The organism is Leclercia adecarboxylata (genome assembly GCF_006171285.1).
In the GTDB taxonomy this organism is placed as follows: Bacteria; Pseudomonadota; Gammaproteobacteria; order Enterobacterales; family Enterobacteriaceae; genus Enterobacter; species Enterobacter barmai.
Window position 1 is genome coordinate 5,047,430 of the sequence record NZ_CP040889.1, and the last position, 56,988, is coordinate 5,104,417.

The following is a 56,988-nucleotide window of genomic DNA, read 5'->3' on the forward strand; positions in this document are numbered from 1 at the left end:
CGAAGGTCCACTCCTGCGGCACAAAGGCGTCGTTCACCACCAGATCGTGGCTCCCGGTCCCGGCCAGGCCGACGGTGTTCCACACCGGGTCGATCTGCACGCTGTCACGCGGTAGCACCGCCATGCGCGGCAGGGTTTCGCCACTCTCCGGCAGGATCCCGACGCCAAACACCGAGGCGCCCATGCTGCCGCTGGCAAAGCCCCAGCGTCCGGTGACGCGGTAGCCGCCATCCGCCAGCACCGCTTTCTGCGGCGGGAAGATGCCGCCGGCAAAGACCACGTCCGGGCCGTCGCGGTAGAGTTCTTTTAAGGTGTCCGGCGGCAATGCGCCGAGGTAGAACGGGCTCATGCCGAAGCTGGCGACCCAGCCTGCGGAGCCATCGGCGGTGGCGATCTGCTCGATCAGCTCACAGAACTGCGCCGGAGAGCACTCTTCGCCGCCGTAGATTTTTGGGACTAAGGCGCGATAGACGCCAATCTGCTTAAAGCGGGCGATGATGTCGTCAGAGATATGACGCTGTTGCTCAAAATCGGCGCTGCGGGTGGCGACTTCATTCAGCAGTGGAACGAGTTCCTCACGAACATGAACGGCAGACATAGCTTCCTCCCAAAAGAGTGTGCGGCCCGCAGAGAGACGAGTGCTGCCGCAATGAGTGGTACTCACTGAGTTATGGTTAAAACTGAACGGGAAAGCGGGATAGTTAGCGGCGTCGTCGCCCGGACAACCACTCAGCCGCCTGAACCAGCAGACCCTCCTGCCCTCTGGCGGCGACGAGCTGCAGCGCCACCGGGCGTCCGTTTAGCGTGCCCGCAGGCAGGGTCAGCGCCGGGTGGCCGCTGAGGTTAAACGGCCGCACCAGACGGGTGAGGTTCACCACGGTCAGCGGATCTTTCGCCTCTTCCAGGGTTGGCGGCAGTTCCGGCAGGGTCGCCAGCGCCAGCAGCGGGGTTTTCGCCAGCTGGGCATCCACCTGGGCGGTAAAGGACTGTCGGATTTCTTCAGCGGCATGCAGGGCACCGGCATCGATATCGGCCCCGGCGCGGATGCGGGTGGCGACATCGGCGGAGAGCCGCTCATCGCTCAGGAGCGGGTTAAACGCCTGCCAGTTTTCGTGGCTGATGATGGTCAGCCCGGCGCGATGGGCATCGCCCAGCAGCGGGAGCTCAACCTGATGGGGACGCAGGTCAGCCTGCGCCAGGAAATTCAGCAGCAGCGAGTCGATGTCGACGAGCGCCGCCGGGATAAAGCCGATGGCGGGCATCGTCTGTAATGGGGCGTCAACCGGCAGCCCCAGACGGGCCAGTACCTCGCGCAGCACCTCGGCGCGGCGGGCGAAGATCCCTACGCAGTCCAGCGAGCTTTGGGCGGGCATTACCCCTTCCCGGCTCAACGTGCCGTAGGTCGGTTTTAAGCCGAGGATCCCGCAGCAGGCGGCAGGCATGCGCACCGAGCCGCCGGTGTCGGTGCCGAGGGCAAAATCGACCTCGCCGGAGGCCACTACCGCGGCAGAGCCGCTGGAGGAGCCGCCGGGGATCAGGTCAGGAAACTGCGGGTTAACCGGCGTGCCGCCCCAGGAGTTGATCCCGGTGACGCCAAACGCCAGTTCATGCAGGGTGGTTTTTCCGGTCAGGACGCAGTTCTGCCCGAGCAGGGTCTCAACCACGTCGGCGTGCGTTGCTGCCACCGGGTTTGCCGCCAGCGCCGGGCAGCCTGCACGGGTCGGAAAGCCTGCGATGTCGAGGGTGTCTTTCACCGCGAAGCGCAGGTCGCCCTCACCAAGGGTAAACTGCGCGACATAACCATTGCTCTCAGTAACTGGCTGCATAATTCACACCTTAACCAGAAAAAACGAATCACATTCGGGCCGGGCAGTCTTCGCTGCGGTTCAACCCACGTTTGCTCAGGTCAATCATGGAATATTTAGATGAATATTCAAGTAATATTTCACGTTAATTTTACGAAAAAATAACACTGAAACATTTTGTTAACACGTGTGGATAAGTGGGTCAGGATGATGAAAAATAACAATAAAGCCTGCGCGGGAATCAAAAAAAAGCCGCCCTGACAATCAGGACGGCCTGTTTATAAAATCATTTATTTACAGTGGGTTATAACAAATATCTACGGCGGTCACAAAACCGCAATTCTCCCTGTGGCAGCTTCAAAGCTCGTTGAGGTTGTCGAGCACCTTCGACAGGGAGAGGTTCATTTTTTCCATCTGGGCGGCGGTCATGCCCTTAAAACCCTTCTCGAAAACCTTGCTGGCAAGACGGTGTGCCTCGGTCACTTTTTCGCGTCCGGCATCGGTGAGCATCACCTCGGTGACTCTGGCGTCCTGTACGCTGCTGGCGGTGGTGACCAGACCGTCATCGCGCAACCGACCGACGATTTTGGTGACGGTGGGCATTTTAGTCATCGCGTATTCGGAGATCTGCGAGATGCTGGCCTTACCGTACTGCTCGGTAATCATCAGCACCCGAAAGCGGGACACATCGAGCTGCACCTTTTTCAGTGTGATTTCCATAACTTGCGTATAGCGCGCGTAGACGTTGACGATCCAGTAGAAGGGGAACTCTTCGCGGTGAAAAGTGGGGCCGGTGTCTGACGATGTCTTCGTTTGACTCATGAAATGACGTTCCAGAAGTGATGCAATGGCCGCAATTATACCCGCTATTGACCGCCCGCTATAGCCCGATCGCACCCTGCCCCGGGCTGTTAACAAATCGCCGCGCCACAAAAGCCGATCGATATCGCATTATGATTCGAAAACGCTACGTGATTAACATTTGCGTATCATTTTTTAAACAGAACATTGACGTTCATATGTGCGGTTTCCTATACGTTAGCGCACGTGTTCAGCTTGCACGAAATAACAACAATACCTCTAACCGCTATGTGGAGCATTTCATGAACGACAGCCCATCGATGGAACAGACACGTGACAACGTGCTGGGTCCGCCTTCGTCTGCTGACGGCACGCTCGATCCGCGTCAACAGCGAGTGATCAAAAAGTTGTTCCGGAGATTGATCACTTTTTTGTTCATTCTTTTCGTCTTTTCGTATCTGGATCGCATCAATATCGGCTTTGCCGGTCTGACGATGGGCAAAGATCTGGGCCTTACCAGCACCATGTTTGGCCTGGCAACCACGCTGTTTTACGTGATGTATGTCATCTGCGGGATCCCCAGCAACGTGATGCTGAGCGTGGTGGGCGCACGCCGCTGGATCGCTATTCTGATGGTGGTGTGGGGGATTGCGTCCACGGCCACTATGTTCGCCACCGGCCCTAACAGCCTGTATGTGCTGCGTATGCTGGTGGGGATTGCCGAAGCGGGCTTCCTGCCGGGGCTGCTACTGTATTTAACGTTCTGGTTCCCGGCGCACTACCGCGCCCGCGCCAACGCCCTGTTTATGATTGCCATGCCGGTGACGATGGCGCTGGGGTCGCTGGCCTCCGGGTACATCCTGAACCTCGATGGGGTGATGAACCTGAAGGGCTGGCAGTGGCTGTTCCTGCTGGAAGGCTTCCCGTCGGTGATCCTGGGCTTCGTGGTCTGGTTCTGGCTGGACGACAGCCCGGATAAAGCGCGCTGGCTGACCCAGGATGACAAAGCCTGTCTGAAGGAGATGCTGGAGGCGGATCGCCTGAACGCCATCAGCACCCGGGAGCGGGAACAGGCCGCGACGCTGGTACCGCAGCAGCGCAGCGTGATGCGCGAGCTGTTCACGCCGACCATCATGCTCTACACCCTGGCCTACTTCTGCCTGACCAACACCCTCAGCGCCCTGAGCGTCTGGACGCCGCTGATCCTGCGCAGCATCAGCGAAGAGAGCAGCAACGTGACCATCGGGATCCTGAGCGGGCCTTGTTGATCAAATCCAAAGTCGGATACTCGCTCCCCAACCCGCCGGGCGGGCTTAGTTGACGGCCTGCCGAATGGGCATACCAAGCCCTATGACCTTGTTCATGACTTTTACCCCAGCCAGGATCTCACCCACCTGGGCGTTGTAGCTCCGCAGACTCAGTTTCGGACCGATGAGCTGCTTGAAGCGATACATGGCGGTCTCAGCTATCGAGCGCTGATGATAGCCAGAGTCCTTTTTCCATTGCTCCAGCTCTCCTGCCTTGAGCGCGGCAACCGCCTCGTTGCGTGGATGGCCTGTCTTCCAGAATGCCGCATTTTTTTCTCGGCGGTATGGTGGCCTTGGCGCCCTTCTTTTGTAGTAGGGCATAACAGGCTTTGGTGTCATAGGCACCATCGGCGCTGACTTGTTCTATCTTGCGGCGCAAGGGGTTGAGCAGCGTGGGCAGCACCTCGTTATCGCCCACCGTTTCGGGCTGACTTCGGCTGCGACGATGGCATGGGTCGCCGCATCTACGGCCAGGTGAAGCTTGCGCCAGACGCGGCGTTTCTCCTTGCCGTGCTTGCGAATTTTCCATTCGCCCTCGCCATAGACCTTGAGTCCGGTGGCATCGATGACCAGGTGAGCTACTGGGCCATGGCTCGGTAGGCGGTACTTGATTTCGACCGTCTTGGCGCGCTTGCTGATACAGCTGTAGTCCGGCGACTGTAAGGGCACATTCATCAGCTGGAACAGCGAGTTGATGAAGCCTTCCAAGGCACGCAGCGGTAGCTTGAATACCGCCTTGAGCATCAGCGCGGTTTCAATGGCGGAGTCGCTGTAATGGAAGCCTCGCCCTCGGCGGCCATGATGGGTCTGGCAATGCCACTGCTGGATGGCTTGCTCATCCATCCAGACGGTCAACGAACCACGTTGCACCAAGGCTTGGTTGTACTGTTTCCAGTTGCTGATCTTGTGCTTGGACTTGCCCATCTGGCGCTCCCGGTGGTGAACCTAAGAGATCAGATCACCAAACTGCGGGATAGTTCCCTGATTTGAGCAACAACGCCTCCTGAGCGCCATTCCGCAGGTGTGTACCATTGTGGCGATGGTCTGGTGGAGTAAACGTTCCGACAAGCGCAACGAGCGTAAGATCCACACCCTGCTGCCGTACCTGTTTGCCGCCGCAGGCTGGATCCTGACCGCCACCAGCACCAATCCGATGCTGCAGTTCACCGGGATCGTGATGGCCTCGTCGGGTGCCTTTGCCGCGATGGTGATCTTCTGGACCACCCCGGATCGTTCCATCTCCCTGCGTGCCCGCGCGTTGGGTATTGCGGTGATCAACGCCACCGGCATGACCGGTGCCGCGCTGGGGCCGCTGCTGATGGGGCTGATGAAAGATATCACCGGCAACTTCAACGCCGGGATCTTCATGGTGGCCGGTTTCCTCGTGCTGGGTGCGGCGGTGATTGCCTTGATCCCGATGAAACACGCAACGAAGCAGGCAGAGTCGTTGAAAGGGTTGCCGACGAACGGGTGATTTTTAGCACCTGTGCGGCATGTTCCCCCTCACCCTAACCCTCTCCCTCAAGGGAGAGGGGATCTATCGTGGACACATTTAGTCCGCTGCGACCGGTTTAACCCGCACCCCGGCGAACACCATCACCATCGCTGCTACCAGCAGCACACCGCTGGCGGTAAACACCCCGCTCGCCCCGTTGAGATCGAATACTGCTCCGCCCCCGGCGGCACCGGCGCTGATCGCCAGCTGGATCGAGGCCACCATCAACCCGCCTGCGCTCTCGGCTTCGTCGGTGACGGTGGTTGCAAGCCAGGTTGACCAGCCCACCGGCACCAGACCAAACGCAAAGCCCCACAGGCTCACCAGCAGGCCGTCCACCAGCGCCAGATGTCCGAACGCCACCATCAGCAACGCCAGCACGCCCATCGCCAACGGCACCAGCGCCAGAGTCAGGCGCAGGTTGCGGGCCAGCAGATGCCCGGCAATGGAGGTGCCGACAAAGTTCGCCACCCCAAAGCCCAGCAGGATCAGCGAGATGGTCTCCACGCTCACCTTCCCTACCGTCTCAAGGAACGGACGCAGGTAGGTAAAGAAGGCGAAATGGCCGCTGAAGATCAGGATGGTGGCCAGCAGGCCGCCCACCATTCCCGGACGGCGCAGCACCCGCACCAGAGTGCCGAGGCTGCCGCTGTTTTCCGGGCGCATCGACGGCAGCACCCAGAGCTGCCACAGCAGGGCCAGGACGCTGGGCACCACGCAGAGAATAAAGACGTTACGCCAGCCGATCAGGCTGCCGAGATAGCTCCCCAGCGGCGCGGCCACCACGGTGGCAATCGACACCCCGGAGAAGATAATTGCCAGCGCTTTAGGCACATCGCTGGCGGGCACCAACCGCATCGCGGTGGCGGTGGACATCGCCCAGAAGCCGCCTATCGCTACCCCCAGCAGCAGGCGTCCGCTCAGCAGCACCTCCAGCGACGGTGCAAAGGCCACCAGCAGGCTGGAGACGATCTGCAGCACGGAGAAGAACATCAGCACCCAGCGGCGGTCGATGCTTTTGGTCGCCGGGGTGATCAACAGGCCGGTGACCAGCGCCACCAGCGCGGTGGCGGTCACCGACTGCCCGGCGACCCCTTCGCTCACCCCCAGACTGGCGGCCATGGGCGTCAGCAGGCTGGCAGGCAGAAACTCGGCGATGATCAACCCGAACACCCCGAGCCCCAGGGACCAGACCGCGCGCCAGGCCGGTCTGGCCGGAGCGCTGGCCTCGTTTGCGACGATGGATGAATGCATTTGTAATACTCCCGTTATGAAAATGTGACGTATGTCGCAAAGCATAGGAAGTTCACCGCGGACGATCTATGACATATAATCTTCATTTATTGATTATTCGTCCGGGAATAGAGAAATGACCCTTCGCTCGCCAGATTTGATCAGTGAGTTACTGCGCGGTATGCGCCTGTCGGGGGTGAAATACCGCCGCATTGAGGCCAGCGCGCCCTTTGGCGTGGCCTTCGGCGCGGCCCCCGGCAAAGCGCAGTTCCACTTTATCAGCCGGGGTCCGGCGGTCCTGCGGATGCACAGCGGCGCGCGGTTCGAGCTTAACAGCGGTGACGCGGTCTTTCTGCCGAACGGGGATGCCCACGCCCTGCTCTCCGGGGATGACGCCACCATCACGCCGGTATCGGCCTTCCCCAGCGAGCCGATCTGCAACAGCGTGTGCGACATTCACTGCGAGCCGTGTCCGGACAGCGAGAACGTGGTGATATTCAGCGGGTGCATGGATTTCGATCTGGGCGGGATGCAGCCGCTGATCAAGGCGATGCCGGAAGTGATGATGGTCAGCCGTCTGATGACCACTTGGCCGGAGATCCATCCCCTGCTGGTGGCGATGGAGCGGGAGTCGATGGCGCGCCAGGTCGGCTTTGCCGGGATCCTCGCCCGGCTGGCGGACGTGGTGGCGGCGCTGATTGTCCGCGGCTGGGTTGAAGCCGGGTGCGGTAAGGCCACCGGCTGGATCCAGGTTCTGCGCGATCCGCGCCTCAGCCGGGCGATCTACGCCATGCACCAGCAGCCGGGCATTAACTGGAGCGTGGCGGAGCTGGCAAAAGAGGCGGGAACGTCGCGGTCGGTGTTTGCCGAGCGTTTTCTCTCCGCCACCGGCACCACGCCGGCGAAGTACCTGAGCGAGCTGCGGATGCGGCTGGCGATCCAGTATATCGGTCAGGAGAATCAGGCCATTGAAACCGTGGCATTGCGCCTCGGCTACAGTTCGCTGGCGGCCTTCAGCCGGGCGTTTAAGCGGATTGTCGGCCAGTCGCCGGGAGCACTACGCGAAGCCAGTCAGACCCCACAGGAGATCTGACCGGCCCCGAGAGTTACAGCCAGCTCTGCTGGACAGGCGCGCCTTCGGTGCGCTCCGCCCGGGGCATCTCAATGGCCAGGGTTGACAGGTGTTTGGCCCACAGGTCAGCCACCCATTTTACGCCGCGCGCGGTAAAGCGTGCCTGAGACCAGGTGCGCTCGTTTTCACCCACGCCGCTGTGCAGGGTAAAGTAGCCCGCATCGATGTGGTGCTGCGGCGGAACCAGGTTGCCGCCGACGCGCTGCATGATGTTGCGCTCCAGCAGAAACTCCCGGAACTGGGGCTCTTTGGCCTTGAGGATCTTACAGAGCTGGCGGAAGCCCAGCGACTCCTTCACCTGCACGAACTGATCAAAGAACGCCGCCTTGGGGGCCCAGAGCGCAAGCTGCTCTTCGGCACGCTGGCGTTTTTCATACTGCTCGGCCCAGGCGCGCGCCGCCGCCGCCGGGTTAGTGAAGTCCGGGATATTGACGTTTCTCTCCTGCTCCTGCCAGCGATCGAGCATGGCGGCAGTGAAGCCCGGGGAGATACGTGAAACCGTCAGCAGGGAGTCCCGTTTGTTCAGCAAAAACTCCTGCCGCGTTTCACCTTCGCGCTCATACAGGCTGGTCGTGACCGGCTGCGAAAGACGCTGCGCCGTTTCCAGGCTTTGCACCATACGCTTGACCTCGGTATGGGCAATACCGGTCAGCTTCGCGATTTCGCGACTGCTGATGGTGGCAAGCTGGCCACTGGACTGGAAAGTTTCAACAGGAATTACCATAGGTTTCACCCCTCACTCATACATTACTCGGGTAATTTGCTCTAATAGTATACAAATACCTGTTCAAATATCCAGTATAATTTTTAAACGATCATCTTCAATGCCGCGCCACGCCTAAGTTGCGGTAACTAAGGCTGTTTCTGGTTTTCACTTTTTTCAGATGTACCAAAATGCGCGGTGTCGCCGTGGCCGTGTTCTCCGCTGCCCTGCACGCGCTTAAGCTGAATCACCTCGCCGCGCTGCCAGGCGTTGGCGCCTTCCGCTACCGGGTGGGCCAGGATATCGGCCCGCCGGGCTTTGATCTCCTGAGTATCGATCTTCAGGCGACGATCGCGATCGGCCAGCAGCGCCGGATCGAGCTGTCCCTCTCCGGTAAAGCCCATCATCAGCGCCGGGATGCCGAGCGGCAGGGTTTTGTCGCGATCCGTATGCCAGGTGTGCCAGGTTTTGCCGTAGGTGTTGACGATTTTATTCATCAGCGCCTTGTCGGCGACCGCAGGCAGGCCGGGTGCCACCAGGCTGCCCGATTTCACTTCGTACTGGTGGCTGTGCCAGAGCTTTTTCTCCTCCGGCGGCAGGGTGTTAAACAGGCGCTCGCTGATGATGTACTCCACCCCCATCAGGCGGGCATCTTTGGTATTGCCGTCATAGATGACCGCCTGCATCACCTCTTCATTGAGCACGGTCACGTAGTGATGGGCTTCCATCTGCCCGTTTTTATCCCCGCTGTAAAAATGAAAGCCGTCCAGATACGCGCTGATGGCCTCCACCGGCGGCCGCGACTGGATAACCTGAGCCCCCGTTTCCAGGGTACTCAGTGTGGCAGAGGTATCTTTACCGGGGAGAGGAGCCTGTGGCGGGGTGTTGTTCGCGCCGCAGCCGACAAGCAGCAGGACAGCAAGATTCAGAGGTAACGATTTCATTGGCACTCCCTTTCATAAAACCTGGTTATGAAGGTAGTGCAGATGAGGGAATTGATCCGGCATATCTGAGAAAAAACAGCGGCTTCGCTCGTTTTCATCCGCAACGGTAAATTGTCTGTATATGCGCAAAATGTGGTGTCGAACACACGAAGTCACTCAGTTTCGTCTAAGGTTTTCAGGTGATTAATGGCAGCGGCCGCGCTGCCCGGAGAACCCAGGAGAACAACCATGATGAGACCTCAGCAGCACGCAGCACTGCGGCTGGCGATTGGCGGCATCCTGCTTGGGATTACTGCCTTCAGCTATGCGGACGAACCGTCCGGCGCAATGAAACAAGCCCCTGATATTCTGTTTGGTCCACTGTTTAACGACGTGCAAAGCGCCAAACTTTTCCCCGATCAGAAAACCTTTGCCGATGCCGTACCGAAAAACGATCCCCAGACGATCCTCGCCGACTACCATATGCAGCGTAAACAGTCCGGGTTCGATCTGCGCCACTTCGTGGAGATGAACTTCACCCTGCCGACCGAAAAAGAGAAATATGTGCCGCCAGCGGGTCAGACCCTGCGGGCTCATATCGACGGGCTGTGGCCAGTGCTGACGCGCACCACCTCCAGCGCCGGGAAGTGGGATTCGCTGCTGCCGCTGCCGCAACCCTACGTGGTGCCGGGCGGGCGCTTCCGCGAGATTTACTACTGGGACAGCTACTTCACCATGCTCGGGCTCGCGGAGAGCGGCCACTGGGACAAAGTCGCCAGCATGGTGGACAACTTCGCCTATGAGCTCAACAGCTGGGGCCACATCCCTAACGGCAACCGCAGCTATTACCTGAGCCGCTCCCAGCCGCCGTTCTTTGCTCTGATGGTCGAACTACTGGCGACGCACGATAAAGACGCCCTGAAGAAGTACCGTCCGCAGATGGAAAAAGAGTATGCCTACTGGATGGAGGGGGTGGATGCCCTGCAGGCGGGCCAGGCCAGCCAGCGCGTAGTGAAGCTGGACGATGGCGCAGTGCTTAACCGCTACTGGGATAATCGCGATACGCCACGCCCGGAATCCTGGCTGGATGACATCAACACCGCGAAAAAATACCCCAGCCGCCCGGCGACCGAGATCTACCGGGATCTGCGTTCTGCAGCCGCTTCCGGCTGGGACTTTAGCTCGCGCTGGATGGACGATCCGCAGCAGCTTGGGACGATCCGCACCACCAGCATCGTGCCGGTGGATCTGAACGCCCTGATGTTCAAGATGGAGAAACTGCTGGCGAAGGCCAGCCAGGACGGGGGTGACAGCGAAGCCGCCAGCCGCTACGAGGGTCTGGCCGCCGATCGTCAGAAAGCGATGGAACGCTATCTGTGGAACGACAAACAGGGCTGGTACGCCGATTACGATCTGAAAAACAAACAGGTTCGCGATCAGCTGACCGCCGCGGCGCTGTTCCCGCTGTACGTTAATGCTGCCTCGCAGGAGCGCGCGGACAAAACGGCGAAGGCCGCTGAAGCCCAGCTGCTGAAAGCCGGGGGCATTTCGACCACCACCGTTAACAGCGGCCAGCAGTGGGATGCGCCTAACGGCTGGGCTCCGTTGCAGTGGGTGGCGACCGAAGGTTTGCAGAACTACGGCCATAAAAAAGTGGCGATGGACGTGACGTGGCGCTTCCTCACCAACGTGCAGCACACCTACGATCGCGAGCAGAAGCTGGTGGAGAAATATGATGTCTCGACGACCGGCACCGGCGGCGGCGGTGGCGAATATCCATTGCAGGACGGCTTTGGCTGGACCAACGGCGTGACGCTGAAGATGCTGGATCTGGTTTGTCCGCAGGCCAATCCTTGCGACAAAGTGCCCGCCACGCAGCCCGCGGCCAATGATGCGTCGGTAAGCACGACGCCATCGACCACCAGCGAGCAACCGGCAGCGAATAGTTCATCGACAACCAGTGACCAGCCAGCAGCAACAACCCCACCGGCCACAACCGATCGGCCAGCGGCCAATGATGAACCGGCAGACGCACAGAAAAGCGTCGGCCAGCAGTAACCTCCAGGCCGCCCGGCGGTGCTATGCTTGCCAGGCCTGGAAGGTCAAAGGCGACATATAGGCCGGGTAAGGCGTAGCCGCCACCCGGCATTTCGCACCGGTGCAGCCCACAAAAAAACGGCTCTAAACAAGAGCCGTTTTATACGTTTCAGGCGCGTCGCACCATTCTGTAAACAAGTAGCACGATAATGGCACCCACCACAGCCACCAGAAAACTTTGCAGGTTAAATCCGGATACACTGCCGCCGATGCCAAACATCGTTGCCAGCCAGCCGCCGACAACCGCACCTACGACCCCAAGGATACAGGTCACAATAAAGCCGCCGCCATCACGTCCCGGCATGATGAATTTCGCGATAACGCCAGCAATCAGACCAAATACAATCCAGGCGATGATACCCATAGCAATGCCCTCTTGCAGAGTTAAGCCCGTGCGGAACACCGGCCCGCGCAGGTAATACTAAGTATAGGCAATAGCGGGAAAACCAGTTTTACTACACCGACTTAATTGCGGCTGAGGCGAAAAAAATAATTACCGGTTTGTATTAAGTTCCGCGCCGGCGTGCCGATAACGCATCCACAGACTGTCATCAATGAAGGAGCCCTGGGGCGTGAGTAATTACAGTGAGCAGTTCCTGAAAACGAATCCGCTGGCGGTGCTAGGTGTAATACGCGATCTGCAAAAAAATGACGTACCTGTCCGCATCAGCTGGGGCAGCAACCAGTTCATCAGCAAAATTCTGGATGCGACCCCGGAGCGCCTGGTCATGGATTTGGGCAGTCAGGAGTATGAAAACCGCGCGGTGCTGCGCGCAGAAAACATCACCGTGGCCGCCGATACCCAGGGAGCGAAGGTCGAATTCGAACTGCCGCGCATTGAGCAGGGCAACTACCAGTCCCTGCCCGCCTTTATCACCCCCCTTCCGACATCGGTGTGGAGCATTCAGCGCCGGGAATATTTCCGTATCAGCGCCCCGCTGCATCCGGCTTACTTCTGCAAAGCCAAAATGCCGGACAAGAGCGTGATCCGTTTTCGTCTGCACGACCTGTCGCTCGGCGGCATGGGCGCGCTGATGGATACCGCCAAACCGGAAGGTCTGGTGGAAGGGATGCGTTTTTCGCAGATCGAACTGGATATGGGCGGCTGGGGTCGCTTCTTTTTCGATGCGCAGCTGATCACGGTGAGCGAGCGTAAAGTGGTGGACAGCAAAAACGAAACCATCACCACGCCGCGTCTGAGCTTCCGTTTTCTCAACGTCGGGCCAGGGCCGGAGCGCGAGCTGCAGCGGATCATCTACTCGCTGGAGCGCGAAGCGCGGGAACGTGCTAACAAGGTGCGTTGATCGCCACCGGGCAGCGCGACGCTGCCCGGCAGCCGATTACATGGCGTCCATCGCTTTCTGCACTTTCCAGATATAGCGCGGTGCCTGCGGTGCGGGGTGGTTATTGACGACATGCTCAAAGAACTCGTCTTTATCCATATCGTTGATTTCGGCTATCGCTTTTTTGCGATCCGACGAGAAGGTGCGCAGCAGCGCGCCCGCGCCGTTTACGTACGAGACCACCAGCGCATACTGCATCACTTCCGGATCGTCGATTCCGTTCAGGATCCCGTGCTCAAGAATGCTCAGATAGGCGGTACCCATGGAGATATTGCGCTCCGGGTTTTTCAGCTCGCTGGTGGAGGGTTGCCCGCTCCAGCCCATGTGCCGGTAAACCTCGCGCCCGGCGGTGGAGGCTTTAAGCTGCATCAGGCCCACCGCGTTCGATTTACTCACCAGATTCGGGTTACCGCCCGACTCCACCGCAATGATGGCCGTCACCAGACGCGGACTGACGCCCCAGGCCTCACCGGCTTTTTCACTGATCGGCATCCACTGCATCGCCCGTTTAACCGGAACTTCCGGGTTCCATTCCGGCTTCTGGTAATCCTGCTTTGAACTGCATCCTGCAAGCAACACAATCAAAAAAGCAAACCATCTTAATTTCACGTCATCTGTCCTTATGGTCATTCATCGCTGTTACCCTATCCTCCGCTTGATGAAGGACGCGCTCAGGCGGCATGATATATACATTCAGCTTTATAAGTCAGCAAGGAAATGCCATGTCTCAGTTTCATCTCATCGCACCATCAGGTTACTGCATTAATCAGGAAGCGGCGCAACGGGGCGTGGCGCGATTAATGGAAGAGGGCCATCAGGTACAAAATCAGACGATTATACCCCGCCGCCAGCAGCGATTTGCCGGTACCGAGGCTGCGCGCCTGAATGATATCAACGCCCTCACCCACCTGCCCGGGGCCAACCAGATTGTGCTGGCGGTACGCGGCGGCTACGGTGCCAGCCGCTTGCTGGGGCAGATCGACTGGCAGGGGCTGGCGAAACGTCAGCAGCAGGACCCTTTGCTTATCTGCGGTCACAGTGATTTTACCGTGATCCAGCTGGGCCTGCTGGCGCTGCACAACGTCATCACCTTCAGCGGCCCGATGCTGGCGGGCAATTTCGGTGCGCCAGAACTGAACGCCTTCACTGTAGACCATTTCTGGCGGGCGCTGCGTAATTCTACCTACTCCGTCGAGTGGCAGGGCGATGGCCCGCAGTGCGAATGCGAAGGCCAGCTATGGGGCGGCAATCTGGCGATGGTGGTGTCACTCATCGGCACCCCCTGGCTCCCCGCCATTGAGAACGGCATCCTGGTGCTGGAAGACATCAACGAACACCCGTTCCGCGTCGAACGTATGCTGCTCCAGCTGCTTCACGCGGGCATTCTCGACCGTCAGCGGGCGATTGTGCTGGGCAGCTTCAGCGGCGCAACTCCCAACGATTACGATGCCGGATACTCTCTTGCGACCATGATCGATTATCTGCGCGCCCGGGTGTCGGTGCCGATTATCAGCGGGCTCGATTTCGGCCATGAACAGCAAACCGTCACCCTGCCGATTGGCGCACAGGCGACGCTGGTTCATACATCAAGGGGAAGTTCTTTAACGTTGAGCGGTCATCCGGTGTTAAAGGCATAAAAAAAGCCCCTTAAACGCCCGATTTCCGCGCTGTGAGGGGCGTTAATATGTTAGGGTTTTAATAACAGTCACCACGTCGGGCAGGGAGTACGCAAACATTGGATGCCGCAGCAATAATCAGTCTTTTTATCCTGGGTTCAGTTCTTGTAACCTGCAGTATTTTATTGAGTTCATTTTCGTCACGTCTTGGCATCCCCATTCTGGTTATTTTCCTCGCCATCGGCATGCTGGCGGGGGTTGATGGCATCGGCGGTATTCCCTTCGATAATTACCCGTTTGCGTACATGATCAGTAACCTCGCCCTGGCGGTGATCCTGCTGGATGGCGGGATGCGCACCCAGGCCAGTTCGTTTCGCGTGGCGCTGGGACCGGCCCTGTCGCTGGCGACGGTCGGGGTGCTTATCACCTCCGGCCTGACCGGGATGATGGCGGCGTGGCTGTTTAAGCTGGACATTATGGAAGGGCTGCTGATTGGCGCGATTGTGGGCTCAACCGACGCCGCGGCGGTCTTCTCGCTGCTCGGCGGTAAAGGGCTGAACGAACGTGTCGGCTCGACGCTGGAGATTGAATCCGGCAGTAACGATCCGATGGCGGTGTTTCTGACCATCACCCTGATTGAGATGATCCAGCAGCATGAAACCGGCCTGAGCTGGATGTTCGCCTGGCACATCCTTCAGCAGTTTGGCCTTGGCATCATCATTGGCCTCGGCGGGGGCTATCTGCTGCAACAGATGATCAACCGTATTTCGCTCCCGGCGGGGCTCTATCCACTGCTGGCGCTGAGCGGCGGGATTTTGATTTTCGCCCTCACCACGGCGATGGACGGCAGCGGCATTCTGGCGGTCTATCTGTGCGGCTTCCTGCTCGGCAATCGCCCTATCCGCAACCGCTTTGGCATTCTGCAAAACTTCGACGGCCTGGCGTGGCTGGCGCAGATCGGCATGTTCCTGGTGCTGGGGCTGCTGGTGACGCCGTCGGATCTGCTGCCGATTGCCATTCCGGCGCTGCTGCTGTCGCTGTGGATGATCTTCTTTGCCCGTCCGCTTTCGGTGTTTGCCGGTCTGCTGCCGTTCAGGGGCTTTAACCTGCGCGAGCGGGTGTTTATCAGCTGGGTGGGACTGCGCGGCGCGGTGCCAATCATCCTCGCGGTATTCCCGATGATGGCCGGGCTGGATAATTCCCGTCTGTTCTTTAACGTGGCGTTCTTTGTGGTGCTGGTGTCGCTACTGTTCCAGGGCACGTCCCTGTCGTGGGCGGCGAAGAAGGCCCGCGTGGTGATCCCGCCGGTGGGCTGGCCGGTATCCCGCGTGGGGCTGGATATTCACCCCGAAAATCCGTGGGAGCAGTTTGTTTATCAGCTCAGCGCCGATAAGTGGTGCGTGGGCGCCTCGCTGCGCGATCTGCATATGCCGGAAGAGACGCGCATTGCCGCCCTGTTCCGCGATAACGCCCTGCTGCACCCGACCGGCAGTACCCGGCTGCGCGAGGGGGATATTCTCTGCGTGATTGGCCGGGAGCATGACCTCCCTGCCCTCGGCAAGCTGTTCAGCCAGTCACCGCCGGTGGCGCTGGATCAGCGCTTCTTCGGGGACTTTATTCTGGAAGCCAGCGCCAAATTCGCCGACGTGGCATTGATCTACGGCCTGGAAGAAGGGCTGGAGTATCGCGATAACCAGCAGACGCTGGGCGAGATTGTGCAGAAGCTGCTGGGTGCCGCACCGGTCGTGGGTGACCAGGTGGAGTTCGCCGGGATGATCTGGACGGTGGCGGAGAAAGAAGATAACGCGGTGCTGAAGGTGGGTGTCCGCGTGGCGGAGGATGCTGAAGAGTAGGCCGGGTAAGCGTAAGCGCCACCCGGCGTTTGACTCCGGTTCTGTGCGGCCTGATGCCCTCACCCCGGCCCTCTCCCACGGGGAGAGGGAGCAAACACTAAAAAGGGCAACTGACGTTGCCCTTTTGCTTTTATATGGTCACAACCGGCACCCGCGGTGCTAACGCGGTTAACAACTCATACCCGACGGTGCCCGCTGCGGCGGCAACGTCGTCCACTTTCACCTCGTTGCCCCACAGCTCAACCGGCGTACCTATCCCCGCCTGCGGGCACGGGGTCAGGTCAATCGCCAGCATATCCATCGACACAGTACCGACCGTGCCGGTACGCACGCCGTCCACCCATACCGGGGTACCGGAAGGGGCAATGCGCGGATAGCCGTCGGCGTAGCCACCGGCGACAATGCCGATCCGCTGCTCGCCCGGGGCGCGGTAGCGGCTGCCGTAGCCCACGGTATCCCCTGCTTTCAGGGTCTGAACGCCGATAATTTCGCTGCGCAGGGTCATCACCGGCTTCAGGCCGCTGTTGGCGATATCCTGCCACTGCCCGGACGGTGACGCGCCATACAGGACGATCCCCGGACGCACCCAGTCAAAATGCGCCTCCGGATGCCAGAGCGTCGCCGCCGAGTTAGAGAGCGAGCGCGGGCAATCCAGCCCCTCTGCCGCCTGCTCAATGCGCTTCATCGGTTCGGCAATGCCCTCCGGCTTTTCCGCATCGGCGAAATGGGCCATCAGGGTCATCTCCCCGACGTTCTTCAGCGCCCGCAGCTGTTGCCAGACGCTGTGAACCCGCTCCGGCTGAAAACCGAGACGGTTCATGCCGCTGTTCACTTTCAGATAAATATCGAGCGGGGCGTGGAGCCTGGCATTCTGGAGCGCCTTGACCTGCCAGTTGCTGTGCACGCTGGTGGTCAGGCGGTACTTATCAAACAGGGGCAGCTCATCTGCGTGGAAAAAGCCTTCGAGCATCAGGATCGGCCCTTTCCAGCCGCGCTCGCGCAGCAGGATCGCCTCTTCAAGATTGAGCAGCGCAAAACCATCAGTCGCGCTTAATGCACTCCAGACGCGATCCAGACCGTGGCCATAAGCGTTAGCTTTGACCACCGTCCAGACACGTGAAGCTGGCGCAGCGCGACGGACAATTTGCAGGTTATCCTTCAGGGCCTGCAGATCCAGCTGAGCCAGAACGGGACGGGACATGACGACTCCTTGTTAGTTATGCGCGCCGTGTAAATGCTGTGGACGTGACGGCGTGAACCCCGGACGGTAGCGCGCAACGCTTAGATCATCGAACGGAATAGCGGGTGTGCGCCCGGAGATCAAATCACTGAGTAACTGCCCTGAACCGCAGGCCATTGTCCAGCCCAGGGTACCGTGTCCGGTGTTCAGCCACAGGTTTTTAAACGGTGTCCGCCCGACTACCGGAGTGCCGTCCGGGGTCATTGGACGCAGCCCGGTCCAGAAGGTCGCCTGTTCAATAAAGCCGCCGCGCGGGAACAGGTCGCCAACGACCATCTCCAGCGTTTCCCGGCGCGGTTGCAGCAGCTCAGTGTTAAAGCCGACGATTTCCGCCATTCCTCCCACGCGGATCCGGTTGTCAAAACGGGTGATCGCGATTTTGTATGTTTCATCAAGGATAGTTGAAACCGGGGCGCCGCTGTCCTCTTTCACCTGGATGGTGAGCGAATATCCCTTCAGCGGGTAGACCGGAATATCCACGATGCCTTTCAGCATGGCGGTGGAGTATGAGCCGAAGGCCATGACGTAGGCGTCGGCCTTCACCACTTCATCGCCACAGAGCACGCCGTAGATGTTATCCCCTTCATACAGCAGCTTATCGACGGCGGTGTTGTAGCGGAATTTGACGCCCGCCTGCTCGGCCATCTGCGCCAGATTCTGGGTAAAGAGCTGGCAGTCGCCGGTTTCGTCATTGGGCAGACGCAGACCGCCGGTCAGCTTGTGCGCCACCTCGGCGAGGGCCGGTTCCACCTGCGCCAGCTGGCTGGCTTCCAGCAGTTGATACGGGACGCCCGCGTCCTCGAGGACGGCGATATCACGGGTGGCGTTTTCGTACTGCTGGGCGGTACGGAACAGCTGCAGGGTGCCCCCCTGACGGCCTTCATACTGGATGCCGGTGGAGGCGCGCAGCGCTTTCAGGCAGTCGCGGCTGTACTCCGCCAGACGCACCATCCGCCCTTTGTTTTCCATATAGTGCGAGGTGTCGCAGTTGCGCAGCATCTGCCACATCCACTTAAGCTGGAACTGCGTGCCGTCGAGGCTGATCGCCAGCGGCGCATGGCGCTGGAACATCCACTTAATCGCCTTCAGCGGAACGCCCGGTGCCGCCCAGGGCGCCGCGTAGCCCGGAGAGATTTGTCCGGCATTCGCAGCACTGGTCTCCAGTGCCGGACCCGGTTCCCGATCGATAACGGTCACATCATGCCCGGCCTGACTTAAGTACCAGGCGCTGGTTACGCCAACGACGCCACTTCCCAGTATGACAACACGCATAGCCACTCCATTTATAAGCAAAAGAACAATCTTCTGGTTACATATTGATAACCCAGCTGAAAATATTATTCAACATAGGCATTTTTTATGGTGACTTACCTCACACCTTCCCCATATGACGGGGCTGGCGGGTATTTGGCATCTCCTGCTGCGCGGCATTTTTAACCAGCAGATTATGCTGCCGACCACCCCGTTTTCGCCATCGCCGCGACGGGAAATCGCAAAGAAAAAAAATAGCCTGCCAGCACGCTTTTGAATGCTGTGTTCTATGCTTGAAAAGAGGTTCTCCAGACAGAGAGAGCTACCAACAACGAGGGCGCGCTAATGGCTACTATTGATTCCATGAATAAGGACACCACACGTCTGAGCGATGGACCCGACTGGACATTCGAGCTGCTGGACACCTATCTGGCGGAAATTGATCGGGTGGCGAAACTCTACCGTCTGGACGCCTACCCCCATCAAATCGAAGTCATTACTTCTGAACAGATGATGGACGCTTACTCGAGCGTTGGGATGCCCATCAACTATACCCACTGGTCGTTTGGTAAAAAATTCATTGAGACCGAACGCCTGTATAAACACGGCCAGCAGGGGCTGGCGTATGAGATCGTCATCAACTCCAATCCGTGTATAGCCTACCTGATGGAAGAGAACACCATCACCATGCAGGCGCTGGTGATGGCGCACGCCTGCTACGGGCATAACTCGTTTTTCAAAAATAACTACCTGTTCCGCAGCTGGACCGACGCCAGCTCGATTGTCGATTACCTGATCTTCGCCCGGAACTACATCACCGAGTGTGAAGAGCGCTACGGGGTGGAAGAGGTTGAGAAGCTGCTGGACTCGTGCCATGCGCTGATGAACTACGGCGTGGATCGCTATAAACGTCCGCAGAAGATCTCCCTGCAGGAGGAGAAAGCCCGGCAGAAAAGCCGCGAGGAGTATCTGCAAAGCCAGGTGAATACGCTGTGGCGTACCCTGCCGAAACGGGAAGAGGAGAAAGCGGTGCCTGAAGCGCGCCGTTATCCCTCCGAGCCGCAGGAGAATTTGCTCTACTTTATGGAGAAGAACGCCCCGCTGCTGGAGCCGTGGCAGCGTGAGATCCTGCGCATCGTGCGTAAGGTGAGCCAGTACTTCTATCCGCAAAAACAGACCCAGGTGATGAACGAAGGCTGGGCGACCTTCTGGCACTACACCATCCTGAATCATCTGTACGATGAAGGCAAAGTGACCGAGCGCTTTATGCTGGAGTTCCTGCACAGCCACACTAACGTGGTGTTCCAGCCGCCTTACAACAGCCCGTGGTACAGCGGCATCAACCCGTACGCGCTGGGCTTTGCGATGTTCCAGGACATCAAGCGTATCTGCCAGAACCCGACGGAAGAGGATAAATACTGGTTCCCGGATATCGCCGGTTCCGACTGGCTGGAGACGCTGCACTTTGCGATGCGCGACTTCAAGGACGAGAGCTTTATCAGCCAGTTCCTGTCGCCGAAAGTGATGCGTGATTTCCGCCTGTTTACGGTGCTGGATGACGATCACAACAACTATCTGGAGATTTCAGCTATCCACAACGAGGAGGGGTATCGCGAGATCCGCTCCCGCCTCTCGGCCCAGTACAACCTGAGCAATCTGGAACCGAATATTCAGGTCTGGAATGTGGATCTGCGCGGGGATCGCTCCCTGACGCTGCGCTATATCCCGCACAACCGCGCGCCGCTGGATAAGGGGCGCAAGGAAGTTCTGAAGCACGTGCACCGTCTGTGGGGCTTTGACATTATGCTGGAGCAGCAGAACGAGGATGGTAGCGTGGAGTTGCTGGAGCGCTGCCCGGCGAAGGGTAATATGTTGTAATTCGGTGCGGCCTGTTTGCCGGGTAAGCGAAGCGCCACCCGGCAAAAAAAACCTCTCAAGCGAGAGGTTTTTTATTTTAGCGTCCGTGAATTGCCAGATCGCCCGGGAGGGTTTTCTGCATCCGGTGCCAGATCTCGCCGCTTTCACGGCCGTAGCGACGTACGGTTTCATACACCTGGTCGTGCTGACCTTCAGAGCAGAGCTCGCTCAGCTTGTGGTAGAAACCCAGCGCCAGGCTGCGGGCTTCCGGGTTGGCGAAGTAGTGACGACCGATGCGGGTATAGAGCCCCTTCATGCCGTTGAGGATCAGGCCGTAAATCGGGTTACCGGAGGCAAACGCCAGCCCGCGGAAGACGTTGTAATCCAGCAGGGCAAAGGCGTCGGCGTGATCTTCTACCGCCGTGGCGCGGGCCAGGACCTCCAGCGCCTTATCAGGGTGCTGGCGGAACGCCGTACGAATAAAGATGGTGGCGATGTTAGTGCGCACGGAGAGCAGGTTGTCGATCAGCTGCGGCACGCTCTCGTGATCGAGGCGCGCCAGCGTCTCAAGAATATTCAGGCCCGACGTTTCCCAGAAGTTATTCACTTTGGTCGGTTTGCCGTGTTGGATCGTCAGCCAGCCGTCGCGGGCCAGTCTCTGCAACACTTCACGTAAGGTGGTACGTGTGACGCCAATCAGTTCAGAGAGTTCGCGTTCTGCGGGAAGGATCGAGCCTGGGGGAAAACGGTTATTCCAGATGCTCTCGATAATGTACTCTTCCGCGAAACCCGCCGGGCTTTGCGCCTTAATGACCATAGTGAGTTTTCCATTAACTGCTTTTTACAAAATTCACTCATCATACCAGAGGCTGGCAGAGGCAGATAGCGCAGCGAGGCGAGAAAAAAGGGATCGCCGTTTTATTTTTATCATTTAAAAAACATCCCCTGCGCTCCTCCACCGGCCTCATTTGCGTATACTTAGGACGTAATTATGTGACGGGCAAGGAAATCTGTTGTGGAAATGTCTTATCGTCGCGCCCTGTGGCGCAATTTTTTAGGCCAGTCTCCCGACTGGTACAAACTGACCCTGGTTGTCTTCCTGGTTCTTAACCCGCTTATCTTCATCATCAGCCCTTTCGCCGCAGGCTGGCTGCTGGTGGCGGAGTTTATCTTCACCCTAGCGATGGCGCTGAAGTGTTATCCCCTGCTGCCGGGCGGCCTGCTGGCCTTCGAGGCGGTGGTTATCGGCATGACCAGCGCAGAACACGTGAAAGAGGAGCTGGCGGCGAACCTCGAAGTGCTCCTGCTGCTGATGTTTATGGTGGCCGGGATCTACTTTATGAAGCAGTTGCTGCTGTTTATCTTTACCCGCCTGCTGCTGAGCATCCCCTCAAAAACTATGCTGTCGCTGGCCTTCTGCCTTGCAGCCGCGTTCCTGTCGGCCTTCCTCGATGCTCTGACCGTGGTCGCGGTGGTGATCAGCGTCGCCGTCGGTTTTTACGGGATTTATCACCGGGTGGCTTCGTCCCAGCCGGAAGCCGGCATGCAGGATGACAGTCACGTTGACGTCCATCAGCGCGACGTGCTGGAGCAGTTTCGCGCATTTCTGCGCAGCCTGATGATGCACGCGGGCGTGGGCACGGCCCTGGGCGGCGTGATGACCATGGTTGGCGAACCGCAGAACCTGATCATCGCCAAAGCCGCGGGCTGGAATTTTGTTGAATTTTTCCTGCGCGTGGCGCCGGTCAGCGTGCCGGTGCTGGTGTGTGGCCTGTTCACCTGCTGGCTGGTGGAGAAGTGTAAATGGTTTGGTTACGGCACCCTGCTGCCGACCCAGGTGCGCGACGTGCTGCGCCGCTTCGACGACGAGAGCCGCAGCCAGCGGACCCGTCAGCAGCGGCTGGCGCTGATTTTCCAGGGCATCATTGGCGTCTGGCTGATTATTGCCCTGGCGTTTCATCTGGCGGAAGTGGGGCTGATTGGTCTGTCGGTGATTATTCTGGCCACCACCTTTAGCGGCGTGACGGATGAACACGCCATCGGCAAAGCCTTTACCGAAGCGCTGCCTTTTACCGCGCTGCTGGCGGTCTTTTTCGCGGTGGTGGCGGTAATTGTCGATCAGCATCTGTTTGCGCCGATTATTCAATTCGTACTGCAGGCTGAACCCGACGCCCAGCTGTCGCTGTTCTATCTGTTTAACGGCCTGCTGTCGGCCATCTCCGATAACGTGTTTGTCGGCTCGGTCTATATCAACGAAGCGAAAGCGGCAATGGAGAGCGGCGTGATAAACCGCGAGCAGTTTGAGATGCTGGCGGTGGCGATCAACACCGGCACCAACCTGCCTTCGGTGGCCACGCCAAACGGTCAGGCGGCTTTCCTGTTCTTACTGACCTCCACCCTCGCCCCGCTTATCCGCCTCTCTTATGGCCGGATGGTATGGATGGCGCTGCCTTATACCCTGGTATTAACCGCGGTCGGTTTGTTATGCGTCAAAATTACCCTCATTCCTTTTACCCAATGGATGCTGCAGGCGGGTATACTGGCGACGCATTAAGTCAGTCAGCCGGGCGATAATTCGCCCGGTTGCGCTTGTGCATGATAAATATCCGATTACGTTATATTTTGCGCGCTGAGGCTGGCGCGCAAATTGTTTTCGTTTACACTGCGCTTTCTATACCTGTTCCAGGGAAATGATTATGTTGAAATTTTTGAACCAGTGCTCGCGCGGACGCGGGGCGTGGTTGCTGTTGGCCCTGACCGCCTTCGCGTTAGAAATGGTGGCATTGTGGTTCCAGCACGTGATGATGCTGAAGCCATGCGTGCTGTGTATCTACGAACGCTGCGCGCTGTTTGGCGTGATGGGCGCGGGTCTGGTGGGCGCTATCGCCCCGAAAAGCCCACTGCGCTATGGCGCCATCGCCCTCTGGCTCTACAGTGCCGGCAAAGGCCTGCAGCTCGCCTGGGAGCACACCATGATCCAGCTGCACCCCTCCCCGTTCCAGACCTGTGATTTTGCCGCCAGCTTCCCGAGCTGGCTGCCGCTGGACAAGTGGCTGCCGCAGGTGTTCGTGGCTACCGGTGACTGCGCCGTACGTCAGTGGGAATTCCTGACCCTCGAGATGCCGCAGTGGCTGGTGGGGATTTTTGCCGCCTACCTGGTCGTGGCGCTGCTGGTGCTGATTGCCCAGCCGTTTAAACCGAAAAAACGCGATTTGTTTGGTAGGTAAAAGCAAAACGGCAACCCTGGGGGTTGCCGTTTTTAATGTTTGCGCCCTCTCCCCGTGGGAGAGGGTTGGGGTGAGGGCATCAGGCCGCACTAATAAAAAACCCGCCGAGGCGGGTTTTTTATTATGCGCGGTTTGGGTGATTCAATATGTGGTCTTCCCAGTCGCGCACCTCTGACTCTTTCACCGCGATATGACGCACGGAGATCCGCTCGCCGTGCATCGCCGCTTTCGAGCCGGTCAGGAGGGGGTGCCACTTCGGCAAATCTTTACCCTCCGCCAGCAGACGGTAGGCGCAGGTCGGCGGCAGCCATTCAAAGGTCGGCAGGTTGTCGCGGGTCAGCTTGATGCAGTCCGGCTCCAGCTCGAAACGGCGCTCGTAGTTGCGGCACTGGCAGGTTTTGATGTTCAGCTGATTACAGGCGACGTTGGTGAAATAGATTTCGTCCGAGTCTTCATCCATCAGCTTGTGCAGGCAGCACTGCCCGCAACCGTCGCACAGCGATTCCCACTCGGCGTCGGTCATGTTGTCGAGAGTTTTGCTTTGCCAGAAAGGGATTTCGCTCATAAGGATGTCCACACGTCAAAAGAAAGCGCACCTTATAACCAGTCTGGCATCTCGATGCAAGTTTTGCCGCCCTTTTAAGGCGGCAAGCGGGGATTACAGCACGCGGGTTTTCAGTGACAGGCCGTTGACGGAGAGCTCCAGCTCATCGCCACCGTTCAGCGGGCCTACCCCTTCCGGGGTGCCGGTGAGGATCACATCGCCCGGTTTCAGGGTGAAGTAACGACTCATGTAGGCAATCAGCGGCACGATTTTGTGGATCATGTCGGACGTAGAACCCTGCTGACGCACTTCGCCGTTAATTTTCAGGCTCAGGGTGGTGTTCTGCGGATCGTCCTGGAATTCCGACACCGGTACGAAGCCGGAGATTGGACAGGAGTTATCAAAACCCTTGGCTTTCTCCCACGGCTGACCCGCTTTTTTCATTTTGCCCTGCACCTCGCGCAGGGTCAGGTCCAGCGCCACACCATAACCGGCAATCGCTTTCTGCACATGATCTTCAGAAGCCTGGCGCAGCGTAGCGCCAATCAGCACCGCCAGTTCCACTTCGTGGTGAACCGAACCCAGCCCCTGCGGGATCGCCAGCGGCTGGCGAATATCACAGAGGGCGGTTTCCGGTTTAATAAACAGCACCGGCTCGTTCGGAACCGCACTGCCCATTTCCTGAATATGCTTCGCGTAATTACTGCCGACGCAGACGACTTTGCTTACCGGATAATCCAGCAAGGCGCCTTGCCAGTTATGATGCTGATACATAATGAGCCCCTAAAAGGTTAATGTAACGCTGACAGATAATTCTTAAACTATTTTTTTCCCTGCGCCTCAAGATGCTGTTTAAGTAAATTCTCTTGCGGCGGAGGGAGTTGTAAATAATAGCCCTGTTCGGCTAACGCGCTTTTCACTTTTTCCAGATCGGCGTTCTTCAGCTGCTTGCGCCCGTCGAGCGGCATCAGCATCACCATTTGCGGCTTTCCGAAGGTCTTCATCAGTGCCTCAGGCACGCGGGAAAAATCGTCCTTTTTTTCGACATAGAGATAGGTCTGGTCGCGTTGGGTACTTCTGTAGATCACACAAAACATATATTTACTCAGAATTAACGGGGAGGGTGACTTGCCTCAATATAGTTGTGACTATAACATGCCTGATACTCTTCGGAATATCACGACGCACACGCCGTGGTAAAAAGCAAATTGAGTAAGGCCAGGATGTCAAACACGCCAATCGAGCTTAAAGGCAGTAGCTTCACCTTATCAGTGGTTCATTTGCATGAAGCAAAACCCGAGGTTATTCGTCAGGCGTTAGAAGACAAAATCGCCCAGGCGCCCGCATTTCTTAAACATGCGCCCGTCGTCATTAACGTAAGCGACCTTGAAGCGCCGATTAACTGGCAGCAGTTGCAGCAGGCAGTGTTAGCCACCGGCCTGCGGATTGTTGGCATCAGCGGCTGCAAAGATGCCGCACTGAAAGCCGAAATTGACGAGGCGGGTCTTCCGCTGCTCACCGAAGGCAAAGATAAAGCCCCACGCGCAGAGCCCCCTGCCCCGCCTGAACTCCCTGTTACACCCGTCACAAAAACGCGCTTGATCGATCTGCCGGTGCGTTCCGGTCAGCGTATTTATGCGCCAAACTGTGACCTTATTGTAACTAACCACGTCAGCGCTGGTGCAGAACTTATCGCCGATGGCAATATTCATATCTATGGCTCCATGCGGGGTCGCGCGCTGGCGGGTGCCAGCGGCGATCGCGATGCGCAAATTTTTTGTACCCATCTGGAGGCGGAGCTGGTCTCCATCGCAGGTGTTTACTGGCTGAGCGATAACATCCCGGCCGAATTTTCTGGTAAAGCCGCTCGTCTGCGTCTGGCAGACAACGCTTTGACCGTTCAACCGTTGAATTGATCCCTTTTTAACAAGGAATTTCTATGGCACGCATTATTGTTGTTACTTCGGGTAAAGGAGGCGTTGGCAAGACCACCTCCAGCGCGGCCATCGCTACTGGTTTGGCCCAGAAGGGAAAGAAAACTGTCGTTATCGACTTCGATATCGGCCTGCGTAACCTCGACCTGATTATGGGTTGCGAGCGCCGCGTGGTGTACGATTTCGTGAACGTGATTCAGGGTGATGCCACGCTGAATCAGGCAATGATCAAAGATAAGCGTACCGACAACCTCTATATTCTCCCCGCTTCCCAGACGCGCGACAAAGACGCGCTGACCCGCGAAGGCGTGGAAAAGGTGCTCGATGAGCTGAAAAAAATGGACTTCGATTTCGTGGTCTGTGATTCACCTGCGGGCATCGAAACCGGTGCGCTGATGGCGCTCTACTTCGCCGATGAAGCGATCATCACCACCAACCCGGAAGTCTCTTCCGTGCGCGACTCCGACCGTATTCTGGGGATCCTTGCTTCAAAATCCCGTCGCGCAGAGAATGGCGAAGAGCCGATTAAAGAGCACCTGCTGCTGACCCGTTATAATCCGGGTCGCGTCAATAAAGGTGATATGCTGAGTATGGAAGACGTGCTGGAGATCCTGCGCATCAAACTGGTTGGCGTTATCCCGGAAGATCAATCCGTGCTGCGCGCCTCTAACCAGGGTGAACCGGTTATCCTCGACGCTAACGCAGACGCCGGTAAAGCGTATGCGGACACGGTAGATCGTCTGCTCGGAGAAGAACGTCCTTTCCGCTTCATAGAAGAAGAGAAGAAAGGTTTCCTCAAACGCCTGTTCGGAGGATAAGTTATGGCATTACTGGACTTTTTTCTCTCGCGGAAAAAAAGCACCGCCAACATCGCAAAAGAACGACTGCAGATCATCGTCGCGGAACGCCGCCGCAGCGATGCAGAACCGCATTACCTGCCGCAGCTGCGCAAAGACATCCTGGAAGTGATTTGTAAGTATGTGCAGATCGACCCGGAGATGGTGACCGTACAGCTGGAGCAAAAGGACGGGGATATCTCGATTCTGGAGCTCAACGTGACCCTGCCGGAAGCGGAAGAGTCGCGTTCATAACGGCGTTGCCGGGCGGTGCGATGCTTGCCCGGCCTACATTTGTAGCCCCGGCAAGCGCAGCGCCGCCGGGGAATTCACCCTTTACTGCGGATACTCTTCCAGCAGCGCATTCAGGCGTTCTGCCATTAACTCCCCGCGCCATCCGGCAATCAGTTCCGGCGTGCCGTTTTGCGGTTTCAGCTTCCAGTGCGCGTTCAGCAGCTGGTTAATCTGACGGCGTGAAGCCAGCAGCTCGGCGCTGACTTTGCTCTCGGTTGCCACTTCCTGGACCAGAGCTTTAATTGCCTTAAAGGCTTTGCGATAGCCCGGCATATCCATCAGGTTCAACAGTGGCTCCGGCAGCGCCTCTTCCGGCAACTCCTGAGCTTTCGCCACCAGCGCCAGCAGGGTTTTACCGTGGAAACGGATCTCCGAACCCGAAAGTCCGATGCTGTCCAGTTCCCCCAGGCTGCCCGGCATGTAACGCGCCACGGCCCACAGATGTTCCTCGCGCACCACAAAGTTCACCGCCAGATCGCGCTCGCGGGCCTTACGCAGACGCCAGTCGGCCAGCAGCTGCAGGCAGGCCAGCTGGCGGGTACGCAGCTGCCAGGCGTTGCTGATATCGCGCCAGGCCTCTTTCGGATCGGTGACTTCCTTACGACGCAGCTGCGTCATCCGGCACTCGTTCAGGGCCGCAGGCAGCCAGCCGGAGGCTTCGGCCTCTTTCATCAGCTGACCGGCAATCGGTAGGAGATAGAACACATCCGCCGCCGCGTAGTCGAGCTGACGCTCGGTCAGCGGACGCGCCAGCCAGTCGGTGCGGGATTCGCTCTTGTCGATAGCAAGGCCGGTATACTCCTCCACCATGGCGGCAAAGCCCCACGACAGCGGACGCCCGGCAAAAGCGGCGAGGATCTGGGTATCGATCAGCGGCTCCGGCATGATGCCGAAGGTGTTGAGGAAAACTTCCAGATCTTCACTCCCGGCGTGCAGATATTTGGTGATGGCGGTATCCAGCAGCAGCTCGCGCATCGGCGTCCAGTCGGTGATCCCCAGCGGGTCGATAAGCGATACCTTTTTGCCGTCATACAGCTGGATCAGGCCCAGCTGAGGATAATAGGTGCGGGTACGAACAAACTCGGTATCCAGCGCAATGGCGTCTGCATCGCGGGTAATATCGCACAGCGAAGCCAGTTCGTCGTTGGTGGTGATCATCTGGTAGTTCAAATCATATTCTCTTTGGTTTGCGCCCATAAAAAAACGCTGGCCAGGCCAGCGTTTCTGGGTGACTAACACGAAGCTCAGCCTTTATTGTCCACTTTGGCGCGCGCTTCGTCACGTAATTCTCGTCGCAATATCTTCCCGACGTTCGATTTTGGCAGTTCGTCGCGAAACTCCACCAGCTTCGGCACTTTATACCCGGTGAGCTGGCGACGGCAGAAGGTGATCAGCGCGTCTTCGCTCAGGGCAGGATCTTTTTTCACCACAAAGATTTTAACCGTTTCGCCGCTGCTGCCTGCCGGAACCCCTACCGCGGCCACTTCCAGCACGCCGTTGTGCTGCATGACCACGTCTTCGATCTCGTTCGGATAGACGTTGAAACCGGAGACCAGGATCATGTCTTTCTTACGATCGACGATGCGCAGGAAACCTTCGTCATCCATCACCGCGATATCCCCGGTGTGCAGCCAGCCGTCCTTGATGATTTCATCAGTGGCTTCCGGACGCTGCCAGTAGCCCAGCATCACCTGCGGGCCTCGCACGCAGAGCTCGCCCGGCTCGCCATGCGGCACTTCGTTATCGTCGTCATCCACCAGTTTGGCTTCGGTGGAGGGCACCGGCAGGCCGATGCTGCCGCTGTGATAGTCGATATCGTGCGGGTTAACGCTCACCAGCGGGGCGCATTCGGTCAGGCCATAGCCCTCCAGCAGATACTGGCCGGTCAGTTTCACCCAGCGCTCGGCCACCGCCTGCTGTACCGGCATCCCGCCCCCCGCAGACAGATGCAGGGTGGAGAAATCGAGCTGCTGGAACTCTTTATTATTGAGAAGCGCGTTAAACAGGGTGTTTACCCCGGTCATGGCGGTGAACGGATATTTCGCCAGCTCTTTGACCAGGCCCGGAATATCGCGCGGGTTGGTGATCAGCACGTTCTGCCCGCCGAGCTCGATAAACAGCAGGCAGTTCATGGTCAACGCGAAGATGTGATAGAGCGGCAGCGCGGTGATCACCAGCTCTTTGCCGCGATGCAGCAGCGGCCCGTAGGTGGCATTCACCTGCTCGAGGTTCGCCAGCATGTTGCGGTGGGTGAGCATCGCCCCTTTCGCCACGCCGGTGGTGCCGCCCGTATACTGCAGGAACGCCAGATCCTGGGAGACGATTTCGGGCTTCACGTACTGCATCCGGTAGCCCTGGTGCAGCGCCCGGCGGAAGGAGATGGCATCCGGCAGATGGTATTTCGGCACCAGCCGTTTGACGTACTTGACGACGAAGTTAACCAGCGTCCCCTTGGCGGTGGAGAGCTGGTCGCCCATTCGCGTCAGAATGACGTGTTTGACCTGGGTTTTATCAACCACTTTTTCCAGCGTGTGGGCGAAGTTGGAGACAATCACAATCGCCGAGGCGCCGCTGTCGTTCAGCTGATGTTCCAGCTCGCGCGGAGTATAAAGCGGGTTGACGTTAACCACGATCATCCCGGCGCGCAGAATGCCGAACAGCGCCACCGGATACTGCAGCAGGTTCGGCATCATCAGCGCCACGCGATCGCCCTTCTGCAGGCCTAACCCCTCCTGCAGATAGGCCGCAAAGGCCCGGCTGCGCTCTTCCAGCTTACGGAAGGTCATCACTTCGCCCATGTTCACAAACGCAGGCTGATCGGCGTAACGTGTTACGGAGTTTTCAAACAGTTCAACCAGGGATTGATAACGGTCAGGGTTTATCTCTGCGGGAACATCCGCAGGATATCGGTTAAGCCAAACCTTCTTCACTACATCACCTCTGAAAAGCGTGTTCGTCGTCATCACAACCCCGGTTAATAAACAAGTCGTTAACATAATATTAACTCAGCGTACCAGTTTATTAATTGCCCGGATTTAAGGTTGCGAAGCGCGTCACTATTTATTTTTCTTATTACCGTGGAAAAAACGAAACAGCGGACGGGCCGCTGTTTCTTATTCAATAATAACAGTCACTTACTCTGTTACTATCGTCCGGACCTGTGCAGGGCCGGGGCCATAACCTGGCCAGCCGCCGTAGCCGTATCCATAGCCATAACGCCATGGATGGGGTCCCCAGTACCAGGGATCCGGTGGCGGCATCATCACCTGCTGCTGTACCCGCCAGCGTTTATAGCCGTTGACCTGCATGGTCATAAATTTATAGGGAGTGTTGCCGATTTTACCCTGCTCTGCGCCGGTGATCGGCCCCACCACGGTGATCAGTTGCCCACGGAAATCCACCGGATCGAGGAAGCCGTTAACATCGGCGTAGATCCGGCCCCGTGAGGCTTCACCCAGAACCGGACGCGCGCCGCTGTCCAGGGGCACGGTGGCAATCTCCAGACGGGTTTTGCCCTGCTGGTTGATGACCTCCACCACTTTGCCGCCGAAACGCGACTCCTGGCCCACGTAGAGTTCCGGGGCGTTCATCACCCGGACCAGATCCTGCTGCGGCGTCGGACTGCTGCCCTGGATCGCATCAGGCACTGAAACACATCCTGTTAATGCCAGGGCCAGCGCCCCGACGGTCAGCAGACGAACAACATATTTTTGAACCGCCATGATGCGACTCCTTTTTCTCAGGCTCTTATACTGAGATTCACTCCCGGCCCGGAAGTTTCTTCCACGCTACGGTGTTTCGTAAATAAACCGGCTCGGCTTTCTCCACCGCCACGGTTTTACCTGCCGCCAGCATCTGACAGGCAATAGGGAGCATATCTTCAGCCGCCGGCAGCAGCACGTTGCCGTCGACCAGGGCCAGACCGCTGTCGTTTGCCATATCCGGCCACGCCGGCCAGCCGGTGCCGACCGTCGCCCATTCACCGGAAAGCTGCTTCATGCGCTCGCCTGCCGCTTGCGGCGTAAGCACGGCTTCGCTCTCTTCACCGTGCCAGACGCCCTGCTCGTCGCGGGTATATTCCGCCCAGTAGACTTCGCCCATGCGGGCATCGATGGCCGCCAGCACGCGGGTCGCGCCGGTATTGCGCCATGCGCCCTGGGCCATGGTCGCCAGGGTCGAAACGCCGATCATCGGCAGTTCGGCACCCAGCGCCAGCCCCTGGGCAATGCCGATGCCAATGCGCACGCCGGTAAAGCTGCCCGGGCCGCGGCCATAGGCCAGCGCGTCGAGATCGGTAAGGGAGGTATTGCCCTCGGTGAGGATCATCTTCACCAGGGGCAGGATCCGTTGGGTGTGTTCCCGGGGGCACTCTTCGAAATGCGCACAGGTCGTGCCGTCATTCCACAGGGCAACAGAGCAGGCCTCTGTCGCGGTATCGATAGCCAGAATTCGCATGTGTTGTCGCGCTCTCGCAGTGGTCAGTCACAAAAAGGCGCGCATTTTAGCACACCCATCAATAAATTACTGCGCCTGCGGCGCGGCAAGGAAACGCACCGCGCGATCGATATCCCGGGTGCGCGGTGCCGGAGGCAGGCTGGCAATAAAGGTGGCGCCGTAAGGGCGCATCACCAGGCGGTTATCGCAGATCACCAGCACCCCACGATCGTCCACGTCGCGGATCAGACGCCCTACCCCCTGCTTGAGGGTAATCACCGCATCGGGAAGCTGTACCTCATCAAAGGGATCGCCCCCGCGCAGGCGGCAGTCTTCCATGCGCGCCTTCAGCAGCGGATCGTCCGGAGAGGTAAAGGGCAGTTTGTCGATGATCACCAGCGACAGCGCGTCGCCGCGCACGTCCACCCCTTCCCAGAAGCTGCTGGTCGCCACCAGCAGGGCATTGCCCGCCGTGACAAACTGCTGCAGCAGCTGGCCTTTACTGGTTTCACCCTGCAGCAGCACCGGCAGGGTCATGGTGGCGCGGAACTGCTCCGCCAGGTCACGCATCATCGCGTGGGAGGTGCAGAGCATAAAGCAGCGGCCGTTGTTGGCCTCAATCATCGGCTTGAGCATCGCCGCCAGATGACGGGCGGCGCCGGGCTGATTGGGCAGCGGCAGGTTGCGCGGCACGCAAAGCAGCGCCTGGGTAGCGTAATCAAACGGGCTCGGCAGCAGCAGGGATTTGGCCTGCTCAATCCCCAGGCGTTCGGTGAAGTGGTGCAGATCGTCATTTACCGACAGCGTGGCGGAGGTGAAGATCCAGCTGCCCGGTTTTTGCACCATCACCTCTTTAAACTTATCGGCCACGGTGAGCGGCGTCAGGGCGAGGGTGAAGTGGCGCGAGTTGCATTCGTACCAATAGCTGTAGCCCGGCTGGTTAAACTCTTTCAGCCGTTTCAGGCGCGCGCGGTAGAGCGTGGCGCGTTCAAAAGCGGCATCGAGCAGCGCAGAGCGGCCGAGGGACAGCTTCGCCACGTCGTAGCAGAGCTCCAGGGCGTCATCGAGCAGCAGCAGCGCCCGCTGAATATGCTGATCGGCCAGCAGTTCGCGCAGATTGCCACGAAAGCCCGGATCCCCCAGCTGCATGCGGAAATCCTGGGTGCTTTGCGCCAGGCGGTCGGCGCACTTCTGCAACTGCTGGGTATCTTTCAGTTCGGTGCGGTAGGCGATGGTGAAATCTTTCGCCAGATCCAGCAGCTGGCGGCTGGAGAGCGACTGGCCAAAATACTGGCTGGCAATATCGGGGAGCTGATGGGCTTCGTCGAAAATCAGCACTTCCGCTTCGGGGATCAGTTCGCCAAAACCGCTCTCTTTCACCACCATATCCGCCAGGAACAGGTGATGGTTGACCACCACCACGTCGGCATCCATCGCCGTTTTACGCGCTTTCACCACAAAGCAGTCTTTGTAGAGCGGGCAGTCGCTGCCCAGACAGTTGTCGTTGGTGCTGGTGACCAGCGGCCAGGCGGGCGAGTCTTCGGCCACGCTGGCGCAGGTGCTGATATCGCCATCCAGAGTTTGGTTGGCCCAGCTGCGCAGGATGATGACGTCGCTGAGGGTCTGCACCGGCAGATCGCCGCCCGCCAGCGCCTGCTGTTCGAGCCGCTCAAGGCAGAGATAGTTAGAGCGCCCTTTCAGCAGGGCCAGACGGCCTTTGTACTTGAGGGCTTTGGCGACGGTGGGCAGATCGCGGCTGTAAAGCTGATCCTGCAGCGCTTTCGAACCGGTGGAGATGATCACCTTCTTTTTAGCCCGCAGCGCCGGTGCGAGATAGGCGTAAGTTTTACCGGTGCCGGTACCCGCCTCGACCACCAGCGGCTTAGCGCTGTCGATGGCATCGGCGACCGCGTGCGCCATCTGGCGCTGCGGCTCGCGCGGCTTAAAGCCTGGAATTGCCTTTGCTAACTGTCCGTCTGCTGCGAAATCGTCTGCCACTCTGCCCCCTGTATTTTTGCACAGGGGATTATGTCAGGCCGCTGCCCCTCGCGCCAGTCGATAGTGACGCAGGCAAAACAATATGGCAGTCTTGCCCGCGAAACTCACAATAACGAGGAAACGTGTATGACAATTGTGCGCATTGATGCCGAAGCCCGCTGGTCAGATGTGGTGATCCACAATCAGACCCTGTACTACACCGGCGTGCCGGCGAACCTGGATGCCGACGCTTACGAGCAGACGGCCAATACCCTGGCGCAGATTGACGCGGTGCTGAAGAAACAGGGCAGCGACAAATCCCGCATTCTGGATGCGACCATTTTCCTTGCCAGTAAAGAGGATTTTGCGGCGATGAACAAAGCCTGGGATGAGTGGGTCGTGGCAGGTCACGCGCCTGTACGCTGCACGGTACAGGCGACGCTGATGAAGCCGCAGTATAAGGTTGAGATTAAGATTATCGCTGCGGTGTAAGAGGGGTTACTCCTCTTCGTCATCCTCAAAACGCGCCACGATCCGCTCGCCGGTATGGGTGGCGCGAAGCTCTTCAGCCACCTGGGAAATCGCCTGTCCGCTGCTCATCCCCTGGGACATCAGCTCCTGAATGCGCTCGACGGCCTTTTGCTGCTGCTCGTGGCTCAGTGAAGGTAAACCTGCAAACATCGTCAACTCCTGCTAAATTATCAGCGCTAATTATTTCACGCTGCCCGGTAGTCTACCACCCATGAACTCGTTATCCCCCACTGTTTTGACATTACCCTGGCGTCCTGACGCCGCAGAATTCTGGTTTGCCCCCCTGAGCCATCTGCCGTGGGCAATGCTGCTGCACTCGGGCCATGCGGATCACCCTTACAGCCGCTTTGATATTCTGGTGGCCGACCCGCGCACCACCCTGGTCACGCAGGGCACAGATACATTGATTAACGGCGCGTCCTCGGATGCCTGTCCGCTGAGCCTGCTCCAGCAGGCCATTGACGAGATGGGCCTGCCCTGCACGCCAGACCCGGATCTGCCCTTCCAGGGCGGCGCGCTGGGGTTGTTTGGCTACGATCTGGGCCGCCGCTTCGAGCAGTTGCCGGACATAGCCGAGCGCGATATCGACCTGGCGGACATGGCGGTGGGCCTGTACGACTGGGCGGTCGTCGTTGATCATCACAAACAGCGGGTGTCGCTGGTGTGTCATGGCGATGTTGCAGCGCGTCTGGCCTGGCTGGAAGCACAGCGAACGCCTGCGAACCTGTCCGCGTTCCGGCTGACCTCCGGCTGGCAGGCCAATATGACCGCAGCGGAGTACAACGACAAATTTGACCGCGTGCAGGCCTTCCTGCACAGCGGGGACTGCTATCAGGTGAACCTGGCCCAGCGTTTCCAGGCGCATTACGAGGGCGATGAGTGGCAGGCATTTACCCGGTTGAACGCCAACAACCGCGCCCCGTTCAGCGCCTTTTTGCGCCTCGACGAGGGGGCTGTTCTGAGCCTCTCCCCGGAGCGTTTTATTCACCTGGCGGAAGGCACCATCCAGACTCGCCCGATTAAAGGCACGCTGCCGCGACTGGCGGATGCCGGGGCCGACCGCCAGCAGGCTGAGAAACTCGCCGCCTCGCCGAAGGACAGAGCGGAAAACCTGATGATCGTCGACCTGATGCGCAATGACATTGGCCGGGTGGCGGAGCCGGGAAGCGTGCGGGTGCCGGAGCTGTTCGTGGTGGAGCCCTTCCCTGCCGTACATCATCTGGTGAGCACCATTACCGCCCGCCTGCCATCGACCAGGACGGCGTGCGATCTTCTGCGCGCCGCCTTCCCCGGCGGGTCGATCACCGGCGCGCCAAAAGTGCGGGCGATGGAAATTATCGACGAGCTGGAGCCCCATCGCCGTAACGCCTGGTGCGGCAGCATCGGCTATATCAGCCTGTGCGGCGGCATGGATACCAGCATCACCATTCGCACCCTGACGGCGGTGGCCGGAGAGATTTACTGTTCCGCAGGCGGCGGGATCGTGGCGGACAGCCGGGCCGCGGCGGAGTATCAGGAAACCTTTGATAAAGTGAATCGTATTCTGCAACAACTGGAGAGTTAACTGGTGGATACCCACGACCTGACCCTGGACAATTTTTTATCGCGTTTTCAGCTTTTGCGCCCGCAGGTGAACAAAACCGCGCTGAACCAGCGTCAGGCGGCGGTACTGATCCCGGTGGTACGCCGGGCGCAGCCTGGCCTGCTGCTGACCCGCCGCTCTGCCCGGTTGCGTAAACACGCCGGTCAGGTGGCGTTTCCCGGCGGGGCGGTAGACAGCACCGATGCCTCGTTAATTGCCGCCGCCCTGCGCGAGGCCGAGGAGGAGGTGGCAATCCCGCCGCACAAGGTCGAGGTGATTGGCGTCCTGCCGCCGGTGGACAGCGTGACCGGTTTTCAGGTGACGCCAGTGGTGGGCATTATTCCGCCGGATCTGCACTATCACGCCAGCGTCGACGAAGTGGAATCGGTCTTTGAAATGCCGCTGGCGGAAGCCCTGCGCCTGGGCCGTTATCATCCGCTGGATATTCAACGTCGTGGTCACGATCACCGGGTGTGGCTCTCCTGGTATCAGCATTATTTTGTCTGGGGCATGACGGCGGGAATTATTCGTGAGCTGGCGCTGCAGATCGGCCTGAAACCTTGACTATACTTTACATTCGCCCTTTTTTTGCGCCTTTGAGATCTTCCTCCCGCTATTAGTTTATCCGGCGTTAACCATTAGTTTAATTCATGTGAATAGTTAAGCTGACGACAGGGTTCCCTCTTACACTATGCGAAGTTATTACATCGTTACTGGAAACCCGGTAACCCTGTCAGGAGTGTTAAAGTGATTAGTATATTCGACATGTTCAAAGTGGGGATTGGTCCCTCTTCTTCCCACACTGTAGGGCCGATGAAGGCCGGTAAACAGTTCGTCGATGACCTGGTCGAAAAAGGATTACTGGATAGCGTTACCCGCGTGGCCGTCGACGTTTACGGTTCACTGTCGCTCACGGGTAAAGGCCACCACACCGATATCGCCATTATTATGGGTCTGGCCGGGAATATGCCGGACACCGTAGATATTGACGCCATTCCGGCGTTTATCCGCGACGTGGAAACGCGCGGTCGTCTGCTGCTGGCGAATGGCCGGCAGGAAGTGGATTTCCCGCAGGATGACGGCATGCGTTTTCGCAGCGACAACCTCTCGTTGCATGAAAACGGGATGCAGATCCACGCCTTCAGCGGCGAGAAAGTGGTCTACAGCAAAACCTATTACTCCATCGGCGGCGGCTTTATCGTCGACGAAGAGCATTTCGGCCAGGACGTAACGGGCGATGTGAAGGTGCCTTACCCGTTCAAATCGGCAACTGAGATGCTGAATTACTGCAAAGAGACCGGCCTGTCCCTTTCAGGCATGGTGATGCAGAACGAGCTGGCGCTGCACAGCAAGAAAGAGATTGAAGACTATTTCGCCAACGTTTGGCAGACCATGCGCGCCTGTATCGATCGCGGCATCAACACCGAAGGCGTGCTGCCGGGTCCGCTGCGCGTGCCGCGTCGCGCCTCTGCCCTGCGCCGCATGCTGGTCACAACGGACAAATACTCCAACGATCCGATGAACGTGATCGACTGGGTTAACATGTTTGCCCTGGCGGTGAACGAAGAGAACGCCGCCGGTGGCCGCGTGGTGACTGCCCCGACGAACGGCGCCTGCGGGATCGTTCCGGCGGTGCTGGCCTACTACGATCACTTTATCGAATCGGTGAGCCCGGATATTTATATTCGCTACTTCCTCGCCGCGGGCGCGGTCGGTGCGCTGTATAAGATGAACGCCTCTATTTCCGGCGCTGAAGTCGGCTGTCAGGGTGAAGTCGGCGTGGCATGTTCCATGGCGGCGGCCGGTCTGGCTGAGCTGCTGGGCGCCAGCCCGGAGCAGGTTTGTGTGGCCGCAGAGATCGGCATGGAACACAACCTCGGTCTGACCTGCGACCCGGTCGCTGGCCAGGTTCAGGTGCCGTGCATCGAGCGTAACGCCATTGCCTCGGTGAAAGCGATTAACGCCTCACGCATGGCGATGCGCCGCACCAGCGAACCGCGCGTCTCGCTGGATAAGGTCATCGAAACCATGTACGAAACCGGTAAAGACATGAACGCCAAATACCGCGAAACCTCCCGCGGCGGCCTGGCCATTAAGGTGCAGTGCGACTAAGCCTCTGAAAGCGCTTCTGCGACTTTCGTCTCTCATGCTTTTTTCGCCCATCTGATACGGATGGGCGAATTTTATCGACTTTTCTCGTTACCTGAAATAATGCCTACTACAATAGCCAGGTTGCCACGGGCACTCACGCCAGTGGCTCTTCGGGTGGCCGTGGCATGCAAACAGCTCACAGGATAATTAAAAATTATCGCCGCAAACGGATAATCGTCTGCCTTGTGCTGTCACTTTCTACCGTCGTTTGCACGCTCATTATTGGCTTTATTTCACAGCGCAATGTAAACCATCAATCCACCGTTGCCTTTGTCTCCCACGCTGTCGACACCCTAGACAAGATCCTCCAGCCGCTGGAAACCGGGCGCGACGTGGTGCAACCGCTGATTGGCCTGCCCTGCGTGGAGGTCAATTTTTTACTGCGCAAACAGGCCGCCACTCTGCAAACCGTCCGCTCGATCGGCCTGATTAAGGACGGCGTGCTTTACTGCTCAAGCATGTTCGGCAATCGCGATCTTCCCATCAGCCAGTTCCAGCCCCAGCTCCCCTCTTCGCAGCCTTTACTGCTGCTTACCGCCGATCAGCCTTTTTTGCAGGGTAATCCGGTGCTGATCCAGTGGTATCCGCTGCCCGGCAAAAGTGAAGACGGGGTGATTGAGATTGTGAATATCGAGCTTATCGCCAGGCTGCTGCTGGAGCCCCAGATGCCGATTATCAGCGACGTTAATCTTACCGTGGGCGATAAGCATCTGAATCATGAGCGCCAGCTCACGGATTCGCTGGTATTCGGCGATGACGACAACATCTACCAGCAGGCCTCAACTAACTTTCCTTTCACCATCACCGTTAACGGCCCGGGGCTCACCGCGCTGGCGCTGAAAACGCTGCCGTCACAGCTGCCGCTGGCGGTGATCTTCAGCATGCTGGTGGGGTATATCGCCTGGCTTGCCACCGCCAGTCGCATGAGCTTTACCCGGGAGATCAACTTTGGTCTGGCGTCCGGTGAGTTTGAGCTTTTCTGCCAGCCGCTGATCGATGCGAAAAAACAGGATTGCATCGGCGTGGAAATTCTTCTGCGCTGGAACAATCCGCGCCAGGGGTGGATCGCCCCGGATATCTTTATCCCGCTGGCGGAGGAGCATAACCTGATTGTGCCCCTCACCCGCTACGTGCTCATCGAAACCGTCCGGCATCTGGCGATGTTCCCTACCGCACCGGGCTTTCATATTGGGATCAACGTGGCCGCCAGCCATTTTCGCGGCGGCGAGCTCCTTCACGACCTGAACCGCGTCTGGTTCAGCGCCGAGCCCGCGCAGCAGCTGGTCATTGAATTAACCGAGCGCGATACGCTGATGGAGATGGATTTCAACATGGTGGAGGAGCTGCATCAGAAAGGGGTGAAACTGGCGATTGACGATTTTGGTACCGGCAGCAGTTCGCTCTCGTGGCTGGAGAAGCTCAATCCCGAGGTGCTGAAAATTGATAAATCCTTTACGGCCGCCATCGGCACTGACGCCGTCAACTCGACGGTGACGGACATTATTATTGCCCTGGCTCAGCGTCTGGATATTGAACTGGTGGCTGAAGGGGTGGAAACCAGCGATCAGGCGAGTCATCTGCGCCTGCACGGCGTGAATATACTGCAGGGGTTCTTGTACGCGCGGCCCATGCCGCTGCGGGATTTCCCGCAATGGCTGGCGGAGAGTTCACCTCCGCCAGCCTCTCACAACGGCGATATGATGCCGTCGATATCCTGATTACTCTTCTTCGTCGTGGGCGGACTGCTCTTTAACAATGCGCACCAGGTCAACGCGGTAATCATTGGCGGTCACGATCGTTATCTTCAGCGGCGGTAATTCCAGTACATCACCCATACGCGGGATCTGACCGTTTACAGCAATCACCAGGCCGGCAACCGTCGCGATATCTTCATCATGGTTGGTGAGGTGTTCCAGCCCCAGGGTATGCTGCAGCGCGTGCAGATCCGTGGTCCCTTTCACCAGCCAGCCATCGTTATCGTTGATGATTTCCGGCGTTTCGTCGGCATCCGGGAACTCACCGGCGATGGCTTCCAGCACGTCAAGCGGGGTTACGAGACCCTGCACCACGCCAAACTCGTTGGTGACGATAACAAAGCTGCCGCGGGCACGGCGCAGCACGCCAAGCAGGTTGATCGGGTCGAGCGTTTCCGGTACCACGATAGCAGGCGACGCGGCGGCAATGGCTTCAACGTTTGCACCCTCTTCCAGCGCCACCAGCATCTCCTTCGCACGCACCACGCCGATAATCTCATCCAGTTCACCGCGACACACCGGGAACAGGCTGTGCGGGGAGGAGAGCAGCTGCTGGCGAATTTCCGACACGCTCAGGCTGGCATCAACCCAGCTGATTTCACCGCGCGGAGTCATAATGCCGCGCAGGGAGCGCGAGGCCAGCGACAGCACGCCGTTGATCATATAGCGCTCTTCTTCAACGAAGGCACCTTCCGGCACCGGCACAGGGACATGGTTTTCGCTGTCCTGCTGCGCTTTGGCTTCGCGGCGGCCACCCATCAGACGCAGAATCGCATCAGCGGTACGGGCACGCAGTGGCTGGTTCGACTGCTGGCGAATAAAGTTGCGACGGGCAATCTGGTTAAACATCTCTATAATGATGGAGAAACCAATTGCGGCGTACAGATAGCCTTTCGGAATATGGAAGCCGAAACCTTCTGCAACCAGGCTCAGACCGATCATCAACAGGAAGCTCAGACAGAGCACCACGACGGTCGGATGCTGGTTGACGAATCGAGTCAATGGTTTCGAGGCGAGCAGCATCACCGCCATCGCAATGATCACAGCAGCCATCATCACCGGCAGGTGGTTAACCATACCGACGGCGGTAATCACCGCGTCGAGGGAGAAGACGGCGTCCAGCACCACGATTTGCAGTACCACCACCCAGAAGCTGGCGTAGCCTTTGCCGTGTCCATCATCATGCTGGCGGTTTTCCAGCCGTTCATGGAGTTCGGTTGTGGCCTTGAACAACAGGAATATACCCCCCAGCAGCATGATCAGGTCACGCCCTGAGAAGGTGAAGTCGAAAGCGGTGAACAGAGGTTGCGTAAGCGTAACCATCCACGAGATCACCGACAGCAGCGCAAGACGCATAATCAGCGCCAGCGACAGACCGATTAAACGTGCTTTATCACGTTGTTTAGGCGGAAGTTTATCCGCAAGGATAGCGATAAACACCAGGTTATCGATGCCGAGAACGATCTCAAGCACCACCAGCGTGAGCAATCCTACCCAGATTTGCGGGTCCATTAAGAATTCCATGACAAGCTCCTGCTAAAGGAATGGCAAAACGGCGCCGCGAAAGATGCGGGCGAAGCGGTAAAAGACGTAAACAGTGAGTGGCGCGAATCGCCGATTAAGCTGGCCAGAGCTGGCCGGGTGTGTGACTGGCGTCGGTGACGGTCCATACAGTGGGCTGCTGCCCAATACTCCTGACAATTAAACGGATGGTAAACATATCAGAGACCTGTGCTTTTTGGCAAAGATTTACTTTCCTTTGCAAACAGATGTTTCAGGGCTTTTTTTGATCACAGAAATATCTCATCTGCTTAGGCTAAATTACGGATCTTCATCACATAAATTATTTTTTCGATGTCTAAAATAAATCGCGTAAGAATTAGTTAATTGAACTCTAACCCTTATCTGAATCGATTCGTTCTTTCGAAGATGATCTCTAATGCTCTTCTCACCCGGGGGCGTTAACGATAATAAAAGGAGGTAGCAAGTGACTATTGCTATTGTTATAGGCACACATGGTTGGGCTGCAGAGCAGTTACTTAAAACCGCAGAAATGCTTTTAGGCGAACAGGAAAACGTCGGCTGGATCGATTTCGTTCCCGGTGAAAACGCCGAGACACTGATAGAGAAGTATACCGCTCAGCTGGCAAAGCTGGACACCAGCAGCGGCGTGCTGTTCCTTGTTGACACATGGGGCGGCAGTCCGTTCAACGCCGCAAGCCGCATTGTGGTTGATAAAGAGCTGCATGAAGTCGTGGCCGGGGTCAACATCCCGATGCTGGTTGAGACGCTGATGGCCCGTGACGACAACCCGAGCTTTGACGAGCTGGTTGCGCTGGCCGTCGAAACCGGTCGCGAAGGCGTGAAAGCGCTGAAAGCGAAACCGGTTGAAAAAGCCGCTCCTGTCGCTGCCGCCGCCCCTGCTGCCGTCGCGAAAACCGCCACCCCGCTTAAGCCAATGGGCCCCAATGATTATATGCAGATTGGCCTCGCGCGTATCGACGACCGTTTGATCCATGGTCAGGTCGCCACCCGCTGGACCAAAGAGACCAACGTGCAGCGCATCATTGTCGTCAGCGATGAAGTCGCCGCCGATACGGTTCGCAAAACCCTCCTTACTCAGGTCGCTCCGCCGGGCGTAACCGCCCACGTGGTGGACGTCGCCAAAATGATCCGCGTTTACAACAACCCGAAATATGCGGGTGAGCGCGTGATGCTGCTGTTTACCAACCCAACCGACGTCGAACGTATTGTTGAAGAAGGGGTGAAGATCACCTCCGTTAACATCGGTGGTATGGCTTACCGTCAGGGCAAAACGCAGGTGAACAATGCCGTGTCGGTGGACGAGAAAGACATTGAAGCGTTCAAAAAACTCAACGATCGCGGGATTGAGCTTGAAGTGCGTAAAGTCTCTACCGACCAGAAACTGAAAATGATGGATCTGATCAGCAAAGTGGCGAAATAAGCCGGAGCTGGTTGACAAATTTCACACTTAAGTCTGTTTAAGCTATAGGAGAAGTACAATGGAGATTACCACTCTTCAGATTGTGCTGGTGTTCATCGTCGCGTGTATAGCGGGTATGGAATCCGTACTAGATGAATTTCAGTTTCACCGTCCGCTGGTCGCCTGTACGTTAATCGGCGCCGTTCTCGGCGATATGAAAACCGGTATCATCATCGGTGGTACCCTGGAAATGATCGCCCTCGGCTGGATGAACATCGGTGCGGCTGTAGCGCCCGATGCGGCTCTCGCCTCCATCATCTCTACCGTGCTGGTTATCGCCGGCCACCAGAACATCGGTGCCGGTATTGCGCTGGCTATCCCACTGGCAGCAGCAGGCCAGGTACTGACCATCATCGTGCGTACTATCACCGTCGCGTTCCAGCATGCGGCAGATAAGGCGGCGGAAAATGGCAACCTGACGGCACTGTCTTGGATCCACGTTTCGTCCCTGTTCCTGCAGGCCATGCGTATCGCTATCCCGGCGGTCATCGTGGCAATCTCCGTCGGCACCAGCGAAGTTCAGGGCATGCTGAATGCCATTCCTGAAGTGGTCACCAGCGGTCTGAACATTGCAGGCGGCATGATCGTGGTCGTTGGTTATGCGATGGTCATCAACATGATGCGCGCAGGCTACCTGATGCCGTTCTTCTACCTCGGCTTTGTTACTGCGGCCTTCACCAACTTCAACCTGGTAGCACTGGGCGTGATTGGTGCAGTAATGGCTATCCTCTACATCCAGCTCAGCCCGAAATATAACCGCGTAGCCGGTACAGCGCAGGTTGCTGGTAATAACGATCTCGATAACGAACTGGACTAGCAGGTGAGCGAAATGGTTGATATGACTAAAACTACCCCTCAGAAAAAACTGACTCCGGGTGATATTCGTGGCGTGTTCATCCGTTCAAACCTGTTCCAGGGTTCATGGAACTTCGAACGTATGCAGGCGCTGGGCTTCTGCTTCTCCATGGTACCGGCAATCAAACGTCTGTATCCGGAGAATAACGAAGCGCGTCGTCAGGCGATTAAGCGTCACCTGGAATTCTTCAACACCCATCCTTACGTTGCGGCGCCGGTTCTGGGCGTAACGCTTGCGATGGAAGAGCAGCGTGCCAACGGCGCAGAGATTGACGATGGTGCCATCAACGGTATCAAAGTGGGTCTGATGGGGCCGCTGGCAGGCGTGGGTGACCCCATCTTCTGGGGTACCGTGCGTCCGGTCTTCGCCGCACTTGGTGCCGGTATCGCCATGAGCGGTAGCCTGCTCGGGCCTCTGCTGTTCTTTATCCTGTTCAACGTGGTGCGCCTGGCCACCCGCTACTACGGCGTGGCGTACGGCTACCGTAAGGGCGTGGATATCGTTCAGGATATGGGCGGCGGCTTCCTGCAGAAACTGACTGAGGGGGCGTCAATCCTCGGCCTGTTTGTCATGGGGGCGCTGGTGAACAAGTGGACGCACGTGAATATCCCGCTGGTGGTGTCAACCATCACCGGCCAGGATGGCCAGACCCGTGTGACCACCGTGCAAACCATCCTTGACCAGCTGATGCCGGGCCTGGTGCCGCTGCTGCTGACCTTCGCCTGTATGTGGCTGCTGCGTAAGAAAGTGAATGCGCTGTGGATCATCGTCGGCTTCTTCGTTATCGGTATCGTTGGTTACGCGATCGGTCTGCTGGGTCTGTAAGTTTTAACTGAATACACCGGGGGCATGAAGGCCCCCGTTTTTTTATCCGGAGGATGAATGACGGTCACGGACATCGTACTGGTTGTTTTTATTGTTGCCCTTCTGGCGTATGCCATCTACGACGAATTGATCATGCCCCGCCGCAACGGCGCGACGCTGCTCTCAATCCCCCTTCTGCGCCGTGGTCGCGTTGACGGCATCATCTTTACCGGCCTGCTGATGATCCTTATTTATAACAACGTGATGAGTCAGGGAGCATTACTGACCACATGGTTATTATGTGCCCTGGCATTAATGGGGTTTTATCTCTTCTGGATCCGGGCCCCGAAAATAATCTTCAAATCCACTGGATTCTTTTTCGCCAACGTCTGGATAGAATATAACCGCATTAAAGAGATGAATTTATCGGAAGATGGCGTGCTGGTAATGCAATTAGAGCAGCGACGCCTGCTTATCCGGGTACGGAATATTGACGATCTGGAGAAGATATACAGATTACTTGTTAAAACTCAATGAGATATAATAATAGCACTGGCTATATCTGGACAAATATTTAGCAATGCCATATAGCCATGGCTATATTATTTCACGAAATTCACGCCTTATTATTAACGTTATTTTCACAACAAAATCTAAATGAAAATCGTTATCAATAAGTAAACTGAATAATACATTCCTGTTGTTGTTTTATATTCTCAAAATATGTTAAGGTTGCGCCCGTCGTTGGGGAGTAGCCGATTTCCGGTTTGCCGGAAATGTACGTGTCAACATACTCGTTGCAAAACGTGGCACGTACGGATTGTTTCTGCACTGAGCAGAAGGGTCAGGCGAGACCATAGATGCATCTACTGCTGTTTACTGGGGGCAGTGATGTGTCATATGGATATTCCCGGTCTGGACGCATTTATGAACCTCTCTGCAACACTTCTTCTGGCCTTTGGCATGTCGATGGACGCGTTTGCCGCTTCCATGGGTAAAGGCGCTACGCTGCATAAACCTAAGTTCTCTGAAGCCCTGCGTACCGGTCTTATCTTTGGTGCTATCGAAACCCTGACTCCGCTGATTGGCTGGGGACTGGGGATGCTCGCCAGCCAGTTCGTGCTGGAGTGGAACCACTGGATCGCCTTTATCCTGCTGACCTTCCTCGGCGGACGTATGGTTATCGAAGGCATTCGTAATGATGTCGATGCAGAAGAGCCCATCCACCGTCACGGCTTCTGGCTGCTGGTGACCACGGCAATCGCCACCAGTCTGGATGCGATGGCCGTCGGCGTGGGTCTGGCGTTCCTGCAGGTGAACATTATTGCCACCGCGCTGGCGATTGGCTGCGCGACCTTTATTATGTCCACCCTCGGGATGATGATTGGCCGGTTTATCGGCCCGCTGTTAGGCAAACGCGCCGAGATCCTCGGCGGTATCGTGTTGATCGGTATTGGCGCACAGATTATGTGGAGCCACTTCGCCGGTTAACCGACGCGCTGCCAGCAGTGGAGACTGAAATCTGTCTGGCAGCTGAAATGTTCCTGTTTTGCCAGGGCTTCCCACACCTCCGGTTTTGCCCGCCACGCGAAAGGCGTCATCTGTAACAACGCCACCGCCTCTTCTCCGCTCAACGACATGCCATAGCCCAGCGACTGCTCTTCTCTGAGCGCAAAGCCTGCCAGCTGCTCCGAATGCGGCGCATGCAGCAGAACCTCGTCGTAAATCAGCCCTTTCAGCTCAATCAGATGGCGCGGCCCAGGCGTCACGGTGATTACCCAGCCGCCCTCTTTCACCACCCGCGCCAGCTCTTCACCTTTGCAGGGAGCGTAAATGCGAACGACCGCATCCATGCTGTTCTCTTCAAACGGCAGACGGTGACTGGATGCCACGCAGAAAGTCACCTGCGAGTAGCGTTTTGCCGCGGCGCGGATAGCGGATTTCGAGACGTCCAGACCAAAGGTCGTTGCGCCCTTCTCCTGCGCGGTTTGTGCAAAAGCCGCCGTGTAATAGCCTTCGCCGCAGCCAATATCAAGTATCGACGTCGCGCCATCGGGCAATAACGCCGCCAGCTTTGCGGCGACCGCGTCGCGCAGGGACTGATAGTGGCCGGCATCAAGAAAGGCTCTGCGCGCCTGCATCATCTCAGCGCTGTCGCCCGGATCGCGCGACCGCTTATGCTGCACCGGCAGCAGATTGACGTAGCCCTCTTTCGCCATATCGAACCGGTGCCCCTGCGGGCAGGCGTAACTTTTATCCGTTTGCGCCAGCGGCGCGTGGCAAAGAGGACAGCAGAAGGTCATGGTAACTCCGGGCAATCATAAAGGGCGAAAGTGTACCGCTAATCGCCCCGCTATAAAACGGCCTTAACGCATTACGATTAGATGGCTTGAGTCGGCCGGGAGTCCATCCGGCTTGATGTTTTCGATGCGCAGCACGTCGCCCATGATCTGGCTGAATACAGGCGCCGAGACCGCCCCGCCGTAATAGGCCCCGTTTTGCGGATCGTTAATCACTACCGCCAGGGCAAAGACAGGCTTGCTGGCCGGCGCGACGCCCGCAGTATAAGCCACGTATTTGTCGACATAGTTGCCGGCATCATCGATTTTCTTCGCGGTACCGGTTTTCACCGCCACCCGGTAATCACGCACTGCCGCTTTGATCCCGCCCCCGCCCGGCAGGGCCACACTCTCCATCATATGTTCCACCTCCTGCACAATCGACGCAGGCATGACCTGGGTGCCGACAACCGGCGGATCGATGCGGGTGATAGATAGCGGACGCTCCAGGCCGTAGCTGCCGATGGTGGCGTAGACGCGCGCCAGCTGCAACGGGGTGACCATCAGTCCGTAACCAAACGCAAAGGTGGCGCGATCGAGCTGGCTCCAGAATTTACGCACTGGCAGCAGGCCGCTGCTCTCCCCCGTTAAACCCAGACCGGTGGAGCGGCCGAAGCCAAACCCGTGGTAGGTGTCCAGCAGGCGTTGGATCGGCATCGCCAGCGAGAGGCGTGATACGCCCGTGTCGCTCGATTTTTGCAAAATGCCGGTCAGCGTCAGCTCCGGGTAGTAACCGACGTCGCGGATACGGTGTCCGGCCAGGGTGTAGGGATGCGTATCAATAACGCTGTCCGGCTGCACCAGCCCCTGCTGAAGGGCGGTCATCAGCACCAGCGGCTTGACGGTTGAGCCCGGTTCAAAGGTGTCGCTGATGGCGCGATTGCGAAAATCGTTCAGCGTGGCGCCTTCACGGTTATTGGGGTTGAAATCCGGGAAGCTGGCCATCGCCAGGATCTCGCCGGTCTGAACGTTGATCAGCACCGCCGCCCCTGACTCCGCTTTATTCCAGGCCACGGCGTTGTCCAGGGCATCTTCCGTGATGGTCTGCAGTCGCTCGTCAATGCTTAACTGGATATTGTGCGCCTGAACCGGCGGGACTTCGGTGATGTTTTCGATCACACGCCCGAAGCGATCTTCGCGCACGCGACGCAGGCCGGGTTTACCGGTGAGCTGGGCATTAAAGCTTTTTTCGATGCCCTCTATGCCTTGCCCGTCGATGTTAGTGAAGCCGATAAGGTTGGCTGCCACGTGCCCGGCCGGGTAAAAACGCCGGGACTCATCGCGCAGGCTGATCCCCGGTAGCCGCAACTTTTCGATCCACTTAGCCTGAGAGGGGTCGACCTGGCGGGCGAGATAGATAAACCGGCCGTGCGGATTGCCATTGATACGCGCCGCCAGCGTGGGGAGCGACAGATGCAGCGCACTGGCTAGCGCCTGCCAGCGATCGTCATACCCGACGCCCCCTTTTGCCAGCACCGTTTTGGGATCGGCCCACACCGCCTGCACCGGCACGCTCACGGCCAGCGGCCGCCCTTCCCTGTCCATTATCATTCCCCGGGGGGCGTTAATCGCCACTTCCCGTAGCGAGCGCATGTCCTCCTGCTTAACCAGCGGGTCGGGCTTGACGATCTGCAGCCAGGCGACGCGGCCCAGAAGAAAGAGCAGACTACCAAGAATGACCATGCAGAGAAGAGCAAAACGTAACGGAGTGAAGTTTGCTGCGGGGTTGACGGGTTTCTTTTTCACCAGGGCTCCAGGGGTTGGTAACAACGCCCTGATTTAACGGCAAATATGAGCTGGAGGGGTGAAAACAATGCTAATACTCTCGCAGCTTTGAAACAAACTGCTAACAGAGACGCATGTGGTAACACTTTGAAAAACATGCATTAAAAAGCCCCGCATACGCGAGGCTTTATATCTCTGCAACTGAAACGTCGGAACGCTTCAGATCAGGCAGGGGTTCGATCAGATAGCGGTTACGTTAACAGCAGCCGGACCTTTCTGGCCGTCCTGAATTTCGAACTCAACGTTCTGGCCTTCAGCCAGAGTTTTGAAGCCGTTACCCTGGATTGCAGAGAAATGTACGAATACATCTTTGCTGCCGTCAGCAGGAGTAATGAAACCAAAACCTTTAGACTCGTTGAACCACTTAACTTGACCTTTAATCTTTGCCATTTGCAAAATTCCTTAGAATGATTTCTTCGCCCGCGGGCATTCACTAGATAAAACTGAGACATTACTGCATGAGGCACTAATATAAGGTTCGGCAGAGAAGCGGTATTCAACGACAACGTGTTTACTCAGGACTTCTATACTGAAAATGCCACACATAAACAGAACTGTACCTCGTTTGACCCAAACCGTGTTATCACACACAACTTAAATAATGGCAAGCCATTTTTAAACGTGTCTCGATCAGCCGCACAAATTCAGGGACTGATTTGCCACAATCTGCACAGTAATCCACTTATGTGTATAGCTGGCCCGTATGTTGCTCGATCAGTGACCGTCAGGGTAGACGCTGTTATCAAAGACTTTTTTACCTTAGACCAAAAACTTCGTATCGTCCAGCAAGCAAGGCGGATTTCCTGCAACATCTATTTCCATTAGAACATTTGGTAAAAACTTATGCTGATTTGATCGCAACGGCAGGCATTTGTTTATCAGTAAAAAAACAGACTATATCGCTTCGCTTGTTTAAGTTATATACACCCTGACCCTGAAAGTCGCCATGCACCAAAATAATGATATTTTTATGAACCTGCTTCAAAAAAAGGCAATCAAAACGTTTCGATTAAAATAAAATATGACCCGCGTCGGTTTAATACAGAATAAGTACTAAGCGAACGCATAATAGTTTATAAGGATAAATATTGACCAATACGAAGAGGCTGAAAGTTATCGCCGGGTAAAGATATATTCTTAAGTGCCTGAGCCAACTCTTTTACAGGCTCATCCAGGGATTCATCTGCCAGTTCAAATACGCCCCAGTGGATCGGGATCGCCCGCGGCATGCCCAACTGCTGCCAGAGCGCCACCGCCGACTGCGGATCCATATGATGCACCGACATGAACCAACGTGGCGCGTACGCCCCTACAGGTATGGCAACGGTATCCAGTTTTCCCAGCCGTTCGGGGATGGTCAGGAGCTCAGGGGTATATCCGGTATCGCCGCTGAACCAGAAGCGCTGGTTTTGTCCTTCAAAGACCCAGCCGCACCATAACGAGCGATTACGATCCCAGAGGCTACGCATGCTCCAGTGCTGCGCGGGAACCGCCGTAAACACCACCCCTTCGAAAACGTAGCTTTGCCACCAGTCCAGCTCAATAACCTGTTTCGCCCCCCGACGGCGACACCAGGCGCCCAGTCCTAAGGGCACAAAAAAAGTGAGCTGCGGGAAGCGTCGCAAAAGCTGGCGCACCGTTGCGGAGTCGAGATGATCAAAATGATTATGGGAAATGACGACGGCATCGAGTGACGGTAGCGTCGCGACGCTCGTTACCGGAGGCGTTTTTCGTGTCGGCCCGGCAAAGGATACCGGCGAGGCGCGCCGGGAAAAGACCGGATCGGTAAGGATGTACTTTCCGCTCAGGCGTAACAGCAGGCTGGCGTGTCCCAGCCACCAGGCACCGTCTTCTTCGAGGGTATTCAAGGTGACAGGCTGCCACCACTGGCGGATAAAGGCGTCGTAGCCTTCTGCTGGGGGTTTTGGCAATCCGGCAGCTTTGCGCTCTTTGCGCCAGCGTTCAACGTCGCCGGGTTGATGACCAGAGTCATTCGTATTGCGAAAGCCCTGCGGGGTATGATGCGCGAGGGAGGCGTTATACCAGGGATTACTCCAGGCCACACACACCTCCCTTAACGGATTAGCGTTCGGCTACCAGACGAATAAAATCATCGTCCTGGCTGTCAGCCGTCACTTCTGGCGCTTTTGGTGCTTCTTTCTCTTCCGGCTCATTGGCTTCGCACAGACGACGCAGCAGGACATTCTGTCGTTTCTGCAGGTCGACCAACTTCTCCAGCAGTTCAATCTGCTCGCTGGTACGGGAGCTTGCACGATTCACAAAAAACCACAGCACCAGGCCCACAACCAGCAGCACGACCGAGATTGCCAGAGATGCCACGCTGAACATCCCGGAATTCACTAACTCACCCATTTCACCCCCCAATAAAAACGCTCATTTTACCACTCGCGTTAAGGAAGGAAATCATTTGCGATAAAAATGACAGCTACCAGGGGATAAACTTATTGATAGAACAAATACCGCTAAAGAACTGTACATCCTGATCGCACATCACATTAATGGTCTGCGTCCAGAGTAAAACACAGGCCAGCAACACTAAGACCAGAATAACCCAGCGTATTTTTTTCACTCCACTCTCCGTACCCTAACTGCCTGATGCCAGGTTATCATGCGCAACTTAAACCATGCCTAACTGTAACGTGAAGGCGATGCTTTCGGAATCATATACTTGTTAAAGTGATTGTATCGATTACCCTAAGCGGCAGTTATTCAAAAAATGAGGTAATGATGCGCTTTTTTATTCGCACATTGATTGTTATAGCACTCGTCTGGACGGGTTTGCTGCTCGCAGGCTACGGCGTGCTGACCGGCAGTAAAGAGAATGCGGGTGGGCTGGGCATTCAGTGCCAGTATCTTACCGCGCGTGGCATCAGCACGGCGCAGTATATTCATTCAGACAGCGGCTTCATCGGGCTGTCCCGCTGCCCGCTGCTGAGGAAAACCGAGACCGTCATAGATAACGGCTGATTCTGTGCACAAAAAACGCCGCCATCAGGCAGCGTTTTTTTATGGCGCTAACAATCAGAACGGATAGTCGTTGTAACCCATCTGCTCAGAAATCTTACGCGCCGCCGTGTGCAGCATTTCTACGTACTCGTGCAGATGCTCTTCAGAGAAACGCAGCGTCGGGAAGGAGATACTCAGGCCGGCGATCACCACACCGAAACGGTCAAAGACAGGTACGCCGATGCAGCGCAAGCCTTCTTCCTGCTCCTGGTTATCTTCGCCATAACCCTGCTCACGCACTTTATCCAGCACCTGCAACAGCTCCTCGGTGGTGGTAATAGTGCGTTCGGTGCTGCGTTTGTATTCCACGTTCTCGAGGATCTGCTTCACTTCGTCACGGTCGCGCCATGCCAGCAGGACTTTACCGATAGCGGTACTGTACAGCGGGTTGCGACGACCAATGCGTGAATACATGCGCAAGTTGTACATAGAGTCGATTTTATGGATATAGACGATACTGTCTTCATCCAGCGCCCCCAGGTGCACCGTCTCTTTCGTCAGACGCGACAGTTCACGCATCTGAATATCTGCGCTGCGGATCAGGTCGACGTTCTGTAGCGCGCGCGCGCCCAGTTCAAACAACTTCAGGGTCAGAGAGTACTTTTCTGACTCCCCTTCCTGTGCAACATAACCCAGTGATTTCATGGTCTGCAAAAAGCGATAAACGGTGCTTTTTGACATCATCACACGCTGGGACAGCTCAGTAATACCAATTTCGCGCTCTTCACCAAGCGCCTGCAGGATGCCGAACACCTTTAACACGGATGAAACAGAATCTGGCTGTTTATCCAAATCCGCGATTGCCATTAATCACCTCAACGCAAGTGTTTTATAAAATTCAGAACCGGTTTTTATTATAAATTCGCAGCCGCGTTGCTGCAATCAATCCTGGCTTACCTGGTTACAAATCTGCGACATACAACCGAAATAACAGTGATAATATCGTTACCCTGTTAATAATAACCTCCAATGCTAATTAATTCTCATGACTACAACCCCCACTGACGGCCTGCCGATACCGCAACGCTATGGTGCGATTGCGACCATTATTATCGGTATTTCAATGGCTGTACTGGATGGCGCCATCGCCAACGTGGCTCTCCCGACTATTGCCAGCGACCTGAATGCCTCCCCCGCCAGCTCGATCTGGATTGTGAACGCCTACCAGATAGCCATTGTCATCTCGCTGCTGTCGTTTTCATTTCTCGGGGATATGTTTGGTTACCGCCGGGTCTATCAGTGCGGGCTGGTGGTATTTACCCTGACGTCTCTCTTTTGTGCCCTTTCGGACACGCTGCACATGCTGACCCTGGCGCGCATCGCGCAGGGCTTTGGCGGCGCAGCGTTGATGAGCGTGAATACGGCGTTGATTCGTCTGATCTACCCGCAGCGGCATCTGGGCCGGGGCATGGGGATTAACTCCTTTATCGTTGCCGTGTCGTCTGCGGCGGGCCCGACCATCGCCGCAGCGATCCTCTCCGTAGCTTCCTGGCAGTGGCTGTTTCTAATCAACGTTCCGCTGGGGATCGTGGCGTTGCTGTTCGCCCTGCGCTTTTTACCCGCCAACGGGCCGAAAAGCAGCATGCCCAAATTCGACCTCCCGAGCGCGGTGATGAACGCCCTCACCTTTGGCCTGCTGATCACCGCCCTGAGCGGGTTTGCCCAGGGCCAGTCGCTTATGTTGATAGCGGGCGAGGTCGTGGCGCTGCTGGTGGTCGGCTTCTTCTTCGTGCGTCGTCAGCTGGCGCTGCCGGTGCCGTTACTGCCGGTGGACCTGTTGCGTATTCCGCTCTTCTCGCTCTCTATCTGTACCTCCATCTGCTCATTCTGCGCGCAGATGCTGGCCCTGGTTTCCCTGCCCTTCTTCCTGCAAAGCGTCATTGGCCGCTCAGAAGTGGAAACGGGTCTGCTGTTAACGCCCTGGCCGCTGGCAACAATGGTGATGGCGCCGCTGGCGGGTTATCTGATTGAGCGGGTACATGCCGGATTACTGGGTGCGCTGGGGTTGGTGGTGATGGCAACAGGACTTTTCGCGCTTGCCCTCCTGCCTGCAGCTCCTCACGATCTGGATATCATCTGGCGCATGGTGCTGTGTGGGGCAGGCTTTGGCCTCTTCCAGTCGCCGAATAACCACACCATTATCACCGCCGCTCCCCGCCATCGCAGCGGTGGTGCAAGCGGGATGCTGGGCACCGCCCGCCTGCTGGGACAGAGTACCGGCGCGGCGCTGGTAGCGTTGATGTTCAACCTGGCCGGGCAAAGCGGCACGCACATGGCGCTGTTGACCGCCGGCACGCTGGCCACCGTCGCGGCCATCATCAGCGGACTCAGGGTCACCCAGCCTCGTTCGCAGGCATAAAAAAAGCGCGTCGAAAGACGCGCTTTTTTATTATCCAGCCGAAGCTGTTACTTCAGGTATTCACCGTTACGCAGCGCTTCAATACGCTTATCCAGCGGCGGGTGAGACATGAACAGCTCGCTCAGCGATTTCGATTTACCGTTGATGCAGAAGGCCATCATGGTGGAGGCTTCCTGCGGCTCGTAGCTGGTTTTCAGACGCTGCAGCGCAGCAATCATCTTCTCACGGCCAACCAGTTTGGCGGAACCTGCATCAGCGTGGAACTCACGGTGACGGGAGAACCACATGGTGATGATGCTCGCCAGGATACCAAATACCAGTTCCAGTACCATTGAAACCGCAAAGTAGATCAGCGGGTTACCGTTGCTCGACTCGCCTTCCTCACGATCGCCACCCATAAAGCCTGCGGCAATCTGGGCGATAATACGCGAGATGAAGATAACGAAGGTGTTCACCACACCCTGAATCAGGGTCATGGTCACCATATCGCCGTTGGCAATGTGGCTAATCTCATGGGCGATAACTGCTTCCGCCTCATCACGGCTCATGTTCTGCAGCAGACCGGTGCTCACCGCAACCAGAGAGGCGTCACGACGCGCACCGGTGGCGAAGGCGTTAATATCCGGGGCGTGATAAATCGCCACCTGCGGCATGGCAATACCTGCCTGACGGGACTGGTTGGCAACGGTGGTCATCAGCCACTGTTCCATATCGTTACGCGGTTGCTCAATAACCTCGCCGCCAACGGACTTAAGTGCCATCCACTTGGACATCAGCAGTGAGATAAAGGAGCCACCAAAACCAAACAGCAGCGCCATAATCAACAAACCCTGAACGCTGCTCGACTGAATTCCTGTCAGGCTGAGAACCACCCCGAAGACCACCATGACCGCAAGGTTGGTGAGCAGGAAGAGCGCGATTCGCATCATAATATTCTTTTAACCTCAGTTTAACAAAACGCACTATGCGATTACCCACATCGTATGGGTATTCCGCATATTTTCAAGGATTGGAGAGGCGTAAGTCACCAGAAAGACACAACTTTACATAATGAAATGACTGCCTGACGGCAGAATGCGGTTAACAAAAAAACAGGCACAATTTCTTGTGCCTGTTGGGGGAGATTATTTTGCCGGAGCGGGGTTACCGGCAGGCTTGTCTTTTTCCAGTTTCGCCAGGTCGATGGCGATTTTCACCGTCTCATCGAGATACGGATCCGGCTCCTGGTAATCCTTCGGCAGGTCATCCAGCTTTTTAAGGACTGGCTTACCTTCACGTTTGAAGCGGTCGTTGATACGCGCCAGACGTGTCGCATCATCCTCTTCGTTCTCTTTCAGACGCTGCGCGTAATTCAGAGAGACGATATTGCGTTTCGCCTTCAGGGCATTGAAACGGGCAATATCCTTGACGATGTACTGGAACTCCGGATCTTTAGCGATGCGGTCGTCGTGCTGCTTCAGCAGCGCCGGACCAAACTGGGTCATGTCGCCCGACTTCACGTAGGTGGCAGCGTTCACGCTATCCCACGGCAACGCGTTGTCTTCGAACTTCTCACCGGTTTCCGTCTCTTCGGTACCCGTCGGCATGATGATATCCGGGGTCACGCCTTTCCGCTGGGTACTGCCGCCATTCACGCGGTAGAACTTCTGAATGGTGTACTGGACCGAGCCCAGCGCTGGCCATTCCGGACGCAGCATCTGATCGTAAATGCGGTTCAGGGAGCGGTACTGCTGCACCGTACCTTTACCGAACGTCGGTTCGCCAACAATCAATGCACGGCTGTAATCCTGCATCGCGGCGGCAAAGATCTCCGACGCCGAGGCACTGAAGCGATCGACCAGCACCACCAGCGGGCCTTTATAGTACACAACGCCATCGGTATCCGCGTCTTCACGCACTTTACCGTTGTTGTCGCGCACCTGTACCACCGGTCCGGACGGGATAAACAGACCGGAAAGCGAAACCGCTTCGGTCAGGGCGCCGCCGCCGTTGGTACGCAGATCGATAATCACGCTCTTAACGTTCTGTTTTTCAAGTTTCTGCAGCTGGACTTTGACGTCGTCCGTCAGGCCCACGTAGAAACCAGGAATATCCAGCACGCCAACTTTGTCTTTACCCACGGTTTTCACCGACATCTTCACCGCGCGGTCTTCCAGACGGATACGCTCGCGGGTCAGGGTAACGATACGGGTCTTGGTGCCTTTACCAGCAGGCAGAATTTCCAGACGGACTTTGCTGCCTTTTGGCCCTTTGATCAGGGCAACCACATCATCCAGACGCCAGCCGATCACATCAACCATGTTCTGGCCTGGTTGACCGACACCGACAATGCGATCGCCTACGCTAATCGCCTTGCTCTTGGCCGCCGGGCCACCGGCAACCATGGAGTTGATGACGGTGTAATCGTCATCCATCTGCAGCACTGCGCCGATCCCTTCAAGGGAGAGGCTCATCTCGGTGTTGAACTGCTCGGTGTTGCGCGGAGAGAGATAGTTGGTGTGCGGATCGATTTCGTGCGCGAAGGCCGTCATCGCCAGCGAGAAGACATCTTCACTGTTGGTCTGGGCCAGGCGACGAATGGCAAATTTGTAGCGGCGGGTTAGCGTTTCGCGGATCTCTTTCTCATCTTTACCGGTGAGTTTGAGGCTCAGCTCGTCGTATTTAACTTTGCTGTCCCACAGCTGATTCAGCTCGGCTTCATCTTTTGGCCACGGCGACTTACTGCGGTCAAGATTAAAGGTGTCGTTACCCGTGAAGTCCATTGGACGTTCAAGCACCTTAAGCGCGTACTGATAGCGCTCAAAACGGCGTTTCTGCGACAGGTTATACAGGTCGTAGAACAGGTCCAGCTTGCCGCTGCGTAACTCATCCCCAACCTGGGTCTGCTTTTTGGC

At 57.3% G+C, this 56,988-nt stretch carries 55 protein-coding genes and 4 pseudogenes (2 of these 59 only partly in view); 25 read left to right on the forward strand and 34 right to left on the reverse strand.

All coding sequences use genetic code 11. From position 1 onward, the window contains the following. From FHN83_RS25860 to FHN83_RS25870, 3 genes are all read right to left on the reverse strand, one after another. Nucleotides 1–598, reverse strand: partial view of an acyl-CoA dehydrogenase family protein gene (locus FHN83_RS25860; protein WP_139565380.1) — the 5' portion only. It extends 530 nt beyond the left edge of the window; the window shows 598 of its 1,128 coding nt (coding positions 1–598); it begins with the start codon at nt 596–598; its stop codon lies off the left edge, out of view. 103 nt (nt 599–701) lie between these two features. Continuing rightward, on the reverse strand, nt 702–1,826 hold the full coding sequence (locus tag FHN83_RS25865; protein WP_139565381.1) for an amidase: 1,125 nt from the start codon (nt 1,824–1,826) through the stop codon (nt 702–704). Between the two features lie 336 nt (nt 1,827–2,162). Continuing rightward, nucleotides 2,163–2,627, reverse strand: a complete 465-nt coding sequence (locus tag FHN83_RS25870; RefSeq protein WP_039030756.1) for a MarR family winged helix-turn-helix transcriptional regulator — start codon at nt 2,625–2,627, stop codon at nt 2,163–2,165. A 299-nt stretch (nt 2,628–2,926) separates the two neighbouring features. On the opposite strand from FHN83_RS25870, the pseudogene FHN83_RS25875 reads away from it, so the two are divergent. Continuing rightward, nucleotides 2,927–3,862: pseudogene (locus FHN83_RS25875) on the forward strand (MFS transporter); the annotation flags it as partial. A 57-nt stretch (nt 3,863–3,919) separates the two neighbouring features. Here FHN83_RS25875 and FHN83_RS25880 read toward each other — a convergent pair. Then, nucleotides 3,920–4,837, reverse strand: a pseudogene (locus FHN83_RS25880) (IS5 family transposase). Nucleotides 4,838–4,913: 76 nt separating this feature from the next. Between FHN83_RS25880 and FHN83_RS25885 the strand changes: the two are divergent. After that, nucleotides 4,914–5,387: pseudogene (locus tag FHN83_RS25885) on the forward strand (MFS transporter); the annotation flags it as partial. 78 nt (nt 5,388–5,465) lie between these two features. On the opposite strand, the gene FHN83_RS25890 reads toward FHN83_RS25885, so the two are convergent. Next, nucleotides 5,466–6,662, reverse strand: a complete 1,197-nt coding sequence (locus FHN83_RS25890) for an MFS transporter (protein ID WP_139565382.1) — start codon at nt 6,660–6,662, stop codon at nt 5,466–5,468. A gap of 115 nt (nt 6,663–6,777) precedes the next feature. Between FHN83_RS25890 and FHN83_RS25895 the strand changes: the two genes are divergently transcribed. Further along, nucleotides 6,778–7,734, forward strand: a complete 957-nt coding sequence (locus FHN83_RS25895; RefSeq protein ID WP_139565383.1) for an AraC family transcriptional regulator — start codon at nt 6,778–6,780, stop codon at nt 7,732–7,734. A gap of 13 nt (nt 7,735–7,747) precedes the next feature. On the opposite strand, the gene FHN83_RS25900 is transcribed toward FHN83_RS25895, so the two are convergent. Both FHN83_RS25900 and FHN83_RS25905 read right to left on the reverse strand, forming a co-directional pair. After that, nucleotides 7,748–8,497 (reverse strand): phage antirepressor KilAC domain-containing protein, encoded by a 750-nt coding sequence (locus FHN83_RS25900; RefSeq protein WP_039030760.1) that lies wholly within the window; start codon nt 8,495–8,497, stop codon nt 7,748–7,750. 128 nt (nt 8,498–8,625) lie between these two features. Continuing rightward, the gene (locus tag FHN83_RS25905) at nt 8,626–9,420 is read right to left on the reverse strand and encodes an OBAP family protein (protein ID WP_139565384.1); all 795 of its coding nucleotides are present in this window, start codon (nt 9,418–9,420) and stop codon (nt 8,626–8,628) included. Nucleotides 9,421–9,648: 228 nt separating this feature from the next. On the opposite strand from FHN83_RS25905, the gene treA reads away from it, so the two are divergent. Next, a complete protein-coding gene (gene treA / locus FHN83_RS25910; RefSeq protein ID WP_139565385.1) occupies nt 9,649–11,457 on the forward strand; it encodes an alpha,alpha-trehalase TreA in 1,809 nt (602 codons plus the stop codon). Between the two features lie 148 nt (nt 11,458–11,605). Here treA and FHN83_RS25915 read toward each other — a convergent pair whose 3' ends face one another. Continuing rightward, on the reverse strand, nt 11,606–11,860 hold the full coding sequence (locus FHN83_RS25915) for a GlsB/YeaQ/YmgE family stress response membrane protein (protein WP_039030762.1): 255 nt from the start codon (nt 11,858–11,860) through the stop codon (nt 11,606–11,608). A 208-nt stretch (nt 11,861–12,068) separates the two neighbouring features. On the opposite strand from FHN83_RS25915, the gene ycgR reads away from it, so the two are divergent. After that, entirely contained in the window at nt 12,069–12,800 is a 732-nt protein-coding gene (ycgR, locus tag FHN83_RS25920; protein ID WP_138369316.1) for a flagellar brake protein YcgR, read from the forward strand. Nucleotides 12,801–12,836: 36 nt separating this feature from the next. On the opposite strand, the gene emtA is transcribed toward ycgR, so the two are convergent. Beyond that, the gene (gene emtA, locus FHN83_RS25925; RefSeq protein WP_039030763.1) at nt 12,837–13,448 is read right to left on the reverse strand and encodes a membrane-bound lytic murein transglycosylase EmtA; all 612 of its coding nucleotides are present in this window, start codon (nt 13,446–13,448) and stop codon (nt 12,837–12,839) included. A gap of 113 nt (nt 13,449–13,561) precedes the next feature. Between emtA and ldcA the strand changes: the two genes are divergently transcribed. Next, nucleotides 13,562–14,476 (forward strand): muramoyltetrapeptide carboxypeptidase, encoded by a 915-nt coding sequence (gene ldcA / locus FHN83_RS25930; RefSeq protein WP_139565386.1) that lies wholly within the window; start codon nt 13,562–13,564, stop codon nt 14,474–14,476. Between the two features lie 98 nt (nt 14,477–14,574). Further along, nucleotides 14,575–16,308, forward strand: coding sequence for a potassium/proton antiporter (locus FHN83_RS25935; RefSeq protein WP_039030765.1), 1,734 nt, complete (start codon nt 14,575–14,577; stop codon nt 16,306–16,308). On the opposite strand, the pseudogene FHN83_RS29055 reads toward FHN83_RS25935, so the two are convergent. From FHN83_RS29055 to FHN83_RS25945, 3 genes and pseudogenes are all read right to left on the reverse strand, one after another. Next, nucleotides 16,252–16,371: pseudogene (locus FHN83_RS29055) on the reverse strand (hypothetical protein); the annotation flags it as partial. The gene FHN83_RS25935 and the pseudogene FHN83_RS29055 sit on opposite strands and share 57 nt — an antisense overlap. A 67-nt stretch (nt 16,372–16,438) precedes the next feature. Next, a complete protein-coding gene (gene dadX, locus FHN83_RS25940) occupies nt 16,439–17,509 on the reverse strand; it encodes a catabolic alanine racemase DadX (protein ID WP_039030766.1) in 1,071 nt (356 codons plus the stop codon). Nucleotides 17,510–17,521: 12 nt separating this feature from the next. Further along, nucleotides 17,522–18,820 (reverse strand): D-amino acid dehydrogenase, encoded by a 1,299-nt coding sequence (locus FHN83_RS25945; protein ID WP_139565387.1) that lies wholly within the window; start codon nt 18,818–18,820, stop codon nt 17,522–17,524. Between the two features lie 324 nt (nt 18,821–19,144). Between FHN83_RS25945 and FHN83_RS25950 the strand changes: the two genes are divergently transcribed. Continuing rightward, complete coding sequence (locus FHN83_RS25950; protein WP_039030768.1) at nt 19,145–20,677, forward strand: SpoVR family protein; 1,533 nt, start codon at nt 19,145–19,147, stop codon at nt 20,675–20,677. A gap of 76 nt (nt 20,678–20,753) precedes the next feature. Here FHN83_RS25950 and fadR read toward each other — a convergent pair whose 3' ends face one another. Next, a complete protein-coding gene (gene fadR / locus FHN83_RS25955; protein WP_039030769.1) occupies nt 20,754–21,473 on the reverse strand; it encodes a fatty acid metabolism transcriptional regulator FadR in 720 nt (239 codons plus the stop codon). A 198-nt stretch (nt 21,474–21,671) separates the two neighbouring features. Here fadR and nhaB point away from each other — a divergent pair, with 198 nt between their 5' ends. Both nhaB and dsbB read left to right on the forward strand, forming a co-directional pair. Continuing rightward, the gene (gene nhaB / locus FHN83_RS25960; protein ID WP_139565388.1) at nt 21,672–23,210 is read left to right on the forward strand and encodes a sodium/proton antiporter NhaB; all 1,539 of its coding nucleotides are present in this window, start codon (nt 21,672–21,674) and stop codon (nt 23,208–23,210) included. 142 nt (nt 23,211–23,352) lie between these two features. Further along, entirely contained in the window at nt 23,353–23,883 is a 531-nt protein-coding gene (gene dsbB / locus FHN83_RS25965) for a disulfide bond formation protein DsbB (protein WP_139565389.1), read from the forward strand. Between the two features lie 121 nt (nt 23,884–24,004). Here the strand turns inward: dsbB and FHN83_RS25970 are convergent, their stop codons facing one another. The 3 genes from FHN83_RS25970 to FHN83_RS25980 all read right to left on the reverse strand — a co-directional run bounded on the left by FHN83_RS25970 (nt 24,005) and on the right by FHN83_RS25980 (nt 25,524). Next, complete coding sequence (locus FHN83_RS25970) at nt 24,005–24,448, reverse strand: YcgN family cysteine cluster protein (protein ID WP_039030772.1); 444 nt, start codon at nt 24,446–24,448, stop codon at nt 24,005–24,007. 93 nt (nt 24,449–24,541) lie between these two features. Then, the gene (locus FHN83_RS25975; RefSeq protein ID WP_139565390.1) at nt 24,542–25,201 is read right to left on the reverse strand and encodes a fumarylacetoacetate hydrolase family protein; all 660 of its coding nucleotides are present in this window, start codon (nt 25,199–25,201) and stop codon (nt 24,542–24,544) included. A 47-nt stretch (nt 25,202–25,248) separates the two neighbouring features. Further along, on the reverse strand, nt 25,249–25,524 hold the full coding sequence (locus FHN83_RS25980) for a YcgL domain-containing protein (protein ID WP_139565391.1): 276 nt from the start codon (nt 25,522–25,524) through the stop codon (nt 25,249–25,251). A gap of 126 nt (nt 25,525–25,650) precedes the next feature. Here FHN83_RS25980 and minC point away from each other — a divergent pair, with 126 nt between their 5' ends. Genes minC through minE form a run of 3 tightly spaced genes read left to right on the forward strand, consistent with a single transcriptional unit; the run spans nt 25,651 to nt 27,452 of the window. Continuing rightward, nucleotides 25,651–26,343: a septum site-determining protein MinC gene (minC, locus tag FHN83_RS25985; protein ID WP_039030775.1), complete on the forward strand. Its 693-nt coding sequence runs from the start codon at nt 25,651–25,653 to the stop codon at nt 26,341–26,343. Between the two features lie 23 nt (nt 26,344–26,366). Next, nucleotides 26,367–27,179, forward strand: a complete 813-nt coding sequence (gene minD, locus FHN83_RS25990) for a septum site-determining protein MinD (RefSeq protein ID WP_032611473.1) — start codon at nt 26,367–26,369, stop codon at nt 27,177–27,179. A 3-nt stretch (nt 27,180–27,182) separates the two neighbouring features. Beyond that, on the forward strand, nt 27,183–27,452 hold the full coding sequence (minE, locus tag FHN83_RS25995; protein ID WP_032611475.1) for a cell division topological specificity factor MinE: 270 nt from the start codon (nt 27,183–27,185) through the stop codon (nt 27,450–27,452). An 81-nt stretch (nt 27,453–27,533) separates the two neighbouring features. Here the strand turns inward: minE and rnd are convergent, their stop codons facing one another. The 5 genes from rnd to FHN83_RS26020 form a co-directional block, all read right to left on the reverse strand. Next, nucleotides 27,534–28,661, reverse strand: a complete 1,128-nt coding sequence (rnd, locus tag FHN83_RS26000) for a ribonuclease D (RefSeq protein ID WP_139565495.1) — start codon at nt 28,659–28,661, stop codon at nt 27,534–27,536. A 74-nt stretch (nt 28,662–28,735) separates the two neighbouring features. Beyond that, complete coding sequence (gene fadD / locus FHN83_RS26005) at nt 28,736–30,421, reverse strand: long-chain-fatty-acid--CoA ligase FadD (RefSeq protein WP_139565392.1); 1,686 nt, start codon at nt 30,419–30,421, stop codon at nt 28,736–28,738. Nucleotides 30,422–30,625: 204 nt separating this feature from the next. Further along, nucleotides 30,626–31,213, reverse strand: a complete 588-nt coding sequence (locus FHN83_RS26010; RefSeq protein ID WP_139565393.1) for a Slp family lipoprotein — start codon at nt 31,211–31,213, stop codon at nt 30,626–30,628. 37 nt (nt 31,214–31,250) lie between these two features. Next, nucleotides 31,251–31,946: a tRNA (adenosine(37)-N6)-threonylcarbamoyltransferase complex dimerization subunit type 1 TsaB gene (gene tsaB, locus FHN83_RS26015; RefSeq protein WP_039030778.1), complete on the reverse strand. Its 696-nt coding sequence runs from the start codon at nt 31,944–31,946 to the stop codon at nt 31,251–31,253. A gap of 66 nt (nt 31,947–32,012) precedes the next feature. Continuing rightward, the gene (locus FHN83_RS26020; protein ID WP_139565394.1) at nt 32,013–33,923 is read right to left on the reverse strand and encodes an ATP-dependent DNA helicase; all 1,911 of its coding nucleotides are present in this window, start codon (nt 33,921–33,923) and stop codon (nt 32,013–32,015) included. Between the two features lie 126 nt (nt 33,924–34,049). Here FHN83_RS26020 and FHN83_RS26025 point away from each other — a divergent pair, with 126 nt between their 5' ends. Further along, a complete protein-coding gene (locus tag FHN83_RS26025) occupies nt 34,050–34,394 on the forward strand; it encodes a RidA family protein (RefSeq protein WP_139565395.1) in 345 nt (114 codons plus the stop codon). A gap of 6 nt (nt 34,395–34,400) precedes the next feature. On the opposite strand, the gene FHN83_RS26030 is transcribed toward FHN83_RS26025, so the two are convergent. Next, nucleotides 34,401–34,583 (reverse strand): YoaH family protein, encoded by a 183-nt coding sequence (locus tag FHN83_RS26030; RefSeq protein ID WP_039030781.1) that lies wholly within the window; start codon nt 34,581–34,583, stop codon nt 34,401–34,403. Nucleotides 34,584–34,644: 61 nt separating this feature from the next. On the opposite strand from FHN83_RS26030, the gene pabB reads away from it, so the two are divergent. The 4 genes from pabB (at nt 34,645) to FHN83_RS26050 (ending at nt 39,884) form a co-directional block, all read left to right on the forward strand. Next, a complete protein-coding gene (pabB, locus tag FHN83_RS26035) occupies nt 34,645–35,997 on the forward strand; it encodes an aminodeoxychorismate synthase component 1 (protein WP_139565396.1) in 1,353 nt (450 codons plus the stop codon). A gap of 3 nt (nt 35,998–36,000) precedes the next feature. Then, nucleotides 36,001–36,579 carry a CoA pyrophosphatase gene (locus tag FHN83_RS26040; protein ID WP_138369327.1) on the forward strand — a complete coding sequence of 193 codons (579 nt, stop codon included), beginning with the start codon at nt 36,001–36,003 and terminating at the stop codon, nt 36,577–36,579. A gap of 183 nt (nt 36,580–36,762) precedes the next feature. Further along, a complete protein-coding gene (gene sdaA / locus FHN83_RS26045; protein ID WP_039030784.1) occupies nt 36,763–38,127 on the forward strand; it encodes an L-serine ammonia-lyase in 1,365 nt (454 codons plus the stop codon). A 164-nt stretch (nt 38,128–38,291) separates the two neighbouring features. After that, a complete protein-coding gene (locus FHN83_RS26050) occupies nt 38,292–39,884 on the forward strand; it encodes an EAL domain-containing protein (protein WP_039030785.1) in 1,593 nt (530 codons plus the stop codon). Here FHN83_RS26050 and yoaE read toward each other — a convergent pair whose 3' ends face one another. Both yoaE and FHN83_RS29060 read right to left on the reverse strand, forming a co-directional pair. Continuing rightward, the gene (gene yoaE / locus FHN83_RS26055) at nt 39,885–41,444 is read right to left on the reverse strand and encodes a CNNM family cation transport protein YoaE (protein WP_039030786.1); all 1,560 of its coding nucleotides are present in this window, start codon (nt 41,442–41,444) and stop codon (nt 39,885–39,887) included. Further along, nucleotides 41,432–41,590 (reverse strand): protein YoaL, encoded by a 159-nt coding sequence (locus FHN83_RS29060; protein WP_375540626.1) that lies wholly within the window; start codon nt 41,588–41,590, stop codon nt 41,432–41,434. The genes yoaE and FHN83_RS29060 overlap by 13 nt, the downstream gene beginning before the upstream one ends. Nucleotides 41,591–41,907: 317 nt before the next feature. Between FHN83_RS29060 and manX the strand changes: the two genes are divergently transcribed. The 5 genes from manX to mntP all read left to right on the forward strand — a co-directional run bounded on the left by manX (nt 41,908) and on the right by mntP (nt 46,075). After that, on the forward strand, nt 41,908–42,885 hold the full coding sequence (gene manX / locus FHN83_RS26060) for a PTS mannose transporter subunit IIAB (RefSeq protein WP_039030787.1): 978 nt from the start codon (nt 41,908–41,910) through the stop codon (nt 42,883–42,885). A 58-nt stretch (nt 42,886–42,943) separates the two neighbouring features. Beyond that, on the forward strand, nt 42,944–43,741 hold the full coding sequence (locus FHN83_RS26065) for a PTS mannose/fructose/sorbose transporter subunit IIC (protein ID WP_039030788.1): 798 nt from the start codon (nt 42,944–42,946) through the stop codon (nt 43,739–43,741). Nucleotides 43,742–43,753: 12 nt separating this feature from the next. Then, the gene (locus FHN83_RS26070) at nt 43,754–44,605 is read left to right on the forward strand and encodes a PTS mannose transporter subunit IID (RefSeq protein WP_039030789.1); all 852 of its coding nucleotides are present in this window, start codon (nt 43,754–43,756) and stop codon (nt 44,603–44,605) included. Between the two features lie 57 nt (nt 44,606–44,662). Further along, nucleotides 44,663–45,121 (forward strand): DUF986 family protein, encoded by a 459-nt coding sequence (locus tag FHN83_RS26075; protein ID WP_039030790.1) that lies wholly within the window; start codon nt 44,663–44,665, stop codon nt 45,119–45,121. Between the two features lie 390 nt (nt 45,122–45,511). Next, complete coding sequence (gene mntP, locus FHN83_RS26080) at nt 45,512–46,075, forward strand: manganese efflux pump MntP (protein ID WP_139565496.1); 564 nt, start codon at nt 45,512–45,514, stop codon at nt 46,073–46,075. On the opposite strand, the gene rlmA is transcribed toward mntP, so the two are convergent. From rlmA to mgrB, 7 genes are all read right to left on the reverse strand, one after another. After that, a complete protein-coding gene (gene rlmA, locus FHN83_RS26085) occupies nt 46,072–46,887 on the reverse strand; it encodes a 23S rRNA (guanine(745)-N(1))-methyltransferase (RefSeq protein ID WP_139565397.1) in 816 nt (271 codons plus the stop codon). The genes mntP and rlmA overlap by 4 nt on opposite strands. Before the next feature lie 63 nt (nt 46,888–46,950). After that, nucleotides 46,951–48,669, reverse strand: coding sequence for a peptidoglycan glycosyltransferase FtsI (gene ftsI / locus FHN83_RS26090; RefSeq protein WP_139565398.1), 1,719 nt, complete (start codon nt 48,667–48,669; stop codon nt 46,951–46,953). Nucleotides 48,670–48,888: 219 nt separating this feature from the next. Then, complete coding sequence (gene cspE, locus FHN83_RS26095) at nt 48,889–49,098, reverse strand: transcription antiterminator/RNA stability regulator CspE (RefSeq protein ID WP_001062678.1); 210 nt, start codon at nt 49,096–49,098, stop codon at nt 48,889–48,891. A gap of 12 nt (nt 49,099–49,110) precedes the next feature. After that, the gene (locus FHN83_RS26100) at nt 49,111–49,254 is read right to left on the reverse strand and encodes a DUF2627 domain-containing protein (protein WP_072036694.1); all 144 of its coding nucleotides are present in this window, start codon (nt 49,252–49,254) and stop codon (nt 49,111–49,113) included. Nucleotides 49,255–49,781: 527 nt separating this feature from the next. Beyond that, entirely contained in the window at nt 49,782–50,771 is a 990-nt protein-coding gene (locus FHN83_RS26105; protein WP_139565399.1) for an MBL fold metallo-hydrolase, read from the reverse strand. Between the two features lie 19 nt (nt 50,772–50,790). Then, nucleotides 50,791–51,081, reverse strand: coding sequence for a YebO family protein (locus FHN83_RS26110; RefSeq protein WP_039030794.1), 291 nt, complete (start codon nt 51,079–51,081; stop codon nt 50,791–50,793). A gap of 73 nt (nt 51,082–51,154) precedes the next feature. Then, nucleotides 51,155–51,298: a PhoP/PhoQ regulator MgrB gene (gene mgrB, locus FHN83_RS26115; protein WP_039030795.1), complete on the reverse strand. Its 144-nt coding sequence runs from the start codon at nt 51,296–51,298 to the stop codon at nt 51,155–51,157. A 158-nt stretch (nt 51,299–51,456) separates the two neighbouring features. Between mgrB and FHN83_RS26120 the strand changes: the two genes are divergently transcribed. Beyond that, nucleotides 51,457–51,696 (forward strand): YobH family protein, encoded by a 240-nt coding sequence (locus tag FHN83_RS26120; protein ID WP_039030918.1) that lies wholly within the window; start codon nt 51,457–51,459, stop codon nt 51,694–51,696. 54 nt (nt 51,697–51,750) lie between these two features. On the opposite strand, the gene kdgR is transcribed toward FHN83_RS26120, so the two are convergent. After that, nucleotides 51,751–52,542, reverse strand: coding sequence for a DNA-binding transcriptional regulator KdgR (gene kdgR, locus FHN83_RS26125; protein ID WP_039030796.1), 792 nt, complete (start codon nt 52,540–52,542; stop codon nt 51,751–51,753). A gap of 178 nt (nt 52,543–52,720) precedes the next feature. Here kdgR and FHN83_RS26130 point away from each other — a divergent pair, with 178 nt between their 5' ends. Next, complete coding sequence (locus tag FHN83_RS26130) at nt 52,721–54,094, forward strand: MFS transporter (RefSeq protein ID WP_138369335.1); 1,374 nt, start codon at nt 52,721–52,723, stop codon at nt 54,092–54,094. A 47-nt stretch (nt 54,095–54,141) separates the two neighbouring features. Here the strand turns inward: FHN83_RS26130 and htpX are convergent, their stop codons facing one another. Both htpX and prc read right to left on the reverse strand, forming a co-directional pair. Then, on the reverse strand, nt 54,142–55,023 hold the full coding sequence (gene htpX / locus FHN83_RS26135; protein WP_039030798.1) for a protease HtpX: 882 nt from the start codon (nt 55,021–55,023) through the stop codon (nt 54,142–54,144). A 195-nt stretch (nt 55,024–55,218) separates the two neighbouring features. Further along, a protein-coding gene (gene prc, locus FHN83_RS26140) for a carboxy terminal-processing peptidase (RefSeq protein WP_138369336.1) crosses the window boundary here: on the reverse strand, nt 55,219–56,988 show its 3' portion. Its footprint extends 279 nt past the window's final position; 1,770 of the gene's 2,049 nt are visible here — the last part of the coding sequence; its start codon lies off the right edge, out of view — the gene reads right to left on this strand; it ends in the stop codon at nt 55,219–55,221.

Coding starts and splice junctions, on each gene's coding strand:
- FHN83_RS26075 (WP_039030790.1), top strand. CDS start 44,663: ATGACGGTCACGGACATCGTACTGGTTGTTTTTATTGTTGCCCTTCTG.
- minC (WP_039030775.1), top strand. CDS start 25,651: ATGTCAAACACGCCAATCGAGCTTAAAGGCAGTAGCTTCACCTTATCA.
- FHN83_RS25870 (WP_039030756.1), bottom strand. CDS start 2,627: ATGAGTCAAACGAAGACATCGTCAGACACCGGCCCCACTTTTCACCGC.
- htpX (WP_039030798.1), bottom strand. CDS start 55,023: ATGATGCGAATCGCGCTCTTCCTGCTCACCAACCTTGCGGTCATGGTG.
- FHN83_RS25950 (WP_039030768.1), top strand. CDS start 19,145: ATGGCTACTATTGATTCCATGAATAAGGACACCACACGTCTGAGCGAT.
- yoaE (WP_039030786.1), bottom strand. CDS start 41,444: ATGGAATTCTTAATGGACCCGCAAATCTGGGTAGGATTGCTCACGCTG.
- FHN83_RS25900 (WP_039030760.1), bottom strand. CDS start 8,497: ATGGTAATTCCTGTTGAAACTTTCCAGTCCAGTGGCCAGCTTGCCACC.
- minE (WP_032611475.1), top strand. CDS start 27,183: ATGGCATTACTGGACTTTTTTCTCTCGCGGAAAAAAAGCACCGCCAAC.
- FHN83_RS26050 (WP_039030785.1), top strand. CDS start 38,292: ATGCAAACAGCTCACAGGATAATTAAAAATTATCGCCGCAAACGGATA.
- FHN83_RS25905 (WP_139565384.1), bottom strand. CDS start 9,420: ATGAAATCGTTACCTCTGAATCTTGCTGTCCTGCTGCTTGTCGGCTGC.
- tsaB (WP_039030778.1), bottom strand. CDS start 31,946: ATGCGAATTCTGGCTATCGATACCGCGACAGAGGCCTGCTCTGTTGCC.
- cspE (WP_001062678.1), bottom strand. CDS start 49,098: ATGGCAAAGATTAAAGGTCAAGTTAAGTGGTTCAACGAGTCTAAAGGT.
- FHN83_RS25915 (WP_039030762.1), bottom strand. CDS start 11,860: ATGGGTATCATCGCCTGGATTGTATTTGGTCTGATTGCTGGCGTTATC.
- FHN83_RS26025 (WP_139565395.1), top strand. CDS start 34,050: ATGACAATTGTGCGCATTGATGCCGAAGCCCGCTGGTCAGATGTGGTG.
- FHN83_RS26110 (WP_039030794.1), bottom strand. CDS start 51,081: ATGGGTGAGTTAGTGAATTCCGGGATGTTCAGCGTGGCATCTCTGGCA.
- fadR (WP_039030769.1), bottom strand. CDS start 21,473: ATGGTCATTAAGGCGCAAAGCCCGGCGGGTTTCGCGGAAGAGTACATT.
- FHN83_RS25945 (WP_139565387.1), bottom strand. CDS start 18,820: ATGCGTGTTGTCATACTGGGAAGTGGCGTCGTTGGCGTAACCAGCGCC.
- pabB (WP_139565396.1), top strand. CDS start 34,645: ATGAACTCGTTATCCCCCACTGTTTTGACATTACCCTGGCGTCCTGAC.
- FHN83_RS25980 (WP_139565391.1), bottom strand. CDS start 25,524: ATGTTTTGTGTGATCTACAGAAGTACCCAACGCGACCAGACCTATCTC.
- FHN83_RS26120 (WP_039030918.1), top strand. CDS start 51,457: ATGCGCTTTTTTATTCGCACATTGATTGTTATAGCACTCGTCTGGACG.
- ldcA (WP_139565386.1), top strand. CDS start 13,562: ATGTCTCAGTTTCATCTCATCGCACCATCAGGTTACTGCATTAATCAG.
- rlmA (WP_139565397.1), bottom strand. CDS start 46,887: ATGACCTTCTGCTGTCCTCTTTGCCACGCGCCGCTGGCGCAAACGGAT.
- FHN83_RS26010 (WP_139565393.1), bottom strand. CDS start 31,213: ATGGCGGTTCAAAAATATGTTGTTCGTCTGCTGACCGTCGGGGCGCTG.
- FHN83_RS25975 (WP_139565390.1), bottom strand. CDS start 25,201: ATGTATCAGCATCATAACTGGCAAGGCGCCTTGCTGGATTATCCGGTA.
- FHN83_RS25890 (WP_139565382.1), bottom strand. CDS start 6,662: ATGCATTCATCCATCGTCGCAAACGAGGCCAGCGCTCCGGCCAGACCG.
- FHN83_RS25895 (WP_139565383.1), top strand. CDS start 6,778: ATGACCCTTCGCTCGCCAGATTTGATCAGTGAGTTACTGCGCGGTATG.
- treA (WP_139565385.1), top strand. CDS start 9,649: ATGATGAGACCTCAGCAGCACGCAGCACTGCGGCTGGCGATTGGCGGC.
- FHN83_RS26070 (WP_039030789.1), top strand. CDS start 43,754: ATGGTTGATATGACTAAAACTACCCCTCAGAAAAAACTGACTCCGGGT.
- dadX (WP_039030766.1), bottom strand. CDS start 17,509: ATGTCCCGTCCCGTTCTGGCTCAGCTGGATCTGCAGGCCCTGAAGGAT.
- FHN83_RS25865 (WP_139565381.1), bottom strand. CDS start 1,826: ATGCAGCCAGTTACTGAGAGCAATGGTTATGTCGCGCAGTTTACCCTT.
- FHN83_RS26100 (WP_072036694.1), bottom strand. CDS start 49,254: ATGTGTGGCATTTTCAGTATAGAAGTCCTGAGTAAACACGTTGTCGTT.
- kdgR (WP_039030796.1), bottom strand. CDS start 52,542: ATGGCAATCGCGGATTTGGATAAACAGCCAGATTCTGTTTCATCCGTG.
- mntP (WP_139565496.1), top strand. CDS start 45,512: ATGAACCTCTCTGCAACACTTCTTCTGGCCTTTGGCATGTCGATGGAC.
- minD (WP_032611473.1), top strand. CDS start 26,367: ATGGCACGCATTATTGTTGTTACTTCGGGTAAAGGAGGCGTTGGCAAG.
- FHN83_RS29060 (WP_375540626.1), bottom strand. CDS start 41,590: ATGGACCGTCACCGACGCCAGTCACACACCCGGCCAGCTCTGGCCAGC.
- FHN83_RS26030 (WP_039030781.1), bottom strand. CDS start 34,583: ATGTTTGCAGGTTTACCTTCACTGAGCCACGAGCAGCAGCAAAAGGCC.
- FHN83_RS26065 (WP_039030788.1), top strand. CDS start 42,944: ATGGAGATTACCACTCTTCAGATTGTGCTGGTGTTCATCGTCGCGTGT.
- FHN83_RS26130 (WP_138369335.1), top strand. CDS start 52,721: ATGACTACAACCCCCACTGACGGCCTGCCGATACCGCAACGCTATGGT.
- FHN83_RS25970 (WP_039030772.1), bottom strand. CDS start 24,448: ATGAGCGAAATCCCTTTCTGGCAAAGCAAAACTCTCGACAACATGACC.
- dsbB (WP_139565389.1), top strand. CDS start 23,353: ATGTTGAAATTTTTGAACCAGTGCTCGCGCGGACGCGGGGCGTGGTTG.